The 56,573-nt window shown below is 60.3% G+C and carries 52 protein-coding genes (2 of these 52 cut by a window edge); 28 read left to right on the top strand and 24 right to left on the bottom strand.

Annotated elements, in window-relative coordinates:
* The 4 genes from I6L36_RS05215 to I6L36_RS05200 all read right to left on the bottom strand — a co-directional run.
* Positions 1–362, bottom strand: partial view of a TonB-dependent hemoglobin/transferrin/lactoferrin family receptor gene (locus I6L36_RS05215; RefSeq protein ID WP_109113016.1) — the 5' portion only. It extends 1,807 nt beyond the left edge of the window; the window shows 362 of its 2,169 coding nt (coding positions 1–362); the start codon lies at positions 360–362; its stop codon lies off the left edge, out of view.
* A gap of 14 nt (positions 363–376) precedes the next feature.
* Positions 377–1,327 (bottom strand): IS1595-like element ISKpn3 family transposase, encoded by a 951-nt coding sequence (locus tag I6L36_RS05210; protein WP_005342491.1) that lies wholly within the window; start codon positions 1,325–1,327, stop codon positions 377–379.
* Positions 1,328–1,651: 324 nt separating this feature from the next.
* Positions 1,652–3,499, bottom strand: a complete 1,848-nt coding sequence (locus tag I6L36_RS05205; RefSeq protein WP_010674246.1) for a DUF3413 domain-containing protein — start codon at positions 3,497–3,499, stop codon at positions 1,652–1,654.
* A gap of 43 nt (positions 3,500–3,542) precedes the next feature.
* Positions 3,543–3,770 carry a YejL family protein gene (locus I6L36_RS05200; protein WP_039038627.1) on the bottom strand — a complete coding sequence of 76 codons (228 nt, stop codon included), beginning with the start codon at positions 3,768–3,770 and terminating at the stop codon, positions 3,543–3,545.
* A 73-nt stretch (positions 3,771–3,843) separates the two neighbouring features.
* On the opposite strand from I6L36_RS05200, the gene yejK reads away from it, so the two are divergent.
* From yejK to I6L36_RS05175, 5 genes are all read left to right on the top strand, one after another.
* The gene (gene yejK, locus I6L36_RS05195; RefSeq protein WP_039038628.1) at positions 3,844–4,893 is read left to right on the top strand and encodes a nucleoid-associated protein YejK; all 1,050 of its coding nucleotides are present in this window, start codon (positions 3,844–3,846) and stop codon (positions 4,891–4,893) included.
* A gap of 395 nt (positions 4,894–5,288) precedes the next feature.
* Positions 5,289–6,470, top strand: a complete 1,182-nt coding sequence (gene malE, locus I6L36_RS05190; protein ID WP_041212786.1) for a maltose/maltodextrin ABC transporter substrate-binding protein MalE — start codon at positions 5,289–5,291, stop codon at positions 6,468–6,470.
* A gap of 73 nt (positions 6,471–6,543) precedes the next feature.
* Positions 6,544–8,199, top strand: a complete 1,656-nt coding sequence (malF, locus tag I6L36_RS05185; RefSeq protein ID WP_049637099.1) for a maltose ABC transporter permease MalF — start codon at positions 6,544–6,546, stop codon at positions 8,197–8,199.
* 12 nt (positions 8,200–8,211) lie between these two features.
* Positions 8,212–9,102, top strand: coding sequence for a maltose ABC transporter permease MalG (malG, locus tag I6L36_RS05180; protein WP_010674251.1), 891 nt, complete (start codon positions 8,212–8,214; stop codon positions 9,100–9,102).
* A gap of 70 nt (positions 9,103–9,172) precedes the next feature.
* A complete protein-coding gene (locus I6L36_RS05175) occupies positions 9,173–10,309 on the top strand; it encodes an ABC transporter ATP-binding protein (RefSeq protein WP_010674252.1) in 1,137 nt (378 codons plus the stop codon).
* A 127-nt stretch (positions 10,310–10,436) separates the two neighbouring features.
* Here the strand turns inward: I6L36_RS05175 and ppk2 are convergent, their stop codons facing one another.
* Positions 10,437–11,267 carry a polyphosphate kinase 2 gene (gene ppk2 / locus I6L36_RS05170; protein ID WP_010674253.1) on the bottom strand — a complete coding sequence of 277 codons (831 nt, stop codon included), beginning with the start codon at positions 11,265–11,267 and terminating at the stop codon, positions 10,437–10,439.
* A gap of 156 nt (positions 11,268–11,423) precedes the next feature.
* On the opposite strand from ppk2, the gene I6L36_RS05165 reads away from it, so the two are divergent.
* Positions 11,424–12,230 (top strand): alpha/beta fold hydrolase, encoded by an 807-nt coding sequence (locus tag I6L36_RS05165; RefSeq protein ID WP_109111788.1) that lies wholly within the window; start codon positions 11,424–11,426, stop codon positions 12,228–12,230.
* 66 nt (positions 12,231–12,296) lie between these two features.
* Here the strand turns inward: I6L36_RS05165 and I6L36_RS05160 are convergent, their stop codons facing one another.
* The 3 genes from I6L36_RS05160 to I6L36_RS05150 form a co-directional block, all read right to left on the bottom strand.
* Positions 12,297–13,106 (bottom strand): MipA/OmpV family protein, encoded by an 810-nt coding sequence (locus I6L36_RS05160; protein WP_043155304.1) that lies wholly within the window; start codon positions 13,104–13,106, stop codon positions 12,297–12,299.
* Between the two features lie 174 nt (positions 13,107–13,280).
* On the bottom strand, positions 13,281–14,351 hold the full coding sequence (locus tag I6L36_RS05155) for an AI-2E family transporter (protein ID WP_109111787.1): 1,071 nt from the start codon (positions 14,349–14,351) through the stop codon (positions 13,281–13,283).
* 22 nt (positions 14,352–14,373) lie between these two features.
* On the bottom strand, positions 14,374–14,643 hold the full coding sequence (locus I6L36_RS05150) for a sulfurtransferase TusA family protein (RefSeq protein WP_109111786.1): 270 nt from the start codon (positions 14,641–14,643) through the stop codon (positions 14,374–14,376).
* A gap of 127 nt (positions 14,644–14,770) precedes the next feature.
* Between I6L36_RS05150 and I6L36_RS05145 the strand changes: the two genes are divergently transcribed.
* Entirely contained in the window at positions 14,771–16,225 is a 1,455-nt protein-coding gene (locus tag I6L36_RS05145) for a M48 family metalloprotease (RefSeq protein ID WP_254052345.1), read from the top strand.
* Between the two features lie 133 nt (positions 16,226–16,358).
* Here the strand turns inward: I6L36_RS05145 and I6L36_RS05140 are convergent, their stop codons facing one another.
* A complete protein-coding gene (locus tag I6L36_RS05140; protein ID WP_109111785.1) occupies positions 16,359–16,838 on the bottom strand; it encodes a TlpA disulfide reductase family protein in 480 nt (159 codons plus the stop codon).
* Positions 16,839–16,898: 60 nt separating this feature from the next.
* Here I6L36_RS05140 and arsC point away from each other — a divergent pair, with 60 nt between their 5' ends.
* The 3 genes from arsC (at position 16,899) to I6L36_RS05125 (ending at position 18,939) form a co-directional block, all read left to right on the top strand.
* Positions 16,899–17,249 carry an arsenate reductase (glutaredoxin) gene (gene arsC, locus I6L36_RS05135; RefSeq protein WP_043155313.1) on the top strand — a complete coding sequence of 117 codons (351 nt, stop codon included), beginning with the start codon at positions 16,899–16,901 and terminating at the stop codon, positions 17,247–17,249.
* Complete coding sequence (locus I6L36_RS05130; protein ID WP_043155315.1) at positions 17,246–17,620, top strand: DUF2069 domain-containing protein; 375 nt, start codon at positions 17,246–17,248, stop codon at positions 17,618–17,620. Before arsC ends, I6L36_RS05130 begins: the two co-directional genes overlap by 4 nt.
* Before the next feature lie 248 nt (positions 17,621–17,868).
* A complete protein-coding gene (locus I6L36_RS05125) occupies positions 17,869–18,939 on the top strand; it encodes a linear amide C-N hydrolase (protein WP_109111784.1) in 1,071 nt (356 codons plus the stop codon).
* 39 nt (positions 18,940–18,978) lie between these two features.
* On the opposite strand, the gene I6L36_RS05120 is transcribed toward I6L36_RS05125, so the two are convergent.
* Both I6L36_RS05120 and I6L36_RS05115 read right to left on the bottom strand, forming a co-directional pair.
* A complete protein-coding gene (locus I6L36_RS05120; protein ID WP_109111783.1) occupies positions 18,979–19,590 on the bottom strand; it encodes an ACP phosphodiesterase in 612 nt (203 codons plus the stop codon).
* Positions 19,587–19,910 (bottom strand): hypothetical protein, encoded by a 324-nt coding sequence (locus tag I6L36_RS05115; protein WP_041215459.1) that lies wholly within the window; start codon positions 19,908–19,910, stop codon positions 19,587–19,589. The genes I6L36_RS05120 and I6L36_RS05115 overlap by 4 nt, the downstream gene beginning before the upstream one ends.
* A gap of 65 nt (positions 19,911–19,975) precedes the next feature.
* Between I6L36_RS05115 and I6L36_RS05110 the strand changes: the two genes are divergently transcribed.
* Complete coding sequence (locus I6L36_RS05110) at positions 19,976–20,755, top strand: ABC transporter substrate-binding protein (RefSeq protein ID WP_109111782.1); 780 nt, start codon at positions 19,976–19,978, stop codon at positions 20,753–20,755.
* Positions 20,756–20,813: 58 nt separating this feature from the next.
* Complete coding sequence (gene iadA / locus I6L36_RS05105; RefSeq protein ID WP_109111781.1) at positions 20,814–21,944, top strand: beta-aspartyl-peptidase; 1,131 nt, start codon at positions 20,814–20,816, stop codon at positions 21,942–21,944.
* Between the two features lie 82 nt (positions 21,945–22,026).
* Here the strand turns inward: iadA and I6L36_RS05100 are convergent, their stop codons facing one another.
* Positions 22,027–22,929: a lysine exporter LysO family protein gene (locus I6L36_RS05100; RefSeq protein ID WP_041215456.1), complete on the bottom strand. Its 903-nt coding sequence runs from the start codon at positions 22,927–22,929 to the stop codon at positions 22,027–22,029.
* 532 nt (positions 22,930–23,461) lie between these two features.
* Here I6L36_RS05100 and I6L36_RS05095 point away from each other — a divergent pair.
* The 4 genes from I6L36_RS05095 to I6L36_RS05080 all read left to right on the top strand — a co-directional run bounded on the left by I6L36_RS05095 (position 23,462) and on the right by I6L36_RS05080 (position 26,613).
* Positions 23,462–24,232 (top strand): ABC transporter ATP-binding protein, encoded by a 771-nt coding sequence (locus I6L36_RS05095; RefSeq protein WP_010674267.1) that lies wholly within the window; start codon positions 23,462–23,464, stop codon positions 24,230–24,232.
* Positions 24,233–24,297: 65 nt separating this feature from the next.
* Complete coding sequence (locus I6L36_RS05090; protein ID WP_041212797.1) at positions 24,298–25,071, top strand: ABC transporter substrate-binding protein; 774 nt, start codon at positions 24,298–24,300, stop codon at positions 25,069–25,071.
* Positions 25,072–25,176: 105 nt separating this feature from the next.
* Positions 25,177–25,917 (top strand): ABC transporter permease, encoded by a 741-nt coding sequence (locus I6L36_RS05085; RefSeq protein ID WP_010674269.1) that lies wholly within the window; start codon positions 25,177–25,179, stop codon positions 25,915–25,917.
* Between the two features lie 3 nt (positions 25,918–25,920).
* Entirely contained in the window at positions 25,921–26,613 is a 693-nt protein-coding gene (locus tag I6L36_RS05080; RefSeq protein WP_010674270.1) for an ABC transporter permease, read from the top strand.
* A gap of 274 nt (positions 26,614–26,887) precedes the next feature.
* Here the strand turns inward: I6L36_RS05080 and I6L36_RS05075 are convergent, their stop codons facing one another.
* The 3 genes from I6L36_RS05075 to I6L36_RS05065 form a co-directional block, all read right to left on the bottom strand.
* On the bottom strand, positions 26,888–27,529 hold the full coding sequence (locus I6L36_RS05075; RefSeq protein WP_041215455.1) for an energy-coupling factor ABC transporter permease: 642 nt from the start codon (positions 27,527–27,529) through the stop codon (positions 26,888–26,890).
* A gap of 97 nt (positions 27,530–27,626) precedes the next feature.
* Positions 27,627–28,469: a pyruvate formate lyase 1-activating protein gene (gene pflA, locus I6L36_RS05070; protein ID WP_010674272.1), complete on the bottom strand. Its 843-nt coding sequence runs from the start codon at positions 28,467–28,469 to the stop codon at positions 27,627–27,629.
* A 75-nt stretch (positions 28,470–28,544) separates the two neighbouring features.
* Positions 28,545–31,484, bottom strand: a complete 2,940-nt coding sequence (locus tag I6L36_RS05065) for a GGDEF and EAL domain-containing protein (RefSeq protein ID WP_102948259.1) — start codon at positions 31,482–31,484, stop codon at positions 28,545–28,547.
* A gap of 134 nt (positions 31,485–31,618) precedes the next feature.
* Here I6L36_RS05065 and I6L36_RS05060 point away from each other — a divergent pair, with 134 nt between their 5' ends.
* The gene (locus I6L36_RS05060; protein WP_102948260.1) at positions 31,619–33,307 is read left to right on the top strand and encodes an FAD-dependent oxidoreductase; all 1,689 of its coding nucleotides are present in this window, start codon (positions 31,619–31,621) and stop codon (positions 33,305–33,307) included.
* Between the two features lie 167 nt (positions 33,308–33,474).
* Here I6L36_RS05060 and I6L36_RS05055 read toward each other — a convergent pair whose 3' ends face one another.
* Entirely contained in the window at positions 33,475–34,512 is a 1,038-nt protein-coding gene (locus I6L36_RS05055; RefSeq protein WP_223937790.1) for an AI-2E family transporter, read from the bottom strand.
* Positions 34,513–34,599: 87 nt separating this feature from the next.
* On the opposite strand from I6L36_RS05055, the gene I6L36_RS22145 reads away from it, so the two are divergent.
* From I6L36_RS22145 to pbpC, 3 genes are all read left to right on the top strand, one after another.
* Positions 34,600–34,734 carry a hypothetical protein gene (locus I6L36_RS22145; RefSeq protein WP_010674281.1) on the top strand — a complete coding sequence of 45 codons (135 nt, stop codon included), beginning with the start codon at positions 34,600–34,602 and terminating at the stop codon, positions 34,732–34,734.
* Between the two features lie 329 nt (positions 34,735–35,063).
* Complete coding sequence (locus I6L36_RS05050) at positions 35,064–39,908, top strand: alpha-2-macroglobulin (protein WP_109111780.1); 4,845 nt, start codon at positions 35,064–35,066, stop codon at positions 39,906–39,908.
* A complete protein-coding gene (gene pbpC, locus I6L36_RS05045; protein WP_053288553.1) occupies positions 39,874–42,282 on the top strand; it encodes a penicillin-binding protein 1C in 2,409 nt (802 codons plus the stop codon). Before I6L36_RS05050 ends, pbpC begins: the two co-directional genes overlap by 35 nt.
* Before the next feature lie 88 nt (positions 42,283–42,370).
* Here the strand turns inward: pbpC and I6L36_RS05040 are convergent, their stop codons facing one another.
* Complete coding sequence (locus I6L36_RS05040; protein ID WP_010674284.1) at positions 42,371–43,330, bottom strand: hypothetical protein; 960 nt, start codon at positions 43,328–43,330, stop codon at positions 42,371–42,373.
* Between the two features lie 164 nt (positions 43,331–43,494).
* Here I6L36_RS05040 and thiI point away from each other — a divergent pair, with 164 nt between their 5' ends.
* Positions 43,495–44,943, top strand: coding sequence for a tRNA uracil 4-sulfurtransferase ThiI (gene thiI, locus I6L36_RS05035; RefSeq protein WP_039038656.1), 1,449 nt, complete (start codon positions 43,495–43,497; stop codon positions 44,941–44,943).
* 75 nt (positions 44,944–45,018) lie between these two features.
* On the opposite strand, the gene I6L36_RS05030 is transcribed toward thiI, so the two are convergent.
* Positions 45,019–45,411, bottom strand: a complete 393-nt coding sequence (locus tag I6L36_RS05030) for a hypothetical protein (protein ID WP_039038657.1) — start codon at positions 45,409–45,411, stop codon at positions 45,019–45,021.
* 101 nt (positions 45,412–45,512) lie between these two features.
* A complete protein-coding gene (locus tag I6L36_RS05025; RefSeq protein ID WP_039038658.1) occupies positions 45,513–46,145 on the bottom strand; it encodes a trimeric intracellular cation channel family protein in 633 nt (210 codons plus the stop codon).
* A 381-nt stretch (positions 46,146–46,526) separates the two neighbouring features.
* On the opposite strand from I6L36_RS05025, the gene flaA reads away from it, so the two are divergent.
* Positions 46,527–47,438, top strand: coding sequence for a flagellin A (gene flaA, locus I6L36_RS05020; protein ID WP_053288551.1), 912 nt, complete (start codon positions 46,527–46,529; stop codon positions 47,436–47,438).
* A gap of 231 nt (positions 47,439–47,669) precedes the next feature.
* On the opposite strand, the gene I6L36_RS05015 is transcribed toward flaA, so the two are convergent.
* Positions 47,670–47,876 (bottom strand): hypothetical protein, encoded by a 207-nt coding sequence (locus I6L36_RS05015; protein WP_162540493.1) that lies wholly within the window; start codon positions 47,874–47,876, stop codon positions 47,670–47,672.
* Positions 47,877–48,022: 146 nt separating this feature from the next.
* Here I6L36_RS05015 and flaB point away from each other — a divergent pair, with 146 nt between their 5' ends.
* The 6 genes from flaB to I6L36_RS04985 are packed head-to-tail and all read left to right on the top strand — an operon-like array spanning position 48,023 to position 53,658.
* Positions 48,023–48,928 (top strand): flagellin B, encoded by a 906-nt coding sequence (flaB, locus tag I6L36_RS05010; RefSeq protein ID WP_053288550.1) that lies wholly within the window; start codon positions 48,023–48,025, stop codon positions 48,926–48,928.
* A gap of 41 nt (positions 48,929–48,969) precedes the next feature.
* Complete coding sequence (locus I6L36_RS05005) at positions 48,970–49,395, top strand: flagellar protein FlaG (RefSeq protein WP_042863621.1); 426 nt, start codon at positions 48,970–48,972, stop codon at positions 49,393–49,395.
* A gap of 30 nt (positions 49,396–49,425) precedes the next feature.
* A complete protein-coding gene (gene fliD / locus I6L36_RS05000) occupies positions 49,426–50,817 on the top strand; it encodes a flagellar filament capping protein FliD (RefSeq protein WP_216987045.1) in 1,392 nt (463 codons plus the stop codon).
* Between the two features lie 37 nt (positions 50,818–50,854).
* Entirely contained in the window at positions 50,855–51,277 is a 423-nt protein-coding gene (fliS, locus tag I6L36_RS04995) for a flagellar export chaperone FliS (protein ID WP_042075800.1), read from the top strand.
* Positions 51,277–51,570, top strand: a complete 294-nt coding sequence (locus tag I6L36_RS04990) for a hypothetical protein (RefSeq protein WP_042075798.1) — start codon at positions 51,277–51,279, stop codon at positions 51,568–51,570. The genes fliS and I6L36_RS04990 overlap by 1 nt, the downstream gene beginning before the upstream one ends.
* A gap of 6 nt (positions 51,571–51,576) precedes the next feature.
* Positions 51,577–53,658 (top strand): 6-hydroxymethylpterin diphosphokinase MptE-like protein, encoded by a 2,082-nt coding sequence (locus I6L36_RS04985; RefSeq protein ID WP_053288549.1) that lies wholly within the window; start codon positions 51,577–51,579, stop codon positions 53,656–53,658.
* A gap of 47 nt (positions 53,659–53,705) precedes the next feature.
* Here I6L36_RS04985 and I6L36_RS04980 read toward each other — a convergent pair whose 3' ends face one another.
* The 4 genes in view from I6L36_RS04980 to pseG are tightly spaced (at most 6 nt apart) and all read right to left on the bottom strand, a layout consistent with a single transcriptional unit that may run on beyond the window.
* A complete protein-coding gene (locus tag I6L36_RS04980) occupies positions 53,706–53,948 on the bottom strand; it encodes a hypothetical protein (RefSeq protein ID WP_042075795.1) in 243 nt (80 codons plus the stop codon).
* Entirely contained in the window at positions 53,945–55,234 is a 1,290-nt protein-coding gene (locus I6L36_RS04975; protein WP_053288548.1) for a motility associated factor glycosyltransferase family protein, read from the bottom strand. Before I6L36_RS04975 ends, I6L36_RS04980 begins: the two co-directional genes overlap by 4 nt.
* On the bottom strand, positions 55,227–56,273 hold the full coding sequence (gene pseI / locus I6L36_RS04970; RefSeq protein WP_042075791.1) for a pseudaminic acid synthase: 1,047 nt from the start codon (positions 56,271–56,273) through the stop codon (positions 55,227–55,229). The genes I6L36_RS04975 and pseI overlap by 8 nt, the downstream gene beginning before the upstream one ends.
* Positions 56,274–56,279: 6 nt before the next feature.
* Positions 56,280–56,573 carry the end of a UDP-2,4-diacetamido-2,4,6-trideoxy-beta-L-altropyranose hydrolase gene (gene pseG, locus I6L36_RS04965; RefSeq protein ID WP_109111779.1) on the bottom strand. It continues 978 nt past the right edge of the window, so 294 of the gene's 1,272 nt are visible here — the last part of the coding sequence; its start codon lies off the right edge, out of view; its stop codon occupies positions 56,280–56,282.

Genomic DNA, 56,573 nt, shown 5'->3' with positions numbered 1-56,573 from the left:
CCAAAACCGTCGCTGACCCGCACCCCGTCCTTGATGATGAGCACCCGGTTGCCGCCCATGCCGCGGATGATGATGTTCTGGGGGCGGCCGGCGGAGCCGGTCACCGAGACGCCGGGTTCGTTCTTGAACACATCGGTGAGCTCGGTGGCAACCTGGCGATCCAGATCCTCCTCCGTGATGACGGTGATGGAACCCGACACGTCGGAGAGCTTCTGCTCGATGCGCTGTCCCTTGACCACGATGGTTTCCCGCCCCTTGAGTTCGGGGGGCATGTCCGTTGTGTCGATCCCGGCGGGATCGCTGGCAGCCAGCGCCGTACCGGACAGCAGCATGGGCCAGTAGTGAAGAAGTCGAATTTTCATATTTGAGAACCTGATTACCCATGACCCTCAGCCAGCTTCAAGAGCCGATATGGCATCGGAGGGCTTGCCACGACTGCATGCCCCAATTCAACCAACATGCTCTTGAGGTCAAAACGATGATTAAACCGGAAGCAGTATTCCGCAAGATGCCTTGGTAAATGCTTCGCTCCGAGCGTATGGCAACTGCCCCGCAGCGAGTTTTTCACATTTCCTATCATCGTGTTTACCCAGTTGAATGCCGGATGATCCAGCCAGTCCAGGTTGCCCCCGGTGACAACACCCAGGTGCTCACAATTGGCCTCCTTGACCGCTTTGAAACAGGCCAATCCATCGGATATCACCGCGCTGCCACTGGCAATATGCCGTTTTGCCCAATCAGCAACGGACTTGGTTTTGAAACCATCGACCACCGTCATCCGCATCTTGATTGGATGTCCTTCCTTGTTCAGGGCCACTGCTGCCACAAACGGCGTCTTGCCTGCCGCGCCCCGACCCCGTTTGCCGCCACGGCGCTCGCCACCCCAGTAGACATCATCGAGCTGAATGATGCCGCTGATGGGCTGCTTGTCATCGGACTCTTTCATGGCTTGCAGCAGCTTGTGCTTGAGCATCCAGGCGGTGTCATATTTGACGCCCAACTGGCGCTTTAGCTCCATCGCTGACAAGCCTGTTTTGGTTTGTGACAACAGGTGCATTGCCAGAAACCACTTGGTCAGTGGGAGCTTGGTGTTTGCGAAAATAGTGTTTCCAGTCAATGACATCTGGTGACGGCAGTGATTGCATTGCCACACACGTGGCCGCCTTCTCAGGCGACAACAGGTCTTGTTGGCACATTCAGGGCAGACAAAGCCGTTAGGAAAACGCCAAGTGAACAGCGCGTTTTCGCACTGAGCCTCAGTGCCATAGTCCTTGAGAAACTCAAACAGGCTGTAGCCTTTCTGGAATTGGATTTTGCTTTTGGCCATGATCTCGCACCTCGATAACTGTACGTAAGATCAGTATAGTTCGTGGTAACTGACTGCTAATCATGGGTAATCAGGTTTGAGAATAATTATTATTTAAGACTGAAGGGCGCGGATTATTGCAGAGGGAGTCAAGTAGATCAATAAATGACAATCATTATCATTTTGTTTTTATGATATTGATCGAATTGAATTTTTTGAGAGTTAAATCAGTAAGGTTGTGGCATACGTTTGCGAATGACGCCATGAGAAACAGGAGGACGGGGGTGGTGCGGGCAAGAAAAAGCCCGCCATAGGGGCGGGCTCAAGGAGGTGGGCTGACGCAGATCAGGGGGCGCGATAGAAGCGATTGAGCTCGTTCATCACCTGGATCAGGGTGCCCATGTCCGGGGTGCCGTGCTTGATGGGGCGATAGGTGTCACGGTCCAGCAGCTCGAAGTCCCCCTGCTTGTTGAACTGGGTGATGGTGTTGCCCTGATAGATGGCGAAGTCATTCTGATCCCCCGCCAGCAGCCAGGTGCGTGTACTGGCTTCGAACAGGTTGCGCCCCGTGCTGTAGTCACGATAGGGGTTGCGTACACCCAGCATGTTCTTCATCAGGGTCGGTACCAGATCCAGGTGGCTGCTCGCCTGCGCCTGAGGCGCAGGTTCGGCACCAGGCCAGGCCAGCACCAGGGGGACCTGCACCTGATAGGTCGAGTAATTGCTGCCATAGCCCCAGCTGTTGCTCTGGGTCTCGTTGAACTCCTGACCGTGGTTGGAGGTGACCACGACGATGGTCTGATCATCAAGCCCCTGCAATTGCAGTTGGGTCAGCATCTGCTCCAGCAGTTGATCCGTATAGAAGACCGCGTTCTTGTAGCGGTTCTCCAGCTTCTGCAGGTTCTCGGGCCGATAGGCAGTGGCCGGGTTGAAGCGGGTCAACTCGGGCTGGAAGGGGCCCTTGATGCTGGCTGGCACCTGATAATCCCCCGGGCTAGAGAGATAGACCAGAGAGAACCAGGGTCTGTCCGCGGTGCGCGTGCCAAGCCACTGCTGCCAGTCATCGATGAGCCTGCGGTCATCGGTCTGGCGGGAGACGAAGACCTGCTTGCGCAGACCCGCAAGCAGACTTTGGCGATACTGCTTGGCATCTTCCAGTGCACCGAACAGGCCGAACTGGTAGTCCTGACGCAGCATCTCGTCGAACAGCACAGGGGGGCGCTTGTCGGCCCGGATGTCCCCGTAATAGTGGCCGGGCAGCCCGTAGAAGAGGCTGAACATCCCCATGGCTTCATCATTGCCACCACTCATGTGCTGGCGGAAATTGAAGTGGTTGTCCGCGTAGCGTTGCAGATTGGGCATGTTGATGTTGTTGAGCATGTCGGCTCGCAGGGAGTCGACCACCACCACCAGCAGGTTCTTGTGATCGCTGGGTGCGCTCACGCTGAGGGGGCGCAAGGGATAGAGCAGACGGTGCTCAGCGCTTCCCTGATCTTCGGCCTTCTTCTCATACTGCTCGAGGTCGAGCCAGCCATGCTTGGCCAGGAAGCTCCTGGCGGTCATGGGGTAGGAGAGGGGGAAGTTGGCGCGCTGCATGGTGATGGGTTGATACAGGGTCGCATCCGCCCAGCTGTTGACCAGATGGGTCAGGATGAAGCAGACCAGCAGGGCCAGTCCCACCTGATTGCCGTACTGGCGGCGTTTGCGCTTGTTGATCTTGCGCCACACATAGGCCGACAGCAGCAGTTGCAGCAGGAAGATGGCGGGCACCGCCACGAAGATGATGCTCCAGATAGAGCCCTCTTCGGTCTGCGCCTGATCCAGCAGCAGTTGCCACACCTGGCCATTCAAGTGGAACTTGAACAGCTGGAACACCTGGGTGTCGATAAGCAGCAGCACCAGAGCCAGGGTGGCGATGATGGATGAAATGAAGCGCAGCGGCTTCTCCCTGGGCAGGATGAAGCTCAAGGGGAAGATGGTCAGCAGATAGGTGACGAAGCTCAGGAACGAGAAATGACCTATCCAGCTGATGACGAGATAGGTCACGCCGAGCGTGGTCGACGGCCAGCTGATGGCGCCCAGGTAACGGGTCGAGATCAGCATGGCCAGGATGATGTTGAAGAAGGAGAACCAATGCCCCCAGGTGATCAGGCGAGAGACATTATCGCGATAGGGGTTGCCGGTTTCGACCATAATGATCCATCTGCTTGAAAAACATCAAAGAATGCGAAGAAACTCAGTGCGCATCGTGGCGATGGCCCACCGAGGCGGTGAGTGCCTGGATGAACTTCTCGGTGATCGCCTGGCGCTGGGCCGGGGCCATGCCGTTGATGATGTTGGTGGTCAGGTTGCCAAGGACCATCAGACTGAGATCCACCGGTGCCTTGTGTTTCTCCAGGGCGGTGATCAGGTCGTTCATCAGGGCGTCAAACTGCTCGTTATTGTACTTTGATACGATGGGCATAATCTTGGGTTCACCTCGGTTCAAAGCGCCTTATAATACTTCACCCTTTCGGCTAACACTATGGCTTTGTGACATGAGTCTCGATATCGACAAGATCATTCTTCACTCCCTGCGGGCGGGCAACGATGGCCAGCCCCACGCCGATACCCGCAGCCAGACCCTGCCTGCCGACGAGGCGGTACAAGGGCTGATGGCGGAGCTGCATCGCATCTACAACGGCAAGGGGGGAAAGGGCTTTGGCTTCTTCGCCGATCCCGAGGCCGCCGTCGCCGAGCTGGCGGAGGGGGAAGACGCCCCCAAGCAGCCTTCCCCCGCCTTTCGCATCGCCCTGGAGCAGCTGCTGGCGGAGCAGACCGAGTTCGTCCCCTTTTCCGTCAACCTGACCCAGATGCTGGTCAAGCAGCTGGTGGAGCATGCCCTGGACGAGCAGGGGGTGTTGCTGATTGCCAAGTACAACTATGTGGGGGTGGATTACCTGATGATCGCCCTGCTGGAAGGCAAGGAGAGCGTCACCGTGAGCGAGGCGCTGGAGCTGCGCCACATCCAGTACCTGGATATCGGCAAACTCAATCTGGTGGCCCGCATCGATCTCACCGAGTGGAAAACCCAGGGGGATTCGCGTCGTTATATCACCTTCAGCAAGGGCCGGGTCGGTCGCAAGCTGGGGGATTTCTTCATGGATCTGCTGGGGGCCCGGGAGGGCATGGATGCCAAGATCCAGAACAAGGGGTTGCTGCAGGCGGTGGACGATTACTGCGACAGCCGCCAGCTCGAACCGGCCGAGCGCAATGACTACAAGAAGCAGGTCTTCAAATATTGCACCGAGCAGGCCAGCGCCGGCGAGGAGATCGAGATCAAGGAGCTGTCGGCGGAATTGCCCGGTGATGGGGACCTCGATTTTTACAGCTTCATCGGTCAGGAGTACGAGCTGGAGGAGCGCTTCCCGGCGGACCGTTCCACCCTGCGGGGCTTGACCAAGTTTGTGGGCTCCGGTGGCGGCCTGACTCTGAGCTTCGAGCAGAAGTTGCTCAACAGCCGGGTCTTTTACGATCCCCAGACCGACACCCTGACCATCAGGGGAGTCCCGCCCAATCTCAAGGATCAATTGCTGCGCCAGTCGTAATGTGATCCAGCCGTCATTTCTTGCAAAAAGGCACCGGAGTCCGCTCCGGTGCCTTTTTATTTAAGGGGGTGATGTAGATGGAAACCACCTCAGTACTTTTGTTAACACATTGAACAAAATATCGGGAATGAAAGGGTTTTCAGTGGGGTGAAATCCCTTTCAATGACGTAAATTGATTTCCTTTCTGTAATTTAATTTCCATATCTTGGCAAAAATATGGGGATATCCCTTCCTAAGTCGCTGAAATAAGAAAATGTTTTCATAACTTTCTGGAAGAAAATACGTAATTGCATTTCAAAAATGCGAGGCGTGTCATGTGAGGCATTGACTGCTTGGGATAATATGCATCTGCACACAATGCTCTTACAGCGCGGAACTAATACAAGGAAAGGCTCATGAAAAAGAAATTGCTGTCATCCCTGATCGGTCTGGCTACCCTGGGCGTGGCCTGCTCTGCCACTGCTGCCATTGATGAAGGTCAGCTGACCATCTGGATCAACGGTGACAAGGGCTACAACGGCCTGGCCGAAGTCGGCAAGAAGTTTGAAGCCGAAACCGGCATCAAGGTCACCGTCGCCCACCCGGATCAGGTTGAAGTCAAATTCCAGCAAGCCGCCGCCACCGGCAACGGCCCGGACATCTTCTTCTGGGCTCACGACCGTTACGGTGAGTGGGTCAAGTCCGGTCTGCTGGTTCCCGTGACCCCGAATACCGCCACCAAGGCCAAGTTCGAGCAATTCGCCTGGGATGCCATGACCGTCGATGGCAAGACCTATGGCTACCCGGTCGCGGTAGAAGCCGTCAGCCTGATTTACAACAAGGATCTGTTGCCCAACCCGCCGAAGACCTTCGAAGAGATCGCCAAGATCGACGAAGACCTGAAGAAAAATGGCAAGCGCGCCATCATGTGGGCCTATGACACCCCCTACTTCAGCTACCCCCTGGTGGCTGCCAACGGTGGTTACGCCTTCAAGAAGACCGCCACCGGCTATGACGTCAAAGACACCGGCGTGAACAACGCAGGTGCCAAGGCCGGCGTCGGCTACATCTCCGAGATGATCAAATCCGGTCACCTGGAGAAGGGCATTGACTACGGTGTGATGGACGCCAAGTTCAACAAGGGCGAAGTGGCCATGATGATCAACGGTCCCTGGGCTTGGAGCAACCTGGACAAGAGCGGCATCAAGTATGGCGTAGCCCAGCTGCCGACCCTGAAAGGCAAGCCCGCTAAGGCCTTCGTTGGCGTACTGGGTGCCACCATCAACGCCGCCAGCCCGAACAAGGATCTGGCCATCGAGTTCCTCGAGAACTACCTGCTGACCGATGCCGGTCTGGCGCCGATGAACGCCGACAAGCCGCTGGGTGCCGTGGCCCTGAAGTCCTTCCAGAAGACCCTGGAAGCCGACCCCAACATCAAGGCCACCATGCTGAACGCCCAGAACGGCGAACCGATGCCGTCCGTGCCCGAGATGAGCCGTTTCTGGTCCTCCTTCGAAACCGCCCTCAAGAACATCACCTCTGGCCGTCAGGGTGTTGACGAAGCCCTGGATACCGCTGCCAAGCGTATCGTCCAGTAAGCATGCACTACCCGGGAGGCCTTCGGGCCTCCCACTCTCTCAATCTCTCTTGGCGCAATAAAGGTTAATTGGCATGGAAGTAGTACCTTCTATCGAATCCTATGCCGGTCCGAAGAAAGACAAGTACGTCTGGCTGAAATGGACCATGGCGGCACTGATCGCAGTGCTTAATGGTTATGCGGCCGTGATGATGTATGCCAGCGGCGAGTGGGTATTTGCCCTGCTCGATCTGGTGGTCGTCTCCGTCGGTCTCTATGTCTTCATGAACAAGAAGACCTATGCCCACCGTTATATTTTCCCCGGTGTGGCAGGCATGGTTGTTTTTATCATCTTCCCTCTTGCCTACACGATCGGCATCGCCTTCACCAACTATTCGGGATCCAACTTGCTCTCCCTTGAGCAGGCACGGGATTACCATCTGAAAAAAACCTACAAGGTGACCGGCGGTGAATTCGATTTCACCCTCCTGGGTGGTGAGAACAATCAGTTTCAGCTGCTGCTGAAACAGGACGACCAATCCTTTATCAGTCAACCCCTTACCTTGCTGAACAACAAGGCGCGTACCCTGGCCGTCCGTGAAGGACGGGTCCGTGACGAGCCCCAGGTTGTTCAGTTGCAACCCCTGGCCGGGGAGGCGACCGACAAGGCGGCACCCATTCGTGCCATCGTCGATCACCGCACCCACCTGAGTGCCCTGGATGTGGTACTGCCCGAAGGCAATATCCATCTGACCCTGAGCAGCCTGCGCAAGTTCGCCGCCCAGAAACAGCTCTATACCCAGCTGGTCGACGGCGCCGTGCTCAAGTCCGGCGTCATGATCAAGGACAGCAACCTGCTGCGTGACAACCAGAGCGGCGAGCTGATGCAGCCCAACGGTGACACCGGCTTCTACCAGTACATCGATGCGGAAGGTCACTTCGTCGGCAAGGGCATTGCCCCCGGTTTCGTGGTGAGCGTGGGTTGGAAAAACTTCATGCGCATCATGACGGACCCGGGTATCCAGAGTCCCTTCATGCAGATCTTCGTCTGGACCGTGATCTTCTCCGCCTGTTCGGTGGCGTTCACCCTGGCGATTGGCATGGTGTTGGCGTGTCTGGTGCAGTGGGAGCAGCTCAGGGGGCGTGGTTTCTACCGGGTCATGCTGATCCTGCCCTATGCGATACCGGCGTTCATCTCCATCCTGGTGTTCAAGGGCTTGTTCAACCAGAACTTCGGTGAAATCAACCTGTTCCTGGAAGCGGCCTTCGGCATCAAGCCGGACTGGTACACCAATCCCTTCCTGGCCAAGGTGATGATCCTCATCGTCAACACCTGGCTCGGTTACCCCTACATGATGATCCTCTGCATGGGCCTGCTCAAGGCGATTCCGGAAGATCTCTACGAGGCGTCTGCCATGGACGGGGCGGGGCCGGTACAGAACTTCTTCAAGATCACCGTACCGCTCTTGATGAAGCCGCTGACACCGCTGTTGATTGCATCCTTTGCCTTCAACTTCAACAACTTCGTACTTATCCAGTTGTTGACGAACGGGGCGCCGGACATCATCGGGGCCACCACGCCGGCCGGGACCACCGACTTGCTGGTGAGCTACACCTACCGGATCGCGTTCCAGGGCTCGGGTGGTCAGGACTACGGTCTGGCCAGTGCCATCGCCACCGCCATCTTCCTCATCGTGGGTGCGCTGGCCTTGCTCAACCTGAAATTGTCCAAAGCCGACAAGCAACTGTAAGGAGGCTTCAACATGGCAATCGTACAACCCAAATCAGTCAAATACCGGGTGTGGGCAACCCACCTGGTGATGTGGGGCTTCCTGGCACTGATCATCTTCCCGCTGATCATGGTCATCGCCATCTCGTTCCGTAACGGCAACTTCTCGGTGGGGGAGATCATCCCCACCAATCCGACCCTGGATCACTGGAAGCTGGCGCTCGGAATGTCCATCACCAACGCCGATGGCAGCATCACGCCGCCGCCGTTCCCGGTGCTGACCTGGCTGTGGAACTCCATCAAGGTGGCGGGCATCACCGCCCTGATGATAGTGGTGCTCTCCACCACCTGTGCCTACGCCTTCGCCCGTCTGCGGTTCCGTGGCAAGTCCACCATCCTGCAGGGCATGCTGATCTTCCAGATGTTCCCGGCGGTGCTGGCACTGGTGGCCATCTACGCGCTCTTCAACAAGATCGGTGACTACATCCCCTGGCTGGGTCTCAACACCCACGGCGGCCTGATCCTGGCCTACATGGGGGGCATTGCCCTGCACGTCTGGACCATCAAGGGCTACTTCGAGACCATCGACTCTTCCCTGGAGGAGGCGGCGGCCATCGATGGCGCTACTCCGTGGCAGGCGTTCCGCCTGATCCTGCTGCCCCTGTCGGTGCCCATTCTGGCGGTGGTGTTCATCCTGGCCTTCATCGGCTCCATCACCGAGGTGCCCATGGCCTCCATCCTGTTGCAGGATGTGAACAATCTGACCCTGGCGGTCGGGGCTCAGCAGTACCTCTATCCGCAGAACTACCTGTGGGGTGACTTCGCCGCAGCCGCCGTGCTGTCAGGCTTCCCCATCACGGTCGTCTTCCTGCTCGCCCAGCGCTGGCTGGTGGGTGGTCTGACCGCAGGCGGCGTGAAAGGTTAACGGTTCATGGCCGGGGGAGCTGGCTCCCCCCGTCATCACGATTTGCAAAGATTCAAGAGCGGAGCTCGACATGGCTGAAGTAGTACTCAACAACGTTCGCAAAAATTACGACCCGGCTGTCCACAAGGACACCCTGCGCAGCATCAACCTGGACATCAAGGAAGGGGAGTTCATCGTCTTCGTCGGCCCGTCCGGCTGCGGCAAGTCCACCCTGCTTCGGATGATCGCGGGTCTGGAAGACATCACCAGCGGCGAGCTGACCATCGGCGGGCGCTACATGAACGACGTGCCGCCGGTGGAGCGCAACGTCGGCATGGTGTTCCAGTCCTACGCCCTCTACCCGCACATGAATATCTACGAGAACATGGCTTTTGGCCTCAAGCTCAAGAAGATGGACAAGGAGAACATCCACAAGCGGGTGATGCGCGCCGCCGAGATCCTGGGTCTCGAGCCGCTGCTGGACCGCAAGCCCAAGGCCCTTTCTGGCGGTCAGCGTCAGCGGGTGGCCATCGGCCGCTCCATCGTGCAGCAGCCGCAGGTGTTCCTGTTTGACGAACCGCTGTCGAACCTCGACGCCGCCCTGCGGGTCAAGATGCGCATCGAGATCGCCAAGCTGCACAAGGAGCTCAACTCCACCATCATCTACGTGACCCACGACCAGGTGGAGGCCATGACGCTGGCCAACCGCATCGTGGTGCTGAGCCCGCTCAAGGGCGAGGCGGCCACCAACCTGGAGCAGTTCGGCACCCCCCTCGAGCTCTACCACAACCCGGACAACAAGTTCGTGGCGGGCTTCATCGGCTCCCCCAAGATGAACTTCCTGGCGGGCGAGCTGGTGGAGATCGGCGAGCAGGAGTGCGTGGTCAAGCTCACCTCCGGCGATACCGTGCGTGCCCGGGTGGATGCCCGTCGCGGCGCGGTGGGTGACAAGGTGGAGCTGGGCATTCGCCCCGAGCACCTGGTGCCGCTGGGTCATGCCCATGCCGACAGCCGCGTGAGCGGCGTGGTGCAGGTAGCCGAACACCTGGGGGCAGAATCCTTCGTCTACATGGACGTGGATGGTCACGACTTCACCGTCAAGGCGAGCTCCGACATCGACGTGGCCACCGGCCAGGAGTACAGCGTCGGCATCCCGGCCGAAGCCTGCTACCTGTTCGATGCCAAAGAACAGGCGTTCCCGCGCACGGCCAAATATATCCGCGCCTGAGAGGGCGAGAGTGCCAGGTTTTCCTTTCTATACGTTCAATGCCTTTTGCCGGTCGCAAGACCGGCTTTTTATTGCCCGTCATCCGAGGCCCGGGTTCCGGCCAGCGGGTGCGGCTGGCCGGGGCCCGTCACTGCCCGTGCTTGTCTGACTCGAGGGCGGCGGTGACGTCCGGCACGAAGTGCTGGCTGGTGAGCGGCGGGCGCTCATAGCCTTCGGTCTTGATGGGGGGCAGGGTGATGGGCTCGTAGTGGATCGCCTCGTAGGGCACCTTGCCAAGGAGGTGAGAGATGCAGTTGAGGCGGGCGCGGCGCTTGTCGTCGGCGTCCACCACGAACCAGGGGCAATCCTCGGTATCCGTGTAGGTGAACATGTCATCCTTGGCGCGGGAATACTCCACCCAGCGGGAGCGGGACTGCAGATCCATGGGGCTGAACTTCCAGCGTTTGATGGGGGTGTTGATGCGCTCCTTGAAGCGTTTCTCCTGCTCTTCGTCGCTGACCGAGAACCAGTATTTGATGAGGGTGATGCCGGAGCGGATCAACATCCGCTCGAATTCGGGGCAGGCACGCAGGAATTCGCGATACTCGTCGTCGCTGCAAAAGCCCATCACCCGTTCGACCCCGGCCCGGTTGTACCAGGAGCGATCAAACAGCACCATCTCGCCCGCCGAGGGCAGGTGCGCCACGTAGCGCTGGAAGTACCACTGGGTACGCTCCCGATCCGAGGGGGCGGGCAGGGCGGTGACCCGGCAGACCCGGGGGTTGAGGGGTTCGGTGATCGCCTTGATGACGCCCCCCTTGCCCGCGGCGTCGCGCCCCTCGAACAGCACCACCACTTTGAGCCCCTCCTGCTTGACCCACTCCTGCAACTTGACCAGCTCCTCCTGCAGGTGGGCGAGGTGATGTTCGTAGGTCTTCTTGTCCAGACGGGGGCGTTTCTTGCTCTTTTCCTTGGCCATCATCCTCTCCTTGGTGACTCCTCGTTGTGAGTCTCTCCAGCTTGCACCAGGCGGACACCCCTGCCAAGGGTGGCGTGTTACACTGCCGCCTCATCAGCCGCTGGCAACAGAAAAACAGGAAAGCCAGTTTCATCGCCGCTGGCAACAGGAGAAAACATGAAGCAGTTTATGGAGATAGCGGGCCGCCGCATGGCCTATCTGGACGAGGGGCAGGGTCCGGCACTGCTCTTTGGCCACAGCTACCTGTGGGACAGTGCCATGTGGGCACCGCAAATCGAGGCCCTTAAGGAGCATTATCGCTGCATCGTGCCCGAGCTTTGGGGTCACGGGGATTCCGATGTGCTGCCCGAGGGGCCCTGCACCCTGGCGACCCTGGCCCGGGATCACCTGGCGCTGCTCGATGCCCTCGGCATCGACGAGTGCGTGCTGGTGGGGCTCTCCATCGGTGGCATGTGGGGCGTGGAGCTGGCGCGCATGGCGCCTGCTCGCCTCAAGGGCCTGGTGCTGATGGACAGCTTCGTCGGCCTTGAACCCCAGATCACCTGCGAGCGCTATCTCGGCATGCTGGCGATGATCGAGCAGGTCGGCGCCGTGCCTGCGCCCATCGCCGATCAGGTGGCGCCGCTCTTCTTCGCCCATCAACCGGACGCGGCCCTGATGGCCGGTTTCAAGGCCCGGCTGGCCCAATGGCCCGCCGACAAGGTGGCGAGCCTGGTGGCGGTGGGGCGCAGCTTCGTGACCCGGGAGGATCGCATCGACTGGCTCGAAGAGATGAGGCTGCCCGCACTGGTGATGACGGGGTGCGAGGACAAGGCTCGCCCTGTGCTGGAGGGGTATCTGATGGCCGAGGTGCTGGGGTGCCCGTTCAGGGAGATCCCGGGGGCCGGTCACATCTCGACCTTGGAGAACCCCGCGTTCATCAACCAGGCGCTGGCGGCATTTCTCGCCGAAGTGGCAGAGTGACGCTGCGCCGGATAGCCGTAAAAAAGGAGCCATGGGCTCCTTTTTTGTTGCCCAGTCCGGATGGGGCTACCAGATGTAGCCCACCCCGAAGCCTGCATAGAGTTCTCCCTGATGCTGGACGATGGGGCTGTCCGCGATGTCGTCGTCGTAGCGTTCGTAGTTGATGCCAAAGCCGCCAATCCAGTTGGCGCTGAAGCGATAGCTGCCGATGAGGGAGACCATGGGGGAGAGGGTGGTGCCCGTGTTCCATGCCGGCCTGTCCGCCCTCGCTTCGTCTTGTGAGACACCGCCGAAGTAGTAGTTGGCGAGGTTGTGGCTGCGCAGCATGACGCCGGCTCCCGGCATCAGCAGCAGGGGGCCGCGGATGATGGGGAAGTTGGCCCACAGCATCAGCTCCTGGCCGTTGCTGGTGCCGGTCACATCCGTGGTGGCCCGCACGCTCCAGAGGGCATAGGGAGTGATGAGATCGGCCCCAACGCCGGCCTCGAACTGCCCCTTGCGCTTCTCCATGCCATGGAGGAAGGGATCGTCGTCCGGGTCCAGGTTGCCAAAGCGCATCCGGCCGAAGGCATAGGTCGAGAGGTTGCCATCCCGGCTGAGGTAGTAGCGGGCCCGATCCCCCAGATACATCAGGTTGTCACCAAAATAGAGGGCCCCCGGGATGGGCATCAGGGTGTCGTCCTGGTGCTGGTAACGGGCCTGACCGCCGATGACGGCCCCGCCCAGCACCAGCCCCTTGGGAATGGGGCTGTCAGGGCTGTCGCTGGAGAAGGCGCTGAGGGCCCCGATATCGAGGTCTGCCCGGACGGGAGAACAGAACAGCAGTGCCAGAAAGGCACCCAGAGAGGCATGGCGCAGGGCTGGGACTGGGGACATGACAGATCCTTGTCGGTGGGTGGGCAGTGGGAACGAATCAGACCTGCGTAGCAAGTCAAACGGATGTCGGTTTTCAATTAAACCCGACAAGGCAAGCATGAGCCAGCGTCACGGAGGTGCTGCTGGTGGCCGGTATCTGGAAGGGGCGAGACCCGGCCTCGCCCCTTGCCAGGGTCAGGGGGCGGGGCGGGGGAGATCTTCCCGCTTGGGCCAGGCGTTGAGCACCGCTTTGACCAGGGTGGCGAGGGGAATGGCGAAGAAGACGCCCCAAAAGCCCCACAGACCACCAAACACCAGCACGGCGATGATGATGGCCACCGGGTGCAGGTTGACCGCCTCGGAGAAGAGCAGGGGGACCAGCAGGTTGCCGTCGAGGGCCTGGATCACGAAATAGGCCACCATCAGCCAGGCGAAGTCGGGGGTCAGCCCCCACTGGAACAGGGCCACCATGGCCACCGGCACGGTCACCGCGGCGGCACCGATATAGGGGATGAGCACGGAGAAGCCCACCGCGACCGCCAGCAGGGCGGAGTAGCGCAATCCCATCAGGGCGAAGGGCACATAGGTGGCGATGCCGACGATGACGATCTCGATCACTTTGCCGCGGATGTAGTTGATGATCTGGTCGTTCATCTCCACCCAGACCCGGTTCACCAGGGTGCGGTTGCGGGGCAGGAAGCGGCGCAGGCCGCCCATCAGCACCTGTTTGTCCTTGAGCATGAAGAAGACCATCAGGGGCACCAGGATGGCGTAGATGAGGATGGCCACCACGTTGATGAGGGAGCTCAAAGAGGCGCTCACCAGTTGTTCGCCGCCGATCAGGATGCGCTGGCGAATGTTGTCGATGATGGTCTCCACCAGGCTGACGTCGATGATCTCGGGGTATTTTTCCGGCAGGGTGCGCACATAGTCCTGGGCATGGGCCAGCATGGCGGGGGCCTCCTTGGCCAGGTTGACCCCCTGGCTCACCAGCGTCGGGATGAGGCCCAGCAGCATCAGGGTCGTCACCGTGATGAACAACAGCAGGACCAGGCTGGTAGCGACGGTGCGAGAAAGGCCGCCTCGTTGCAGGCGACTCACCGGCCACTCCAGCAGATAGGCCATCACCAGGGCCACCAGCAGCGGTGCCAGCAGATCCCCAAACAGCCAGAGCACGGCAAAGCAGAAGACCAGCAGCAGGAAGAGGGTGACGGCATCGGGGTCGGAAAAACGGGTCTGATACCAGCGCTTCAATACATCTAACATCGAGGCTTCCTTGAATGGCGGCTCACGGGGTGGGTGGCATGGGCTCGGGGGCGAGCAGGGCGTCCCGAGGGAGACGGGCAACGACGAGCAGCAGGGAGAGGCGGGCAGCTGACTCTTCCCGGGTCTGGACATGGTGACCCTGACGGCGCAGATAGGCGGGAATATCCTGCCGGGAGCCTGCATCCCCGAGCTGGATGCACACGGATTGACCGGGCCGGGCCTGGCGCAACCAGAGCTTGAGCCGGATGAGGGGCTCGGGACAACGCCAGGGGGTCAGGTCGAGCTGTTCCATGAGAACTCCATCGCGTGCGTGGCGGTCATTATGGCCGTGATGAGAGGATGAAACAACGCTTGTGGGCCTTGAATGGCAAGGGTATTCTGCCGATGCCCGCTGGGGTCTGATTGGAGATAGAGATAACGTGGCACGTTTTTCCCCCCTGATAGCATCGCTTCCCCTGTTGGTCACCCTGATGGGGGCGACCTTCCACGCCCAGGGGAGCAACCAGTTGCCCGACATCGGTACCGCCGGGGTCGCCGCACTGCCCATCGAGCAGGAGGTGCGCTACGGCAACGCCTTCATGCGTTTTGCACGGGCGGGCCTGCCCATCATCGATGACCCCGTGCTCAACGAATACATCGACGATCTGGGCCAGCGGCTGCTGACCAATGCCGACGGGGTGCGCTTCCCGTTCACCTTCTTCCTCATCAACGATCCCAGCATCAACGCGGCGGCCTTCCTCGGTGGCCGGGTCAAGGTGCACACCGGCCTCTTCCTTTACGCCGAGAGCGAGAGCGAGCTGGCCTCGGTACTGGCCCACGAAATCACCCACGTGACCCAGCGTCACATCGCTCGTTACATGGAGGCACAGGCGAGCAGCTCCGCCATGACCCTGGCCGGCCTGGTGGGCTCCATTGCACTCGCGGTGATCAACCCCACCGCCGGCATCGCGGCCTTGCAGACCACGCTTGGCTTGTCGATGCAGTCGGCCATCAACTACACCCGGGACAACGAATACGAGGCGGATCGCATCGGCATGAAGACGCTGTATGACGCCGGATTCGATCCCATGGGCATGGCCAACTTCTTCCAGAAGCTGGCGGCGGAGTACCGCTATGCCAGCAAGCCGCCGGAGATGTTGCTGACTCACCCCCTGCCGGAGACCCGGATCAGCGAAGCCCGTGCCCGGGCCGGGAGCTATGGCGCGCGCGCCCTGCCGCCGAGCCTGGACTTCTGGCTGGCCAAGGTGCGCATCCAGGTGCGCTATGGCACCGAGACGCCCCAGGCGCTGCTCACCTACTTCGACAGCCGCCTGCAGAAGGGGGATTACCCCCTCAAGGATGCCGCCATCTATGGCAAGGCGCTGGCCCTGTTGCAGCTCAAGCGCACCGACGAGGCCGACACCCTGATGCAGGAGCTGGTGACCCGTCACCCGGAGGATCTCTTCGTGGTGGATGCCCTGACCGACATCGATCTCGCCAAGGGGCGCAGCGCCCAGGCCATCGCCAGACTGGAGCGCTTCCGCACCCGGATGCCGGACAACGAGGTGGTGGTGGTGAACCTCGGCAACGCCTATCTGGAGGGGGGCAACTACAAGAAGTCCATCGCCATCCTGGACCCTTATGCCCGGGAGCACGACGAGAACAGCCTGGCCTGGAGCCTGCTGTCGGACGCCTACCGCAAGGCGGGCAGAATGACGGACCTGCACATGGCACGGGCGGAGACCCTTTCCCTGCGCGGGGACTATCAGGCGGCCATCGACGAACTGATCGTGGCGCGGGGCACCACCAGCGACAAGCTGACCCTGGCCCGCATCGAGGCGCGTATCACCCAGCTGGAGCGGGCCAAGAAGGATCTGGACAGCCTCAAGGGCTGAGTCCGGAGCGGGTTGATGGCAGGCGGGGTGCTCCTTTGGGGGCACCCCGCCTTGTTTTGCAGGCTAAAATAGGGCCTTTCATCGGTTTCAACGCATCTTGATGATGAAGAAATGAATGTATTGGATGGCTCTGCTATGGGGCGCTCGCCAGGCGGCGTTTTATCTCGGCGAGCTTCTGCTCGTCCAGCTCCCCCACCAGGGTCTCCAGCAGCGTGCCCCTGGCATCGAGCAGATAGCTGGTGGGCAGCGCCCCGGGCCTTGGGAACGGGAGGCGGGCGTCGTCATCCGGGATCATCAGGGGAACCCTGATGGCGTGGCGCCGTGCCAGCTCGGTCAGTTCGGCGGGAGAGGCGGGGTCATAGTGGATGGCGATCACCCGGATCTGACCTTCCTGGTGCAATGTTGCCAGCAGGGGCATCTTCCGCAGGCAGGGGGCGCACCAGGGAGCGAAGTAGTTGACCAGCAGTGGTTTGCCACCGAGATCCGCGAGGCTGACCTTCTTTCCCGCGCCGTCGGTAAAGTCGGGTGCCGGGCTGCAGGCCCCCAGCAGGGTTGCCACAATCAGCCAACAGATCCGTTTCATTTCCATAGCCTTCCCGCTTACCCTGACCATCCGTTTCCCCTACAATAGCGCCATTTCTTGTCCCATCTTGCGATTAATCAGGGAGTTATCATGAGCGAGACCCAAATCTACCACAATCCGCGCTGCTCCAAGAGCCGTGAAACCCTGGCCTTGCTGGAACAGCACGGGGTCGCCCCCGAGGTGGTGCTCTATCTGGAGCAGGCCCCGAGTGAGGCACAGATCCGCACCCTCCTGAGTCAGCTTGGCTTCACGGATCCCCGACAGCTGATGCGCACCAAGGAAGAGCTCTACAAGGAGCTGGGGCTCGGCGAGGTGAGCGGCGATGATCTCATTCGTGCCATGCACCAGCACCCCAAGCTCATCGAGCGCCCCATTGTCATCAAGAACGGGCAGGCCCGCATAGGTCGTCCGCCCGAGCAGGTGCTGGAGATCCTCAAGTGAGCACCCGCTTCGCTCGCCTGCTGACCCTGGCCGGTTTTTTCGGCCTGCTGGCCTGGGTGCTGCTCTGGCACCTCTGGCTCTCGCCCCACCCGGATCTCGCCCCCTGGCTGTTGCCGGTGATCTGGACGGTGCCGCTGCTCTTCCCCCTCAAGGGCATAGTGCAGGGCAATCCCTACACCCACGCCTGGGGCAATTTCGTGCTGATGCCCTACTTCCTGCACGCCCTGACCCTGATCACCACGGATGAGGGGGAGCGGTGGCTGGCGGTGGTGGAGCTGGTGCTCACCACCCTGGCGTTTGTGGGCACCATCTATTATGCCCGCCTGCGTGGCCGCGAGCTGGGGCTGAGTATCCGCAAGAAGGAAGGCTGAGCCCCTCCCTGTCCGCCTGCTGGCGGGCAGGGTATGTGTCTGAAACCGACGCAAGCCAGCGAATGGCATCTGGCGGTATCGCCCCGAAGTGGCTTGCTTATCTCTTTGATTAATTTATGGATATTGATCGCTGATTGGCAGGGCAGCACCTCTGTTGACAGATCTGTCACCTGGTTTGCCAGCCTCAGTCAGCCCCTGTTATGCAAAAAGGGGTATGCTTGTGTTTTCAACAGACTCGAGTGATCCATATGACAATCCTGCGTTCCCCCCTGTTGCACAAGACCCTGCTGGCCCTGACCGTCTCCCTCTCCGTCAGCTCCCTCGCCGATGCCTGTACCCGCGCCGTCTATCAGGGGGAGGGAGCGCTGGTGGTGACCGGTCGTACCATGGACTGGCGCAGCGCCATGCCGACCAATCTCTGGGCGCTGCCCCGTGGCATCGCGCGGGAAGGGGAGGCTGGCGCGCACTCCATGACGTGGACGTCGCGCTACGGCTCCGTGGTGGCGGCAGGCTTCGATGCAGGCACCGCCGACGGCATGAACGAGAAGGGGCTGGTGGCCAACCTCCTCTATCTGACCGAGTCCGAGTATGTGACCCCGAGCGACAAGGATCCGCGCAAGACTCTCTCCATCTCGCTCTGGGCCCAGTACGCGCTGGACAACTTCGCCACCGTGGCCGAGGCGGTCGAGGCCCTCTCCAGAGATGAGTTCTATGTGGTGACCACCCTGACCCCGGATGGCAAGCCGGGCCAGCTGCACCTCTCCCTCTCGGATGCGAGCGGCGATTCCGCCATCTTCCAGTACGTGGGGGGCAAGCTGCAGATCTACCACGACCGCAGCTATCAGGTGATGACCAACTCGCCGACCTTTGACAAGCAACTGGCCCTCAACGACTACTGGGAGGAGATTGGCGGTCTCACCATGCTGCCCGGCACCAACCGCTCGGCGGATCGATTTGCCCGCGCCTCCTTCTACATCAAGACCCTGCCAAAGACCGACCAGGCCAACGAGGCGGTGGCCGGGGTGATGAGCGTGATGCGCAACGTCTCGGTACCCATGGGGATCAGCACCCCGGATCAGCCCAACATCTCCACCACCCTGTGGCGCAGCGTGGCGGATCAGCAGCATCGCCGCTATTTCTTCGAGCTGACTCATCTGCCCAACACCTTCTGGGTGAGCATGGACAAGCTGGATCTCACCGCGGGGGCCCCGGTGCGCAAGTTGCCCCTGACCGAGCAGCAGCTCTATGCGGGGGAGACGGCGGAGAAATTCGTCCCGGCCAAGGCGTTTCGCTTCCTGCCGGCCAGCCCCAAGGCCTGAGCATTCCCCCGATGACAACGCCCCGCTCGGGGCGTTTTTTTATGGTGGGGATGAGGTGGCCGTGCGGTGGGTGGCGATCTGCGCCTCGCAAAAGCGCATCAGCTCCGGGTAGAAGTGCAGGAAGGCGTGCTCGGCCTCGGTCCAGCGAGCCTGATCCAGGGCGTGGAGCGCCTCCCCGAGCGGCACGGGGCGGCGCAGCCGACGACCGATGCCGTTGAGGGCCGCCCCCACCCCTTCCCGGTACTGGTAGGAGGCCAGCCAGTCCTGCTCGGCCATGCGCCGCAGGGCCATCGGCAGGCCCTGTGGCAGGCTGTGATGATCCAGGAGAAGTTGACCATAGCTCTGCGCCAGAAAGTGGGGCAGGGGGGCTGCGCTGAACCTCTGCCAGTGCTGGCTGAGCCAGTGATCGTAGAGCATGTCCACCACAATGCCGCCGAAGCGGCGCCAGGGGGCCTCGAAGCTCGCCACGGCGGCCCGATGGGCCGGGTGGGCATCGGTGAAGGCGTCTATCTTGCGGTGCAGCCAGATCCCCTCGTCGAAGTGGTCAGCCAGACCCGTCGGTAGCGGACCCTTGATGAAGTCCCCCAGCAGGTTGCCGGTGAGGGAGCTGCCGGTATGGGCCGCCAGATGGAGGTGGGCGAGAAAATTCATGGGATGGGGCTCGCGTGCCTGGGCGTGAACGGGTGATCCGAGCCTAACGAATCGTGGCCGGATTGACCATGGGCAGGATGTTTCATCCCCAAGTCCCCTTGCCGGGCAAATTTGAGGCGTGGTAAGGTGCTTGCCATCTTTGTCACAGGGCGCGACAAATCACCATGATGCGCAAAGCCAGAGGCTTCTTTCTGGCCTTCTATTTCAAGCCTTTCTATCTCTCCGAGTGGTTCGACGAATAGGTCGAGGCCCCGGAGCAGTTCATTGACGCCCATGGCGGCGTAATCCCGCTCATCTGCAATTTGCCGTTTGTTGGCCATCGCTTGCCTCTGCCTGCGATGCCTTGACCGCGCCTGTGCGCTTTTTATGTAATGGAGTACTCACAATGAAGACCACACTGACCCTGTCAGCCCTTGTTGCTGCCTGTCTGCTCGCCGCCCCCGTCACCGCCAAGGAGTGGAAGACGGTGCGCTTTGGCGTGGAGGGGACCTATCCCCCCTTCTCATGGACCGATGCGTCCGGAGAGATCAAGGGATTTGACATCGATCTTGCCAACGCCCTGTGCCAGCAGATGGCTGTCAGGTGCGAGCTGGTGGCCCAGGATTGGGACGGCATGATCCCGGCCCTGCTGTCGCGCAAGTACGACGCCATCATCGCTGCCATGTCGATCACCGACGAGCGGCGCAAGAAGGTCGACTTCACCGAGAAATATGCCCACATTCCCAACCGCTTCGTGGCGGCCAGGGGCACCGAACTGACGCTGACGCCGGAAGGGATGGCGGGCAAGCGCATCGGCGTGCAGCGGGCCACCACCCACGACAAGTACCTGACCGACAACTTCGGCTCCAGCGTCACCATAGTGCGTTACGGCAGTGCCGATGAAGCCTACCTCGATCTGAAGGCGGGACGGGTGCTGGCCCTGCTGGCCGACGCCTCGGCCATCGAACAGGGGTTGCTTGGCAAGGAAGGGGGCGACAAGTTCGACTATGTGGGGCCGGCCCTGACCGACCGTCAATGGTTTGGCGATGGCATGGGGATCGCGGTGCGCAAGGGGGATCAGGATCTCAGGGCCAGGCTGAACGACGCCATCAAGGCCCTGCGCGCCAACGGCAAGTATCAGGAGATCAACCGGAAGTACTTCAAGTACGATATCTATGGCGGTTGATGGGTAACAGTCGGAGGGAGCCTGCTCCCTCCTTTTTCATGCAGCAAGGAGAGACCCCATGTTGACCCTGATCGAGGGTGCGCAGATCCATAGTCCGGCCCCGCTCGGCCAGCAGGATCTGCTGGTGGCGGATGGTCGCATCGCCTGGATGGGCAAGGGACTGACGGTTCCGGTCGACTGGCCACTGACGCGGGTGGACGCTGGCGGCCGCTATCTGGTGCCCGGACTGGTTGACCCGCTCGCCCATATCACGGGAGGGGGCGGCGAGGGAGGCTTCGGCTTTCGCACGCCGGAGCTCTCGGCAAGGGAAGCTCTGGCGGCGGGGGTCACCACGCTCGTGGCGGCGCTCGGCACCGACAGCCTGACCCGCAGCCCGGCCCAGGTGCTGGGGAAGGTGCGCGAGTTTCGCGCCGCCGGGGTGAGCGCCTTCATGTACACCGGCTCCTACCACCTGCCGGTCAAGACCCTCACCGGCACGGTGGAGTCGGACATCATGCTGATCCCCGAGGTGCTGGGGGTGGGGGAGGTGGCCATCAGCGATCACAGGTCCAGCGCCCCCACCCACGACGAGCTGGCGCGGCTGGCGAGCGAGGCGCGGGTGGCCGGGCTGTTGTCCGGCAAAAGTGGCGTCAGCTTCTTTCACCTGGGGGATGGCCGCGGGGCGCTGGCGCCCCTGCGGGCCCTGCGCGATGACACCGACATCCCGCTTCGCCAGCTCTACCCCACCCACTGCAACCGCAATCCCTGGCTCTTTGCCGAGGCCATCGAGTGGGGTCGGGCAGGTGGCTGGGTCGACCTCACCACGTCGAGCTTCCCAGATCTGCTGGATGACGGGGAGCGGCTCGCGGCCGACGCCCTGGTGGCGTTGCTGGCGGCGGGCGTGCCCGTGGATCGCATCAGCTTCAGCTCGGATGCCAACGCCAGTCTGCCGCGCTTTGACGGCGAGGGGCGGCTCATCGAGCTGCGCTGCGGCCAGATAGGGAGCCTGTGGCAGGAGGTGGTGGCGGCCTGCGGCAAGGGGGTGGCGCTGGAGACGGCACTGGCGGTAGTGACGGCCAATCCGGCCAGGGCGCTGGGGCTTGCGAGCAAGGGTACCCTGGGGGTGGGGCAGGATGCGGATCTGCTGCTGATCGATCCTGATACGTTCGCCATCGAGCGGGTGATGAGTGGGGGGCGGTGGCGCACCTGAATACCGGCGCCTGTCATCCAGCCCGCTCAGTTCATCAACAAAAAGCCCGGCAGCAGTGCCGGGCTTTGTCGTGCCATGGGGTTCAGATGGCGAGAAACCCCAGGATCAGAATGGGGCCGAGCAGGCTCAGGATAAAGCCGGAGACGATGGCCACCGGCACCACCTGGATGCCGCCGGATTTCTGGATGACAGGCAGGGTGAAGTCTAGCGCCGTGGCACCGCCGTAGCCGATGGCGGCGCTGGGGTGGCGGCGCATCAGCACCGGGATGATGAGGATGGCGATAAGCTCGCGCCCCAGATCGTTGATGAAGGCGGCGGACCCCAGCACCGGGCCCAGCTTGTCCGCTACCAGAATGCCGGAGAGCGAATACCAGCCAAAACTGGAGCTCATCGCGAGGCCATGGGCAAAGGGCATGCCGAGCAGCTGGGCGGCCAGCAGGCTGCCGAGCCAGCTGCTGAGGATGACGGTGAGCGCGATCTTCATGCCCCAGGGGTTGAGCAGGATCTGGCGCAGGCGCATGCCGGAGTTGCGCATCTGGATGCCGATGAGCAAGAGCAGCAGCATCAGGGCCCACTCGCTCAACTTGTCGATGGGCAGGGCGCGCAGGTCCACCACCAGCCCCAGCAAGACGCCCCCCAGCACCACGAAACAGAGCTGGAGGGATTCCCACAACAGGTGCAGCTTGCTCGGCATCTTGCCGTCGCTGGCCTCGTGGGTGGGGGGGCTGCGCTTGTCCAGCCACCACAGGGCCAGCAGGTTGCAGAGGGTAATGGCGGCGAGCATCACCCCTGCCACCTTGAAGATCACTGCCAGGTTGCTGCCCAGGTTCTCCACATAGGCCAGTCCCAGCCCCATCAGGAACAGGATGAGGTAGACCATCTTGCCCAGGGACTGGTTGACCAGCTTGATCAGACGGGCGGAAGAGAGGGGAACCAGATAGCCGATCACGAGCGGCAGCAGGATCAGCAACACATTGAGCAACATCGGGGCCTCGATCACAAAACGTGGAAAAACGGCACCTTATCACGACTTGTTGCACCTGTGTCACGGATCTGTGCATCAGCATGGCCCATACGGGGCTTTTTTATCATATTGTTGTGTTTTTTGATGACAGCCAGCTGTGCACGCAAACAGAGAAAGAGGGGCACATCACCTGAAAAATCAATTTCATCCCCATGAAATGACGAGAGAAGGGGAATCTGCCTGGGTGAATAAAGTCCTTTTGGGTGACATCTGGCGGATATGGTGAAATATGCTTGCTACCAGTGCGCTGCGGGTATAAAAGAGCGGTAGGGAAGGTGCGACAAAAAATGGATTTTATGCAGACAAAGTGCTGAAAAATACTCAATAGGCCAATAAAAATACAGATAAAACACCAAATACCTCGGTTCTGTATTGTTTTTTCACTACCTCAATGATATTTTCGCTGAAGGTTGCCATCGGTTAACGTTTTGTTAAATGGACGATGGTGGAGTCACGCCGAAGCGGCGTCTAGGGACAGACAAGGTTGTAATGGATGAGCGACGTTGCCGCACTGGAAGTTCGTGATCTGCACAAGTATTTTGGCACCCACGAAGTGCTCAAGGGCATCGATATGACGGCCCACAAGGGGGATGTGATCTCCCTCATCGGCTCCTCGGGTTCGGGGAAGTCGACCTTTCTACGCTGTATCAATCTGCTTGAAACCCCCTCATCGGGCAGCGTCTCCCTCCATGGGGAGCTGATCCGGATGAAAACCAGCCGTTCCGGCGAACGCCTGCCGGAAGACATGCGCCAGGTGGAGCGTATCCGCAGCCGACTGGCCATGGTGTTTCAAAGCTTCAATCTCTGGTCCCACATGACCATCATGCAGAACATCATCGAAGTGCCCATCCAGGTGCTCAAGGTGCCCCGTGCCGAGGCCATCGCCAAGGCGGAGCATCTGCTCAACCGGGTGGGGCTGTGGGAGCGTCGCGACTATTATCCCGGTCACCTCTCCGGCGGTCAGCAGCAGCGGGCCGCCATCGCCCGGGCGCTGGCGGTGGAGCCCGAGGTGATGCTGTTTGACGAGCCTACCTCGGCCCTCGACCCTGAACTGGTGGGGGAGGTCCTTGGCCTGATGCGCGAGCTGGCGGAAGAGGGGCGTACCATGATGGTGGTGACCCACGAGATGTCCTTCGCCCGCGACGTGTCGAACAAGGTGATGTTCCTGCACCAGGGGCGCGTGGAGGAGGAGGGCAATCCCAAGGAGATCTTCGCCCATCCCAAGTCGGAGCGATTCAAGCAATTCATCTCGTCCATCTATTGATGGAAGGGATTCAATTTAAACCATCCGTACTTTCAACGATCGACGTGTTTATCAAGGAGAGATACATGAACAAGCTGATGCTGGCGACTGCCGTGATGACGGCCCTGTGTTCCGGTAGCCTGATGGCCAAGGAGTGGAAAGAGGTCCGGATCGGGGTGGAAGGGGCCTATCCCCCCTTCTCCTGGACCGAGCCGAGCGGCGAGGTGAAAGGCTTCGACATCGACATCGCCAACGCCCTGTGCGACGAGATGAAAGTGAAGTGCACCCTGATCAAGCAGGACTGGGACGGCATCATTCCGGCGCTGCTGTCGCGCAAGTATGACGCCATCATCGCCACCATGGACATCACCGAAGAGCGCAAGAAGAAGGTGGACTTCACCCAGAAGTACCAGCACATCCCGGCGCGCTTCGCCGCCAAGAAAGGGACCGAGATCCAGCTCGACAAGGCCTTCATGGACGGCAAGACCATCGCCGTGCAGCGTGCCACCTCCATGGATACCTACATCACCGACAACTTCCCCAACGCCACCATCAAGCGCTACGGCACTGCGGATGAAGCCTACCTCGATCTGAAATCCGGCCGTGTCGACTACGTGATGGCCGACTCCGCCGCCATCAGCGACGGCCTGCTGAAGAAGGAAGGGGGCGATGCCTTCGAGTTCATCGGCCCGAAACTGACCGATCCCAAGTGGTTTGGCGAGGGTGCCGGCATCGCGGTGCGCAAGGCTGACAAGGATCTGAAAGAGAAATTCAATGCCGCCATCCTGGCCCTGCGTGCCAATGGCAAGTACAAGGAAATCAACGACAAGTACTTCGACTTCGACGTGTACGGCGAGTAAGCCGACGTCAGGCGAACAACGACAGGTTGATCCCGTCAGTAGTCATCGGGCCCGTTGCCTTCCGCTGGGAGTGACGGGCCCGATTGCGATGGAGCTGCATTGCATATGTTTGATTTGAAAGGATACGAAACCTCTCTGCTGGAGGGGGCCTGGATCACCCTGGAGGTGGCGCTCGCCTCCCTGCTGCTGGCCCTGGTGCTCGGCATGCTGGGGGCCCTTGCCAAGCTCTCTCCCTACAAGTGGGCACGCGGCATCGCGGCGGCCTACACCACCGTCATTCGCGGCATCCCGGATCTGGTGCTGATGATGCTGCTCTTCTTCGGCGGCCAGGTGCTCATCAACGGGATCTGCACCTGGGTCAACGAGGCCTACAACAACCACCTGCTGGCGAGCAACCCGAATCAGGAGTGGGTCTCCCTGCTGCCCGATTACATCGACATCAGCCCGTTTGCGGCCGGGGTCGCCACCATCGGCTTCATCTTCGGTGCCTACATGACCGAGACCTTCCGCGGCGCCATCCTGGCGGTGGACAAGGGGGAGCTCGAGGCGGCCCGTGCCTTCGGTATGCGGGCAAGCCAGGTCTTTGTGCGGATCCTCTTTCCCCAGATGATGCGCCACGCCCTGCCCGGGTTTGGCAACAACTGGCTGGTGCTGCTGAAAACCACTGCCCTGGTCTCCATCATCGGGCTCGATGACATGGTGCGAAAGGCGTCGCTCGCGGCGGGCTCGACCCAGCAGCCTTTCACCTTCTACATGGCGGTGGCGCTGATCTTCCTGGTCTTCACCGCAGTCTCTACCTCGGCGCTCAAGTGGGCCGAGCGTCACTACGCCATCAAGACGAGGTAAGCCATGGATTTCTCGATCATTCTCAAGGAGTGGCCCACCTACTGGGAGGGTCTCTATACCACCATCTGGCTGGTGGCCGCCTCGCTCATGCTGGGGCTCATGCTGGCGGTGCCCATGGGCATACTGCGCAACAGCCGCAACTGGTTGATAAAGGGGCCAATCTGGGCCTATATCTACTTCTTCCGTGGCACCCCGCTTCTGGTGCAGCTTTTCATCATCTACTACGGTGCCGCCCAGTGGGAGTGGCTCAAGAACAGTGCGGCCTGGTCCCTCTTCTCGGAAGCCTGGTTCTGTGCCCTGCTGGCGTTCACTCTCAACACCGGTGCCTACACCGCCGAGATAGTGCGTGGCGCCGTGATGAACATGCCCAAGGGGCAGATAGAAGCGGCAAGCGCCTTCGGCATGACCCGCTGGCAGACCCTGACCCGCATCATCCTGCCCAACTCGTTTCGCCGTGCGCTGCCGGCCTACAGCAACGAGGTGATCTTCATGCTGCAGGGGTCGGCGGTGGCGGGCATCATCACCATCGTCGATCTGACGGGGGCGGCGCGGATCATCAACTCCCGCTACTACAGCCCGTTCGAGGCGTTCCTGACCGCAGGTCTGCTCTACATGCTGCTCACTTTCGTCATCGTCTGGTTGTTCAAGAAGTGGGAAGCCCGCTGGCATGCCCACCTGCGCCCGCGCAGCGTCTGACTGCCCGCAGAGAAAAAGCCCGCAACTGCGCAATGCTGTTCACTTAAGAGAATTTGAGTTCCAGTCCACGTAGTATCAGGGCTAAAAAATGAGGGAGGCATGATGCCTCCCTCTTTCTATTGCAAGCCACGCTGGATAAAGGCTGAAGGAACATCGACTGGAAACAGCCTTGCTCCCCCAACTCAAGTCGCATTTATGAATAATTAGTCAAAAATGTGCTTATCTGAACAGCATTGCCGCAACTGCGGGCTTTTTTTATGGACCACGGGCAGGCTCAGCGCCCCAGGTACTCCCTGTCGAAGAAGGTGTTGACCCAGTGGGGGCGATAGACGGCGAGCAGGGTCATGGTCATGCCGTTGAGGAGCGCCTCGGGGAAGAGCAGCAGCGGCCAGATGGAGAGGTAGTCGGCGCTGATGGTGTGCCAGGAATAGGTGCCGCTCACCCCCATCAGCAAGGCGCTGGCGATCACCTTGGCCGAGATGCTCAGCGCCCCCCCGAGAAATGCTGCCACGAACAGATAGACGAAGAGGTGGCGAGGCAGCCAGGCCCAGCTCCCCAGAAACAGCAGCCAGCTGGTGGCCACCGGCAGGGCGACGCCGATGAGGGCCTGCCAGCCGATGTCGGCCAGGGGGATGACCCCGAAGTAAGCGAGGAGCAGCAGGGTGAGGCAGGGGGCGAGCAGGGCGAGGCGCCAGCCCAGCAGCAGGGTCAGGCTGGTGAGGCCGAGAAAGTGGATCTCGAGCCCCTCGTGCAACCCGGCCCGCAAGGTCCACAGCGGTACCAGCACGATGGCGCCGCCGAGGCAAAGATGCTGATAGAGCGGGTGGGCGCCAAGAGTGCGCAGCAGGGAGGCGTTCAGACTGAAGGCGAGCAGCACCAGCCAGAGCAGGAGGGCGGCGACTTGTCCTTCACTCATGAGCGGTTCCCCCGGATGCGGCTGTCGGTGATGGCGCCGTGGCGAAGAACGCCGGCGCAATGAAAAGAGGCCGCCCTCTGCCGGGCGGCCTCCTGTCTCAATACTTCACGTTGGGGTGATACTTGCCAAGGATGCCCTGGACCCTGTCCATGGTCTCCTTGCTGGGGGGCTTGATGCCGACCAGATCGTAGGTATCTCCCAGCACGTCCCACTTGTGCTTGCCAAGCTCGTGGTAGGGCAGCAGCTCCACCTTCTCGACGCACTCCCCCAGCTCGGCGATGAACTGGCCGAGTCCTTCTGCGCTCTCGTCATCGTCGGACCAAGTGGGCACCACCACGTAGCGGATCCACATGGTCTGACCGCGGGAGGCCAGGTAGCGGGCGAACTCCAGGGTGTATTTGTTGCTGACGTGGGTGAGGGGGATGTGCTTCTCGTCGTTGATCTGCTTGATGTCGAGCAGCACCAGATCGGTGTTGTCCAGCACCCGGTCGAGCAACTCGTCGTAGTGACGCACGAAACCGTTGGTGTCGAGGCAGGTGTGGATCCCCTGGGCCTTGCAGGCGGTGAACAGTTCGGCGATGAACTCCTGCTGCAGCATGGCCTCGCCGCCGGAGGCGGTCACGCCACCGCCGGAGGCATTCATGAAGTGGCGATAGCTGGTGAGATCCTTCATCAGCTCGGGCACGGTGACCTCGCGGCCGCCCTGGGTGTCCCAGGTGTCCCGGTTGTGACAATACTTGCAGCGCATCAGGCAGCCCTGCATGAACACGATGAAGCGGATGCCGGGGCCGTCGACGGTCCCGCAGGTCTCGACGGAATGGATCCGGCCAATGATGTCGGTAGTGCCGGTGTCGCTGGCTTCAACGGTCGGGATCCGCTGCGTGCCGGGGGTGGCAGGTCCCTTGGATTCAACGGCGGGGATCCGGTTAATGACTGACATAGACGACTCCAATGGTGCGGACAAGGTTCGAGCGGTCGTTATTTTATGACAGAAAGCCCTATAAATCCTACCAGTTTAGCCCGCAGGGGTGGCACCCAGCAGGCTCTCCAGTGCCTTGACGGGGAGCGGCCGGCTGGTGAGGAAGCCTTGATAATGCTGGCATCCCAGGGCCTTGAGCACGGCGAGCTGCTCCTCTTCCTCCACCCCTTCGGCGGTGACGGTGAAACGAAACACCCGGGCGAGATCCAGGATGGCCTTGACGATGGCCTTGTCCTGTTCGCTGTGGACCAGGGTCTGGATGAAGCTTCTGTCGAGCTTCACCTCGTCGGCGGGCAGATCCCGCAGATAGGCCAGGGAGGAGTAGCCCGTGCCGAAGTCGTCGATGGAGATGAGCAGGCCGAGGGCCTTGAGCTGGCGGATCCTGGCGATACTCTCCAGCCGGTTTTCCAGCACCACGGACTCGGTGATCTCCAGCAGCAGGCGCGATGGGGGCACCCCGGTGTCCCGCAGAATGTACTCCACCTGCTGCACGAAACCGGCGGTGTGGAACTGGCGGGCGCTGACGTTGACCGACAGATGGGGGATGGCGAGGCCGTTGTTGAGCCAGAAGCTGTACTGGGTGCAGGCGGTCTTCATCACCCAGTAGCCTATCTCCTGGATCAGGGTGGTCTCCTCGGCGATGGGGATGAACTCCCCGGGGGGCACCATGGTGCCGTCGGCCTTCTGCCAGCGCAGCAGCGCCTCTATGCCCGAGAGCGTGCCGTTGTCGACCCGGTATTGGGGCTGGTAGTGCAGCACCAGCTCGTTGTTGCGCAGGGCATCGCGCAGCTGGTTGTTGAGAGAAAGCTTGCTCTTCTCTTTTTCCGCCATGGCTTCACTGAAGAAGATATGGTTGCCCTGACCCGCGCGCTTGGCCATGTGGACGGCGGTATCGGCCTGCTGCATCAGGACAAGGTGATCCTTGTCGTCATCGCTGAACAGGCTGATCCCCACGGAGGCGCTGCAGTGCAGCTTGTGATCGCCGATGTCGAAGGGGGCACGGAAGATCCCCATCAGCTCCCGGGCAAAGTGCTCCGCCAGGATCTTGGCGGTGATATAGCCCTGGCCCAGCGCCGTGAAGAGCAGGGCAAATTCGTCACCCGAGGTGCGGGCGAGCACCAGGTTCTCCTGGGGCAGGGACTTGAGTCGCACCACCACGGCCTGGAGCAGCAGATCGCCGCAGGCGTGACCGAGGGAGTCGTTGATGGATTTGAAGTTGTCCAGATCCAGCAGCAGCAGGGCCCCCCACTGGCCACTCGAGGCCTGCAGGGTGCGCTGCATGATGTCGGTCAGGCTGCGCCTGTTGTAGAGATCGCACAGGTCGTCGTAGTAGGCGAGGCGCTCGATGTGGCGGGCGGTCTCTTTCTCCTGGGTGATGTCGTGGAAGCTGCAGACGAAGTGGCTGATCTCCTCCTCCTCGTCCTTGACCCCGCTCACCATGAGCCGCACCGGGAAGAGGTGTCCTTCCCTGTGCAGGCATTGTTCCTCCCCGAGCCAGTATCCCTGCCGGTTGACCGCCGCGATCACCTCCTCCTTGAGGGTGTCGCCATAGTAGGTGGGCCTCAGGGCGTCGATGTGCAGGCCCAGCATCTCCTCGCTGGCAAAGCCGGTGATGCGGCTGAAGGAGGCATTGACCTTGAGGATGATGCCCCCGTGATCCATCACCAGCAGGCCGTCGTGGGTGTTGAAGGCCACTTCGGCCAGGCGCAGGGCATCGTCATTGGCCAGGCGCTGCAACTCGCTGGCGGCCCGCTCGCGCTGTTCGTAGAGGACGTCCAGCAGGGGCGCGGGATCGGCCAGAGGGGTGGCGAGCAGCAGGGTGAGCTGCCCCAGGGGGAGACCGTTTGGCCCCGGGAAGGGGATACCGACATAGGCCTTGGCGTCGAGGGCCAGCAGCTGGCTGGACTGGGGATAGCGCAGGGCCAGATCTTCCACGTAGAGGCTCTGCCCGTGCTGGAAGATCTCCCGGCCCGGGCCGATGTCCATGGGCATGGGTTTGACGACGGCAAAGGCATCCCCCTCCACCACGCAGCGGGGAATGAGCCAGAGATCCTGACCGCGAGGCTGAAACTCGCCGATCCAGCCCCTGTGGGCACCGCTCAGGCCCATGGCCCAGCGCAGCAGGGCGCGGCAGTAATCGTTGCCGGTCAGGTTGGCAAGCCCGGGTGGGGGCGCGAGGTCCGGGGCGTCGGTCGCCACGGGGTCCGGCTGCCAGTGGCCGAGCAAGCGGGCGCAATGACGTACCAGTTGCAGGGTGTCATCGCTGATGAGGGTGCTCTCGGCATACTCCAGGCTGAGCACGCCGATGAGCTTCTCCTGCTCCAGCAAGGCGCCGTCCAGGCGGGAGCAGACATTGGCATCGGCCAGATAGTAGTGCTGGCTCAACATGGGCTGGTGGGCCGCCTCCGAGAAGCTCAGGGCGCCCCGGGCGCGCAGGGCCCGGATGTAGCGGCTGTCTCCGCGAATGGCACCGAGCGCGTCCACCCCCAGGGTGAACACCGGGGTCAGCTGCTCGCCGCCAAGGGCGCCATGGGCCTGGTAGTGCCAGAGGATCAGGCGATCGGCCCCCAGGCACTCCTTGAGGCTCTCCAGCATGGCGTCATACTGCTGTTGGCTGGCCATCTGGCTCAGGCGCGGCAGTTGCAGGGACAGGCTGGCGGCGCTCTCCTGGGACTGGGTCTGCAGGCAGATGAGCCAGAAGGCGTCCTGCTCGTGGGAGAGGGAAATGTGCCAGAGGAGGGCGTCAAAGCGCAGCACCAGCTTGCCCCCCTTGCCGCTGGCCAGCCGCTGCTCGATAGGCTGGCGCAGGGCGTCCGGCAATTGGGCCGGCCAGGCACTGCGGGGCTCGTCGAGCCAGTGGAGCGGCGTCTGCATCACATCGGTCAGGGCGACCAGCCGTTGACTACGGGTATCCAGGCGGAAAAACAGGGGCGCCTGGCTGGCGGTCGGAAGATGGCTGAGCGCGGTAGACGACATGAACTGACACTATCCTGTTGAGCAATTGTCGGAGGGCAAGAATACTGCAAATCCGTGGCAAACAAAATTTCATTGAATTCTAAATTAGATAAGTCTAATTTATTGGTCATTTCCTGTTGAGTGGAGTCTTGCAGATGAAACGGATCTTGATTGTGGGTGGTGTGGCCGGGGGGGCGTCCGCCGCCGCCCGTGCCCGCCGTTTGAGCGAAGAGGCGGAGATCGTGATGTTCGAGCGGGGCGAGTTCGTGAGCTTCGCCAACTGCGGTCTGCCTTATCACATCGGGGGGGATATCCCGGATCGGGATGCCCTGCTGCTGCAGACACCGCAAAGCTTCAAGCGCCGGTTCAACGTGGATGTGCGGGTGTTTCACGACGTCATCGAGATAGACAGGGCCGGCAAGAGCCTGCTGGTGCGCAACCTGCTCACCGGCGAAGAGCGGCGCGAAGCCTACGACGTGCTGCTGCTGAGCCCGGGCGCAGCCCCCATCCGGCCTCCCTTCCCCGGCATCGAGAGCCCGGGGGTACACACCCTGCGGAGCATTCCCGACATGGATCGCATCCTGGCGGCGCTGGCGCACGACAAGCCCCGCCACGTCACCGTGGTGGGGGGCGGTTTCATCGGGCTGGAGATGATGGAGGCGCTGCACCAGCGCAAGCTGGATGTCACCCTGCTTGAGCTCTCCGATCAGGTGATGGCGCCGGTGGACAAGGAGATGGCCAACCTGCTCCACGCCCGCATCCGCGAAGAGGGGGTCGATCTTCGCCTGCGCACCGGCCTTGCTGCCATCGAAAGCCTGGAGGTGCCTGCCGAGAAGACCGCCGCCGTGGCGACCGCCCAGCGGGGTGGACTGCGCCTGACCCTGAGCGACGGCTCTCATCTCGACACCGGCCTGCTGATCCTCGCCATCGGCGTCAAGCCCGAGACCCTGCTCGCCGCCAAGGCGGGGCTGGTGCTGGGACCGCGGGGCGGCATCAAGGTGGATGCGGGCATGCGCACCTCGGATCCCTGCATCTTCGCGGTGGGGGACGCGGTGGAGGAGACCGACTTCGTCACCGGCGAGTCCGTGCTGATCCCGCTGGCGGGCCCCGCCAACCGCCAGGGGCGCATCGCTGCCGACAACATGCTGGGGCGAAGCGAAACCTACAAGAAGACGCAAGGGACCGCCATCTGCAAGCTGTTCGATCTGGCGGTGGCGAGCACGGGGCTGAACGAGAAGCGGCTGGTGCAGCTGGGGCTGCCGTTCGAGAAGGTCTATGTCCACCCGGGCAGCCACGCCGGCTATTATCCCGGCGCCCACCCGGTCAGCCTCAAGCTGCTGTTTGCCCCCGATGGCAAGATTTACGGCGCCCAGGCCATCGGCAAGGATGGCATCGACAAGCGCATCGACGTGCTGGCGGTGGCCCAGCGCGCCGGCCTCACCGTGTTTGATCTGCAGGATCTGGAGCTCACCTATGCGCCGCCCTTTGGCTCGGCCAAGGATGTGCTCAACATGGCCGGGTTCGTGGCGAGCAACCATCTGAAGGGGGACACCCTGCTCTGCCACGCAGCCGAGGTGCAGGCTCGCCACCCCCATCAGCAGGTGGTGGATGTGCGAAACGGCCCCGAACTCGACAAGCTGGGACGCATTCCGGGGGCGATGCACATTCCTCTGGACGAGCTGCGTGGCCGCCTTGATGAGTTGCCCAAGGATAAAGAGCTGCTCATCAGCTGCCAGGTGGGACTGCGGGGTCACGTGGCCTGCCGCCTGCTGAGCCAGCACGGCTTCAAGGTGAAGAACCTCTCCGGCGGCTTCAAGACCTGGCAGACGGTGATCGCCGAGTAGATCCTCCATGCTGAAATGGCCCGATTGATCACTCTGTATGCAAACGGGCCACACCAGTGAGTGGCCCGTTTCTTCATCAGGGGCCGATGCCGATCAGGCTGCCGCGTCGCCGAGGGGCGTGCGGACAGGGTGTTGCCGCATCGCCACAGGGGGTGAAGGAGGGGAGGCTACTGCGCCGCGTTGGCCGGTGCATCGTCGACCCATGCCATGAAGATGCGATAGCCGATGGAGAGCAGGGTGGCACCGATGAACATGCCGAGGATGCCATTGGTGGCCATGCCGCCCAGGGCCCCCAGCAGCACTACCGGCATGGGTGCATCGACACCACGTCCCAGCAGCAGCGGCTTGAGCACGTTGTCGGCCATGCCGGCCACGACCAGCAGCACTGAGTAGATGACGTTGAGCAGGGTGCCGTGATCCCCCGCCATCCACATGAAGGCGATGGCCGGTCCCGTGACCAGGATGACGGGGATCTGGGCGATGCCCAGGATCAGCGCCAGGACGAAGAAGATGCCGACCGCCGGGATCCCGGCGAGGGACATGATGACGCCGGCCAGCAGGGCCTGGATGAAGGCGACCCCGATAACCCCCATGGCCACGGCCCGGATGGTGCTGGTGCACAGCTTGGTCAGGGCGAGGCCCTTGCGCTCATCGGTGATGCGTATGGCGATGCGATCGGCGCTGATGGCGCCCGGCTCCCCCCAGGCCATGATGATGCCGGCCACGATGAAGGAGGCGACGAAGCCCAGCAGGCCTCCCCCCATGCTGGCGAGCATGGCGACAGTCTGCTTGGCCATGTCGCCGAGCTGCGGCTTGTAGCTGATGAGGAGGCCGGGCAAGTCCACCGATGCCTTCATCCAGAGGCCATGGATCTTGGCACCAACGAGGGGGATGTCGGCAATCCCGGCGGAGGGGGGCGGGATCACCAGGGTGTGGTTCTCCACCTTGTCGACCAAGGCGCTGACGCTGTCGCCCAGGGAGCCCAGCATGGCGGCGGTGGGGGCCACGATGAGCAGGATGCCCAGCAGGATCAGCAGGGTGGACGACTGACCCTGTTTTCCCCCGAGTCTGGCGGCAAAGCGCTGATGGAGGGGGTAAAGGGTGACCGCCAGGATCAGGGCCCACAGCATCATGTTCATGAAAGGGGAGAACACGGTGAAGCAGAACGAGCCTAGCGCCAGAATAAGGCCAAATTTGATGAACATGTCCAGGAATCTGGCAACCAATCTTTTTTCGACGAGGGACAGATCGTTATTTTCCATGCTGATATGACTCCAGAGAGGGATGGATGCATGACCCCGCTGACCCTGTGTGAACTCAAGGTCGGCATTCTGGTCGATGGACAATTAATAAGTTTGTTTTCAATGGTTGAAGCATACATCGAGCGCACCTGCACGTTATGTATGGCACAGGTGTTCAAGGCTTAAGAAATATTTATCTGCTTGATATGTCGTTGATTGGAAGGCCTGCGTTGAGCGGGCCGAGCATAATGAATGGCCCGATCGCGCACAAGTGAACAGTGGTGCCCGGTTTAGCCCGGGTTCAGAAAAGCACGACAATCCCCTTTCCTGGAACAGGAGATCGCATACGGGGCCTCGAATAAACCTCGCGCTTCACGGGGCGTCGTGCTCCCGTCCGAGGCGATGTAGGCATCTCTGTTGGCCGATGCCGCCCGATATGGCAGTTGGTGTTCCCGGGAGTGACGCTTTATTCTATTGGCTCCTGCGCTGCGGCGATCCAACCCTGGATGAACACCATGCACCTCTCTCTCTCCAGCCCCGTGACTCGTCTTCCCCGTGTGGCCTGGCTGGCGGCGCTGCTGCTGGCTGGTTGCGGCCCCGACAAGCCTGTCAGCCAGGTTCCGACCACCGGCTCCACTGCCCGGCAGGAGGCAGGGGAGCCGAGTTCAGTCGTGCAAGCCAATGCTCGCCAATATCGCGATGCCCCGGCGCTGGCGCTGGTCTTCTCCGGCCCATTGGCGCCCAAGGCAAACTGGCAGAGCTGGCTTTCTGTGAGTGAAGGGGGCAAGCAGGTGCAGGGGGAGTGGATCCTCGCCGACGATGGTCGCACCCTCTATTTCCCGAACGTTCAGCCCGACAAAAGCTACGAGGTGAGCCTCAAGGCGGGGCTGGGCCCATCCCCCCAGAGCTGGACTCTCAAGACCCGGCCGCTGGAGGCGGGGGCCTCCTTTACCGCGAGCGGCATGGTATTGCCGCTGCGCGACGAGCTGCGCCTGCCCATCAGCGCGGTCAATGTGGACGAGGTCAATATCGACTTCTTTCGGGTCGATGCCGAATACCTGCCCCGTTTCCTGGCCGAGTATCGCCCCGGTGCCGGCATGGGCAACTGGGAGCTTGAGCAGATCACCAAGCGGGCGAAGCGGGTATTCAGCGGCCGCTATGCGTTGGAGCTCGATGCCAACCGGCGCGAGACCCGCCTTATCAATGTGAAGGAGCCGCAGCTGGCGGAGGCTGGCGTCTACTTTGCGGTAATGTCCCCCCTTGGCAACTACGACTGGCGCAAGGAGACCACCTACTTTGCGGTGAGCGACATGGGGCTCAGTGCCCGCCGTTACCGCGATGAGCTGGAGGTGTTCGTCAGCTCCCTGGCCAGCGCCGACCCCCTCAAGGATGTGCAGCTCTCCCTGCTCGACCAGAAGGGCAACCGGCTGCAGGTGCAAACCACCGACCCCCAAGGTCATCGCCGCTTCGATCAGGTGCAGGGGGCTCGCCTGCTGCTGGCCGAGCAGGGCAAGCATCTGGCGGTGCTGCGCCTCGATGGCGCGGCCCTCGATCTCTCCACCTTCGAGCTCGGCACCCAGCCCTGGCAGGCCCAGCAGCTCTATCTGTTCAGCGGACGCGATCTCTATCGCCCCGGCGAGCGGCTCGACAGCGAGATCCTGCTAAAAGGGCAGGATGGCCAGCTGCTTCCTGGCATGGCGGTGGAGCTGGAGGTGAAACAGCCGGACGGCCAGCTGCTCGAACAAAAGCGCCTGCTACCGGACAATCTTGGCGCGGCCCACTACGGCCTGCGTCTGCCGGATGATGCGCCGCTGGGGCGCTGGACCATCAACCTCAAGACTGCCGCCGGCAGCCGTTTCGAGTGGCCTTTCCTGGTGGAGGAGTTTCTGCCGGAGCGGCTGAAACTGCAGCTTGGCAAGGGGCCGGATGGGGAAGTGACGAGTCTGGACGCCGCCCTCACCCTGCCGCTGCAAGGGGACTATCTCTACGGCGCACCAGCCAGTGCCACCAAGGCGAAGGCGGAGGTGAAGTTAAGCCGCGCCACCATGCCCTTTACCCAGTGGCAGGAGTTCACTCTGGGTGACGTGCTGCTCGCCGAGCAGACCAGGGATCTCGAGCCGCTGAATCTCACCCTGGATGTGCAGGGGCAGGGGACTTTTTCGTTAGCTGATGAGCTCGATAATGTGCGCGCGCTCGGGCCGCTGGAGGTGGCTTATCGGGTGTCGCTCTCCGAGCCCGGTGGCCGCGCCGTCAATCGCAGCCGCATCCAGTATGGCTGGCCCGCGGGCAGCCAGTGGCCGGCGCTCAAGGCCGACTTCGTGGCGGATCGGGTGGAAGGGGGCAAGCCGCTCCCCTTCCAGATCCTCAACCTCGATGACAAGGGCCAGCCGGTGGCGGGGGTGGTGAAAGTGCGCCTTATCAACGAGTACCGCGACTACTACTGGCACTACGCCGATGGGGAGGGGTGGAAGTATGAGTTCAACAGCCAGCCCTATCTGGAGCAGGAGCAGACCCTGCAGCTGGATGGCAAGGGGCCGACCCCGCTCACGCTGCCACTGGCGGCGGGCTGGTATCGATTGGAGGTGGAGAACAGTCAGGGCCATCAATCGAGCCTGCGGGTGGAAATAGGCAGTTACGCCTGGGGCGGCGGTGGCGAGCAGGCACGGCCTGACAAGATCGCCATCACCCTCGACAAGCGCGCCTATCAGGCGGGTGACAAGGCCAAAGTGACCCTGGTGGCCCCGCGCCCCGGCAAGGGGTTGCTGCTGGTGGAAGATGGCGACGGCCTGCGCTGGTGGCAGCGCATCGAGCTCAAGGGGGCCGGCAACGATGCCAAGGATGCCCGCGGCGAGTTCGAGATCCCGGTCAGCCCCGAGTGGCAGCGCCATGATCTGCATATCTCGGCCCAGATCGCCGCGCCAGACAGTGCCTCCAAACCGGTCGGCAAGCAGCAGGGGCAGAGCCTGCGTTCGGTCGGTCTGGTGCCGCTCACCCTGGATCGGGAAGCGCGTCGTCTGCCGCTTACCCTGAGCGCGCCGGATAAAGCGGTGCCGCTCACCCGACTGGCAGTGACCGCCACCTCCACCCCCAACAGTCAGGGGCGGGTGGTGCTGGCGGCGGTGGATCGGGGCGTGCTCAACATCAGCGACTACCAGCCCCTCGACCCGTTCGAGATCTTCTTTGGCCGCAAGCGCTTCGCCCAAGATTTGTTCGACAACTACGGGCAAGTGATCCCGCCGCAAGATGGCAAGCTGGCCCGCCTCAACTATGGGGGCGACCGTGCGCCGCTGAAAAAGGGCGGCGCGCTGGAGAGCCGGGTCGAGATCGCTGCGCTCTGGAGTGGCGAGGTGAGTTTTGACCAGCAGGGCAAGGCGGTGATCCCGCTCGAACTGCCCAACTTCAATGGCGAGCTGGCGCTGATGGCGCTGGCCTGGAACGAACAGCAAGTCGGTGAGGCCGAGCGTGCCGTCAAGGTGGTGGCGCCCTTGGTGGCCGAGATTGGCTGGCCGCGCTTTGGCGCCAGAGGGGATGAGACCCGGGCGCTGGTGCAGCTGCGCAACATGAGTGGCGAGGATCAGATCCTCTCCCTTGCCTGGACCCTCAACGGCGGGCTGAAAGCAAACGGCGAGCTGCCCCCCACCCTTGCCCTGAAAAACGGCGAGGAGCAGTGGCTGACCCTGCCGCTCACCGTGACTGGGGCAAGCGGTGTGGCAAGCCTACAGTTGGCGGCCAGCGGCAAGGATTTTGTCATCAGCCGCGACTGGACTCTGCCGCTACGCTCTCCCTGGCCGGCCGAGACTCGCCAGCGCTACCAGATGCTGGCTCCCAGCCAGCAGATGAGCTTTGCGCCAGCTGAGCTGGCCGGGCTGGATCGCGCCAACCTGCAGGGGCTGCTCAGTCTCTCCGGCACCCCGCCCTGGGATCCGGCAGCCCAGTGGCAGGCGCTGGCCGACTACCCCTACGCCTGTCTGGAGCAGACCTTGTCCCGTGCCTGGCCTTACTTGTTGACCACGGCGGATGAGCGCATCGCCTGGAGCAAACCCATCGAGGGCAAGAAAGCGGCGAGCGAGGCGGACGTGCAGCGCACCCTGCTGCAGCGGCTGCAGCGGTTGCAACTGCCAAGCGGCGGTTTTGGCCTGTGGGATGGCCGCTCCGACGAGGAGCAGTGGCTCACCGCCTATGCCGCCGACTACCTGCTGGCGCGCAAGGAGGCCGGCGACGCCGTGCCGGAGGCCATGCTCAATCAGGCGCTGAATCGGCTGCAAAGCTATCTTACCGACAGCCAGTATGGCGAGCGCTGGAGCAGTGCCCCCGAGCACAGCCGTCTTGCCTATCAGGCTTACAGTGCCTATGTGCTGGCCCGGGTGGGCAAGGCGCCGCTCGCTACCCTGCGCCTTGTCTGGGAGCAGCAGGCCGATCACGCCCGCTCGGGTTTGCCGCTCTTGCACCTCTCCCTGGCCCTCTCGGCCATGGGGGATGAGCAGAACGCCGCCAAGGCCCTCAGCCGGGCACTGGCGACCGAGCGCGGGGACGATTATCTCGGGGATTACGGCTCGCCGCTGCGCGATGAAGCCCTTGAGCTTTCGTTGTTGCGCCAGCACAAGCTGGCTGCGGAGCGCTGGCCGGCCCTCAGTGCCAAGGTGGCCGATACCCTGGCCCATCGTCAGTGGCTCAGCACTCAGGAGCGGCTCGCTCTGCTGCGACTCGCCCGCGTCGATCCGGCCGTCGACTGGCAGGCCAGGGTGACCTCCTCTCTTGGCAGTGGATCCCTGAGCGGTTCGGCTCCGCTGCAGCAGGGCACCCCCGAGGCACTGGCGGCCAGTGTGGTTACCAATGAGGGCAAGGGATCCCTCTATGTGCAGCGCACCCTGGTCGGTTACCCCGAGCAGGCGCCGGCACGGATCAGCAAGGGAATGAGCGTGACCCGCAGCTGGTTCAACAGCGACGGTCAGCGTTTTGACCCGACCAAGGTGAAGGTGGGCGATCTGGTGGTGGTGCGACTCAACGTCAGCAGTGAATCGGCGGTGCCCGATGCCCTGCTGGTGGAGATGGTGCCCGCCGGCTTCGAGCTGGAGAATCCGGCCCTTGGCAACAGCATCAAGCTGGAAGAGCTCTCCATCGAGGGGAAACCTGCGTGGCAGAGCGAGTGGAATGACTACCTCAAGCATCAGGAGTTTCGCGATGACCGCTACACGGCGGCGCTGGATCTGAGTGCCGGGAGCAACCAGCAACTGGTCTACCTGATGCGGGCGGTGACGCCGGGTCGCTATCTGGTGCCGCCGACCCAGGTGGAGGATATGTACCGACCCGAGATCCGGGCTGTGGGTGAGGATATCCACGAGGTGCGTATCTCTGAGTAACAAACCCTCCCTTGAGCGGGTTCGCCCGCTCACTTTCTGGCGGCGCGGCTGGCTGCGACTGTGTCACGGTGGCCGCATTTGCCGCCACCGGATTGGCCGTCTGCCACGCTGGCTGCGCTACTCGGTGCTGGGCGTTGTAGCACTGCTCCTGTCATTGCTGGCGCTGGATCGACTATTTCCGCCGCCGCCACTCGATCCAGCCTACGCGCGGGTGGTGCTCGACATGAAGGGGCGACCGCTGCGCGCCTTTGCCGATACCAGCGGCGTGTGGCGTTACCCCGTGACCCTGGAGCAGGTCTCCCCCCGCTATATCGAGGCATTGCTCGGCTACGAGGATCGCTACTTCTGGCGTCATCCCGGGGTCAATCCGGTGGCCATGGTGCGCGGCATCGGTCAGTGGCTGCGCTATGGGCGGGCCGTGTCGGGCGGCTCGACCCTCACCATGCAGGTGGCGCGTCTTATCGAGCCCTACCACAGGAGCGTGCCCGGCAAGCTGCGCCAGATGGCGCGTGCGCTGCAGCTGGAGTGGCACTATGACAAGCGCACCTTGCTTACCGTCTACCTCAACCGGGCACCGTTTGGCGGCAATCTGGAGGGGGTGCAGGCCGCAAGTTTTGCCTATCTCGGCAAGAGTGCAGCCAAGCTGACCTATGCCGAGGCTGCGCTCTTGGCGGTGCTGCCGCAGGCTCCCAGCCGGAACCGGCCGGACCGGCATCCCGAGCGGGCCCGCACCGCCCGTGACAAGGTGATGCAGCGGCTGGTGGCACAGGGCGTTTGGCCCGAACAGGTGTGGCTGGAGGGGCGTATCGAGCCTGTGCTGGCCCGCGGTCACTTCACGCCGATGGAGGCGCCGCTGTTTGCCCGCCTCGCCGCCGACCATCAGGCCGGGGCCTTGGTGCATACCACCATCGACGGCGATCTGCAGCGTTGGTTGGAAGGGCGGGTGGCGAGCTATATCCGTCGCTTCCCCGAGCAGACCTCAGCGGCGTTGCTCCTGGTAGACAACAGAACCATGGCGGTGCGCGCCTATGTGGGCAGCGCCGAGTATGGCAATCTGCGTCGCCACGGTTACCTCGACATGGTGCAGGCGATCCGCTCTCCCGGCTCCACCCTCAAGCCCTTCATCTACGGTCTGGCCATGGACGAGGGGTTGGTGCACTCGGCCTCCCTGCTCTCCGATGCGCCGAGGCTGGGCTCGGACTATAGACCCGCCAACTTCTCCGGTGCCTTTCAGGGACCGGTGACGCTGGCCCAGGCGCTGCAGCAATCCCTCAACGTGCCGGCGGTGCAGGTGCTGGAGGCGCTTGGGGCAGACAAGCTGGTCAGCCGTCTCGACAACGCCGGGGTGAGACTGGCGCTCGTAGACAAACCCAACCCGGCCATTGCGCTCGGGGCGGCGGGCATTCGGCTTGAGCAGCTGGTGGCGCTCTACAGCGCACTGACCCGGCAGGGGCAGGTGGCGATGCCGGTCTGGCTGGCGGGGCAGCAGGCGGTGTCGCGCCCTTTGCTGAGCCCGGGGGCCGCCTGGATCATCTGGCAGATATTGAGCGCCCAGGGACGTGCGGACCAACCCTTTGCCAGCGAGGCGACCGGCCGGGCCAACCGACTGGCCTGGAAGACCGGCACCAGCTATGGCTATCGCGACAGCTGGGCCATGGGGGTCTCCGGTCGCTGGACCATCGGCGTCTGGCTGGGGCGCCCCGATGGCACCCCCATGCCCGGCTTTTATGGACAGAGCGCGGCAGTGCCGCTGCTGCTCTCTGTCTATTCGCGGCTCTCGGACAACAGCCCCCTGCCGGCACAACCCAACACGGTGAGCGAGGCCGAAGTTTGCTGGCCGCTGGGGCGCAAGACGAGCGCGACCCTGCCAGAGGCCTGTTTGCAGCATCAGAGCGCCTGGCTGCTGGAAGGGCGCGACCCTCCCACCTTGCCGGATCCCATGGATTGGCCCTCGCCGCTGCGCCAGGTTGCACTGACCGCCGCGGGCAAGCCGACGCTGACCCGCTGCCACGATGCGGCACAATCCGCTTTTAGAGCGCTCTGGCCGCTGTCGCTGGAGCCATGGCGCTCACCGGGCGAGCGGCGTCAGGCGCTGCTTGCCAGGGGCTGCGCGGGGGAGGGACAGAGCGCCGAGCAGCAGGCCCCCATCCGCATCCTGGCGCTGGGGGAGGGCAACCTTATCCGCAGCCAGCGCTATCGGCTGCAGCCCAAGGTGCTCGGCGGTGTCGGCAAGCCGGCCTGGTTTCTCAACGGGCAGCGGCTGCGCTGGGACGGGGATCAAGTAGTGAGCAAGGCGGGCCGCTATCAGCTGGTGGTGGTGGATGAGGCGGGAAACAGCGATCGCATCGAGTTTCGGCTGGAAAACCCCTCCTGAGGGCGTGGTGAGCGCCAGAATATTGACGGCATCGGGGATGGTCCCGATGCCGTCAGTTGATTGTCGATTCCCCGGCAGAGGCGGGGAGTCAGGGCTTGACCTGCCCCAGCCGGGTGAAGAAATGCCGGCTCTTGCGCTGGTGGAAGTGGCTCTTCTTGATGGGATGAAATACCAGGTCGCTCTGTGGGTGACTCTCCTTGAGGTGGTGGATCATCGCCATGGCCGGTAAGCCAGTACTGACGAGCGTGGTGAGCGGCAGGGTGACGGTCTCGGGTCCCAGCAAGGGTGTGAACCCCTGCTGGGCCTGCTCGAAGCGGGTCAACACGGCGGGTTCGGCGTAGCCGCTGCCCAGCATGGCGAGCAGGGCATCGAGGGCCTGATGGAACTCGGCGAGCTGCTGACGAAAGCCGCTTCGCCCCCGCAGGGCAATGAGCTCTGCAAACGGGATGTCGGCCAGGTGAGTGGGCACTTGCAGCGGGATCTCGAGGTGGAAGCAATCCTGACCGCCCCGGTTGTGGTAGCGGGATTCGAGCAGGTGGAGCAGCCGATCCAGATAGTCGTGATCCGTGATGAGGGCGCCGTCATTGGCGAGTGCCCACTCACGGGCGAGGCGCATGGAGAGCAGGTTGGCAAAGCGGCGCGCCATTCTGATCCCCCCTTCATCCTGCGTCGCAAAGCCGTGGGTCAGACAAAACCCGTGCAGTCGCTCCAGTCCCGCCTGAGCCGGGCAGAAGCAGTCGTGGTTGGGGGCTGAACGCCAGCGGGCGATGAGCTCCCTGTTGCCAAACACCTTGTGACGCACGAAGTCGGGGGCGACCAGGCCGGCAATCTGGCTCTCGACCTGGGGCGTGATATGGGCGAAGAAGGCGGGTTGTGGCGGCTCGGCCAGCAGGTCGGTTTGCTGGCGCAGGGTCTCCAGCAGGGCGGTGAGACCGCTCTTCTCACTGACGGTGAAGACGAAGGCGAGCCGCTCCAGATAGAGCAGGGCAAACTTGAGCCAGAGCTCGTCGCGTACCTCCATGCCGGGGTAGTAGATATGGGTTTTCATGAATGCTGTGTTGCCAGGATGCAGGGGTGGGAATATACGCATGATTGCCCGGATGCGGCAAACTTTGCGTAGGGGAATGTGAGCGGCCGCTCATGCAGTAGGCGCTGGTCACAAAGTTCTGATATAATTCGCGCCCTTAAATCAAGGCCACCCGAGTCATTACCATGAAGTTCATTATCAAGCTGTTCCCTGAAATCACCATCAAGAGCAAGTCGGTTCGCCAGCGCTTTATCAAGATCCTGCAGGGCAATATCCGCAATGTCCTGCGCCGCTTTGACGACGATGCCCGGGTGCGGATGGATTGGGACAAGCTGATCGTGAGCTCCCGCAATGACCAGTTCCGCGAGCAGGCCATCGAAGCCCTGGCCTGCATCCCCGGCATTCAGGCCTTCCTCGAGGTGCAGGCCAGCAAGTTTACCGATCTCCACGACATCTTCGAGCAGGTGAAAGCTGTCTGGGGTGATCAGCTCGAGGGCAAGACCTTCTGCGTGCGTGCCAAGCGCCACGGCAAGCACGAATTCTCCTCTCTGGAGATTGAACGCTACGTGGGCGGCGGTCTGAACCAGCACTGCGTGAGCAACGGTGTGCGCCTCAAGAACCCGGATGTGAAGATCAACCTCGAGATCGATGGCGAGGAGCTTTTCATCGTCAGCGCCATCCACCAGGGGCTGAGCGGCATGCCCATCGCCACCCAGGAAGATGTGCTGAGCTTGCTCTCCGGCGGGTTTGACTCGGGTGTCGCCTCCTTCCAGTTCATCAAGCGCGGCTGCCGGGTGCACTACTGCTTCTTCAATCTGGGTGGGGCGGCTCACGAGATTGGCGTCAAGCAGGTGGCCTATCACCTGTGGAACCGTTTCGGCTCCTCCCACCGGGTGCGCTTCACCGCGGTGGACTTCGAGCCGGTGGTGGCCGAGATCCTCGAGAAGATCGACAACGGCCAGATGGGGGTGGTGCTCAAGCGGATGATGATGCGTGCCGCTGCCAAGGTGGCCGACGAGTTCCAGATCCCGGCCCTGGTGACCGGCGAGTGCGTTGGCCAGGTTTCCAGCCAGACCCTCACCAATCTGAACGTCATCGACCGGGTGACCGACAAGGTGATCCTGCGCCCGCTCATCACCTGGGACAAGCCGGACATCATCAGCGAAGCCCGCCGCATCGGCACCCTGGAGTTCGCGGAGACCATGCCGGAGTATTGCGGCGTGATTTCCAAGAAGCCGACCGTGAAGGCCGAGCTCTCCCGCATCGAGGCGGAAGAGGAGAACTTCGACTTTGCCATTCTGGACAAGGTGGTGGCCGAGGCCCGTTACCTCGACATTCGTCGCATCGGTGAAGAGACCGCCGCCGAGGTGCAGGAGGTGGAGACCACCGCCGAGAGCGGTGACGACGAGGTGATCCTGGACATTCGCTCCATGGAGGAGCATGACGACAAGCCGCTGGTGGTGGAAGGGCGCGAGATCATGCATATCCCCTTCTTCAAGCTGGCCACCGCCTTTGGTGATCTGCCGAAAGAGAAGACCTACCTGCTCTATTGCGATCGCGGCGTGATGAGCAAGCTGCAGGCGCTTTACCTGAAAGAGAAGGGCTTTGCCAACGTCAAGGTCTACCGTCCGTGATGTGACGGCAAGACGCGTATAAAAAATCCGGCCAAGGCGCCGGATTTTTTATTTCACTCGGATGAAGGTAGATGCTCAGGGGCAGGGGACCGGGGTGAAGGTTTCCTGACCCTGACAGCGCCAGCCCATCTCGGCCTGACGCATCTGCCACAGGTTGTTGCTGCGAAACAGGGTCAGGATGTAGAGCATGTCGCTACGCTGGCCATCAAGGGCCACCGAGAGCACCAGATCGTTGTCCAGCTGTTGAGCATGGATACGGGTGGGTACATCTTTATGGCCGACGAAGCGGCGAGCCACTTCGCGATAGTCGTTGACCCAGCCTTGCTGACTGCTGCTCGCCTGACGGATCTGCTGGTTGAACTGCTGCACCGGGGTGGATGCCAGACGCCCGAACAGGGCCTGTGCCCCCGCATGAGCCGCTGCCACCATCATCAGAACAAGCGTGGTAATGAGCCCAAGTTTTTGCATGAGGTTTTCCGGCTTGAAACGACCCCTGTATGACAACAGAAAAGCCGGCTTGGTTCAATCTTGTCCCTGCCGGGATGGGATCTCGCCCACTCTGAGGCTTCTCAGTTGCGCTGCAGCGAGAAGGTGGGCAGGGAGAGGTGCCAGTAGATGGCCGCCACCCGCAGACCAAACACCCCGAGCATGCTGATGAGCATGGCGCTGACCCTGTCTACCCCGACCTCCAGCGACAGGGTATAGAGGATGCCGCCCAGAATGCAGGCGGTGGCGTAGATCTCCTTTTGCAGCACCATGGGCACCTCCCGGGCCAGCACGTCACGGATCATGCCGCCCGCAACCCCCGTCATGGTGCCCATGATCACCGCAATGAGCCCGGGTGTACCGAAATTGAGGGCCTTCTGGGCACCGATCACGGTAAAGAGCGCCAACCCGAAGGCGTCTGCCACCGGCAGCACATACCAGGGCATGCGACGGGGCAGTTTGACCATCCACATGCCGATGAGCGCCGTGGCAATGACCACCCAGATATAGAGGGGGTCGCGCACCCAGAAGACGGGGGTTGCCCCCAGGATCATGTCGCGGATGGTGCCACCCCCGATGGCGGTGACCGCCGCCAGCACCATGACACCGAAACCATCCATCCTGAGACGGCCGGCCACCAGTACGCCCGAAAACGCGAATACCGCAGTACCAAACATGTCGCTGATGTAAACAATCTGCTCAACCAGTGTCTGCATGGAGAACAACTCACGTCCAATAGATGATGGGGCGGCGATTTTAGGGGCAAGGTGTGGGGATGAGCAATGCTGGCGTGCAAAAGTGGGAGCCAGCGCCGGTTTCTGAAGGCTGGGTGAAGATCACGCTCCCGCCTTGTCTGATGCGGGCTGTGGCCACAATGGCCGGGGGGTGGGCTGTCAGGTGACAAAAAATCCCGATTTTTTTCTCAAGGGTGAGGAATAGAGGCCGATATATAGGTTAGGCGGCGATTACTGCCAGAAAGGCAGAAAAAAGAAATTAAAGTCTTGTGAAAAGGCGCCGTTAACTAAACATATCAGGCACAAAACACAATAAAGCCTGAGTGAATTAAAGTTAAATTTTAATAGCTTAGGAGAAAAATCATGAGTCTGTATATCAATACCAACGTTTCATCGCTCAACGCTCAGCGTAACATGATGAACAGCACCAAATCCCTGGATACCTCCTACACCCGTCTGGCCTCTGGCCTGCGCATCAACAGCGCCAAAGATGATGCCGCGGGTCTGCAAATCTCCAACCGTTTGACTTCTCAAATCAACGGGTTGGATCAGGGTAACCGTAACGCCAACGATGGTATCTCTGTAGCTCAGACTGCTGAAGGTGCGATGGATGAAGTCACCTCCATGCTGCAGCGTATGCGTACTCTGGCTCAGCAATCAGCCAACGGCTCCAACAACTCAGATGACCGTACCGCGTTGCAGCAAGAGTACACTCAACTGATGACTGAAATTGACCGTGTTGCTAAAAATACAACGTTTGGTGGGCAAACCTTGCTCAATGGTGGTTACGTAGGTTCTTTCCAGGTGGGGGCAGATGCAGGACAAACAATTACGTTTAAAATGACATCGGCTTTTACTATCAAAGGGATGGCTTCGGCTACGAAGGGGAATGCTACAGTCGCGACAACTACAACAGGTGAGCCTTACACTGTGACTAAAAGCAACACAGGTAATGTCACCACTACAAGCATCAGCACTATTACTACAGCCAAAGATGCTCAAACAGCTATGGCAAACTTGGATTACATGATTAAAGTTGTTGATAGTAAACGTGCTGAGCTAGGTGCTGTTCAGAACCGTTTTGATTCTACCATTCGTAACCAAGCTAACGTATCTGAAAATGTCAGTGCTGCCCGCTCACGTATCCGTGATGCTGACTTTGCAACTGAAACAGCCAACCTGACCAAGCAGAACATTCTGCAGCAAGCAGCCTCGACCATTCTGTCTCAGGCAAATCAGCGTCCGCAGTCTGCACTGTCGCTGCTGCAAGGCTAACAAAAGAAAACAGGGCGGTTGTTCAGGCCGCCCTGATCAAGAGATGGAACAAAGGGGTGTTCGGGTCGCACTCTGTTCTATCGGCAGAGATATAAATCTCTACTAGTAGTGCCAAGTGTTGTCCAGTTGTTCAGTTCTGTCACGCTTGGTCATATTCTCCTGAGCATATGCTCATCTTTAGGCCGGTTTACCGGCCTCTTTTTATTGTGCCGCCAAATTGACGTCACTCTATCAGCAATAAGCATGAACCGTGCCAACACCCTTCTTCCTGTAAACTGGGTCATCATCAGCGGTGATTTGCATGGTGATGCTGCTTAATTCATATCCTGTTGCCGCTTCCCGGAGAAAACTTGCCGCTTTAGGCAACAATTTTCCTAAAGCTTGCCTCTGTGCTGCCGTTAAATAAAGTGAAGCAATCGAGGGGTGTTCGGAATCCAACGTTTGCACTATTGCGGGTGACCTGTTCGTTCAAACAGACACCCGCCTGAAGAGACGGGCATGTTCAACCTGCTCTTCAAACGGTGGGCCGTCGTTTTGTTTGGACGACGCAACCTGCAGTTGCATGTTCTTCGGGAGAATTTTTTATGGCTATGTACATTAACACCAACGTTTCATCACTGAACGCCCAGCGTAACTTGATGAATACCAACAAGTCGCTGGATACCTCCTATACCAGGTTGGCATCCGGCCTTCGTATCAACACTGCCAAAGACGATGCTGCCGGCTTGCAGATCTCCAACCGTTTGACTTCACAGGTTAACGGTTTAGATCAAGGCAACCGTAACGCTAACGATGGTATTTCTGTGGCACAAACTGCAGAAGGTGCGATGGATGAAGTGACCTCCATGTTGCAACGGATGCGCACTTTGGCTCAGCAATCAGCGAACGGTTCCAACAACTCGGATGATCGTGTTGCTTTGCAGCAGGAATATGACCAACTGACGACAGAGATAAATCGTATCTCTGGCGATACCACTTTTGGTGGTCAAAAGCTGCTTGATGGTACTTATAAGGGCTCCTTCCAAGTCGGTGCAGATGCAGGGCAAACAATTACCTTCAAGATGACATCTGCTTTCACGATCAAGGGTATTGCATCTGCGACAAAAGGAAGTGCAACAGTAACTACCACCACCACAGGTGAACCTTATACGATTGACAAAATAACTTCAGCGGTTACTACAACTAGTGTCAGCAGTATCAAAACCGCTAAAGATGCCCAGACAGCCATGGCCAACCTTGATTTCATGATAAAGGCCGTGGATAGCAAACGGGCAGAGCTGGGTGCAGTGCAGAACCGGTTTGACTCGACCATTCGCAACCAGTCCAACGTGTCCGAGAACCTGAGTGCAGCACGTTCGCGTATCCGTGATGCGGACTTCGCGACAGAAACCGCCAACCTGACCAAGCAGAACATCCTGCAACAGGCTGCCTCCAGCATCCTGGCCCAGGCCAACCAGCGTCCACAATCAGCCCTGTCTCTGCTCGGCTAAGGTCGTCAGCCTGACAGGCTAATTGAAATGGGAGAGAGAAGATGACAACAGAACTGGGCAACTTGTCATCTGCCAGTGGCTCTTCCGTACAGCTAAGTGACAAGAGCGGCCAAGTGGCCGCTCAATTGCTTTCTGGCGGGGTGGAAGATGCCGGCGCTGCACATCAGCAAGGCAAACAAGGGGCAAAGCAGTTGACGCCTTCGATGCAACAGAGCCAAGCAGATATTGAGAAACAGGTACAGAACTTGCAAGAGTTCGGTCAATTACAGGGATGGACGGTCAATTTCAGCGTGGAGAAAGAGCTTGAGCAGGTAGTGATCAAAGTCATGGATGCTGAGACGAAATCAATGATCCGTCAGATCCCTAGTGAAGAATTGATTGCTATCAACAAGCGGATCCAGGCTTTACGCCAAGGAGAGGCCGGAGCCAATCCCAGGATAGGTTTGTTGTTCGACAGCGAGATATGAACCGGTCATCGTGAATGAGGAGGCAAGACAATGGCAACGATAACGTCGGCAGGTGCCGGGTCTGGTATCAATCTGGAGAGTGTAATTTCCGCCAGTCTGGACGCCAGAAAGGCACAGATCCAGCAACCGATCATTACCAAGAAGACAAACGCCCAGATCACTCTGTCTGGAGTGGGTCAGCTAAAATCAGCCATTGCTTCTTATGTCACTTCCCTCAAAGAGATGGCTAAGACGGATGCGTTCAACAAGCGTGCCGTCAACATCACTCAGGACAAGGACAACCCTGTCCTCAAGGTGGAGAGCAAGGCTGGCTCCTCCAATGGTCAGTACAATATCACCGTCAATAAACTGGCAACGACCAGCAAGTTTGAAGGGACCTTTGACAGCTCCACCGATCCCCTGATCACCGAAGATGGCACCCTGACCTTCAAAGCCGGGGACAAGACGTTCTCCGTGGATGTCAAAGCCGGTGATTCGCTGCAGAGCGTACGCAAGAAGATCAATAACCATGGTGATAACTTCGGTCTGACAGCCAACATCATCAACACCTCGGATGGCAAGGCCAAGCTGGTGATGGATTCTGGTGTGAGCGGCACTGGCAAGGATCTGCAGATCAGTGGCAACACGACCGGCCTGAGCAACTTTGCCTCCTCCTTGACTCAAACCCAGCCCGCAAGCAGTGCCGAGATCAGTGTCGATGGCAGCACGTTGACCAGTGATACCAATACCTTCGATGGCACCATCATGGGCTTGAAAGTCACAGTGCTGTGTGAGTCAGATAAAGAGACTGATGGCACCAAGAAATCCAACAAGGTAGATATATCGACCGATAAAGATGGCATCAAGGCCATGGTCAAGAGCTTTATCGATGGCTATAACAGCCTGGTGAGCAAGACAGAAGCCTTGGGCAAGCGCAATACCATGGTGGCTGGTCAGAGCAAGGATGATGGAGGGGCTCTCGCTGGTGACTCGGTTACTCGCAGTGTGACCAACCTGATGAGTAATACCATCATCTCTCCTTCTGATAATTCGAGTACCTTCTCCACTATTTTCCAGCTGGGTGTGAAGATGGACAACAAGGGAGTTCTCTCCCTTGATAGTGAGAAGTTTGATGAGGCGCTGGACAAAAACTTTGAGCAGGTTGTCGCCATCTTTGGTGGTGAGAATGGGGTTGCGGGTAAAATGGCCACAGCACTGGAAGATTACTCCAAAACTGGCGGTTTACTGGCTCAGCGAGAAGACTCGCTTAATGCAGATCTACGTACCCTGGCCCAAAAAGAAGCGGATGCTTCTGCTCAACTGGTGAAATATGAAGCCAGTTTACGTGCGCGCTATGGTGGCCTGGACACCCTGCTGGCCAAGATGAATCAATCAGCGTCTTACTTGAGTCTTATTAATACCTCTGGCTCTTCATCTTCCTGATTAATCTCCATCACAATCCCGCATGAGGGGAGTTGTCATGTATCGCAAAAATATAAAAGCCTATACCACTCAAAATTTGCAGGCCGAGATGGCGGTAGCGGATCCTTACCGTGTTATCCAATTGATGATGCAAGGTTGTGTCGAACGTCTTGCCCAGTCAAAAGGGGCGATCGAACGCAAAGATTTCGAAGGCAAGTCCGTCGCTATTTCAAAGTGCATGGCGCTCATCAATGGCTTGCAGGATGCGTTGGATCTCTCATATGGCAAGGTGCCGGAAGATCTGTTTGCCCTCTATGACTACATGAAGCAGCGTTTGCTGGATGCCAGCCGTAATATGGATCCTGCTCCTTTGGATGAAGTCGGTCAGCTGATGTTGACCATCAAGAGCGGCTGGGATGCCATTCCGGTAGAAGAGCGAGCGCAAGCACTTGCCCGCCAGCAATCGGAGAAGGTCGAGTGATGTCTATTGACCTAGCGGAGCTCCATGCCCTGGGTGAAAGGATCCGCAGCATTCTGACGATGAGTCCTCTCAGCGAGATTGAAGCTTTGATGGATACATATTTGGCTGGATTGGATGAGCATATTGGCGGGGTGGGAGCACGGGATCTTAAAAGTGAGCAGCGGCAAGTGTTGTTGCAGTTCAAAGAGTTGTTGGCCTTGGTGGAAAGAGAGAGAAGCCAAACAGAAACCGAGCTGTTGAGTCTGTCGAAGGCTGGGCGAGCTACCGAGTTGTATAAGAAACACGCAGGATAACGATTGATGGATATCGCACAGAAGATTGGCGAAGTAGAGGCAGAGCTTTCTCGGCTGGGTCAGCAACATGAACAAGAAGCGGCGATGGCCCAGATGTTGCCAGTACGCTTTCAAGAGAACATGGATGCTTTCAAGAAGTACATGCCAGATATTCATGACTTTTTCGTGGATTATCAATCGGCGCGTCCATTTCGCTTCTTCTGCAATGAAAATGGCATTCCCAATATTCTGTGGCTGGATACGGAAATGGCTCTCTATGGTGAAGATCCCTTCGCCGATGCACTGGCCCAAATTACTGAAGTGCTCGACCAGAGTACCTTGCAATGTATCGACTTCGCCTCACAGTGGTATTTTGACGATCAAATCCATATCAAGTACAACAATGAAATTTCAAAGCTGAAGCAGAGAGCTAACCAGGGCAGCCCACTGCTCAAAGATGCACTGCATACGGATATCCCCTTATCATTGATGTATGGCATAGGACTGGGTTATCAACTGGGCTATCTTTACGAGCGATGCAAGGTAAGGAATTTATTTGCTTTTGAACCAGACCTTGATCTGTTCTATGCATCCTTATTCTGTTTTGATTGGCATGCCTTGCTGACATATATGGAGCAAGAGTTCCTGACCTTGCATTTATTCATCGGTGTTGATGAGAAATTGCTGGCTGCGGACATGATGGAGGCCTTGCATCGCAAAGGAGCTTTTTGGTCTGCTGCATATTTTTCCTTCCGTCACTACCACTCCCCCAAGTTGGATACACTTATCCAGCAGGTCGAAAATGAATTTTACCTGCTCAGAACCGGTTGGGGGTTTTTCGACGACAACGTGTATGCATTGGCCCACAGTCATACACACCTTCAAGACGGTACCCCGTTCTTGAAACGAGAGCGAGATACCGGGTTGGCTGCGACCTTGCCTGTTTTTGTGGTAGGCAATGGCCCTTCACTGGATCAAAGTATCGATTTCATCCGGCAACATCAGCATCAGGCCATCATTATTGCCTGTGGCACGGCGGTGAGTGCGCTCCACAAGGCCGACATTAAGCCAGATATTTATGTTGCCGTAGAACGAACCAAGAGTTCGGCAGATTTCCTGCGTATTCTGAATGCAGACGACTTCATCAAAGACTGCGTCTTTCTGAGTGTGGATGTCATCCATCCGGAGTGCAAAGGCTTCTTCCGCAAAACGGGGATCGCGTTCAAACCCAATGAACCCATGTACAAAATATTGTCCACCCGTTTTGGATCTGAATTTGAGTTCGAGGCTATTCAATACTCCAACCCCTTTGTGGGAAATACAGGGCTAAATTATGCAGCGCTGTTGGGGTTCAAAGAAATATATCTGTTTGGTATTGACAATGGCTATAAGTCGGCGGATAAACATCATTCCAAATTGAGCCTTTATTACAATGATAAACAAGAGGCAAAATACCAACAAAACCTGAAGGATACCTTTCCTGCTCCGGCCAATTTTGGCGGAGAAGTTCGGATAAACCATCTGTTTGGGCTGGCGATCCATAATATGGAACAGGTGTTAGCCACTTCTCCTGAGGTGCATTGCATCAACAGTAGTGATGGTGCTTATATCGAAGGGGCTTGTCCTCTGCGTGTAGAAACATTGACGCCGAGATGGTCTGCTATTGACAAGCGCGCTGTAGTTGATGAGCTCATGACTAATTGCTTCCAACCATTTGATGTGACCAGCATTGATTTCCAGGCTGCCATCAACGTGCCGTTGTTCCATGAAATAATCGAGAAGTTGCGCTATGACTGGCAGAGTGTGGATCGTGAACATAATGCCATCCAACTGATGATGCAACGACATCACGATTACTTGCTCTATCTTTTGATGAGCAAAGAGGGGCATTTGTATCGGGTCTTAATTGGCTCGCTTAACTATTTCTACGCCAACATCATCAGCCTGATGCTTGCAGAGATGAATAGTGATGGGGCTGGGCTTGCCGAAAAACTGGGCGTTGCCATCGGCATTCTGGAGCAGTTCTTTGATGATGCGAAGAGCATCTATGCTGATGCCCTAGAGCGGCATGATACTGCCTATTTTGTGGGATTGAGCGTATTCAAATAGGCATGCAGGAGAGGGCCTGAACATTGATCACAGGCCCTCTTGTCCTCTTATTTTATCGAGTCCAACAGCATCACGAGTTCACCTTCCAACCAGTCGGCCAATCCCAGCCAGTCACCATGTTCCTGACAAGCCAGCATGGCTGCGACAATGGTGGCGATATTCGCATGTTGCGACACAGGAACTGTGGTAAGTACTTTCTCAATCAAAACAGGCAAATGCTGTGCACTTTCCAGATGATGACCCAGTCGGAAGCGCTGGGCCAGGTTGATGCATTCTTGTCGTCGATTCATGACACAAACTCCGGATGGTAACGACTCCCCAGGATCGCGGCTCCATCACGGCTGGTATTCCAGAAACGAATCTGCGGATGCTTGGCTATGTAACGTTCCAGCTCAATCTGATAGGTGGTGAAATTGGGGTTTGTGACCACTCGATGACCGTGGCCATCCAGCGTCCAGCCGAACGTCTGGTGAGCGGTTGGCCCGAGTGCGCCATCCTGCCAGCCTGTGTGGGTCTGCCCACCCGGAAAAGCGAAGTCGCAACCCAGCAGGATGATATCGCTGCAACCCATCTTGACGGCGAGATCGACAGCAGGATGAAGGACACTACCGCCTTGATGCAGTACCCCTTTAGGCTGTGTCTCGCGCAGATCCTGATACATGGGACTGATGGAGTATGCGGTGAGTCTTGGCCCGGGCCAGCTGTTCAATGTGGCGTTAGGTACCATGGGGGTATAAACCAGCGGCACTGTGATGAGGCCGTCGCTGGCCAGATGATCCTGGGCCAAGCGATCGTCGATGCAGACGACCAGATGAGGGGTGATGTGATGCTGCCTTAACGGCGCCACTGCGGTATCAACACAGATCAGTTGCCATTTTGGATGGCAGTGAAGCAATGCTGCCAGTCTGGGAAGATGGTGCTGCAGTGTCGGGCCACTGGCGATGATCACTGCCGTCCCGTGAGGGGCCGAATCAAACAGGCTGGCGACGTCACCGTCCGCACGGATCAGTGGCAGGTTTTCAGCGAGCCGGGTCTGAACACGTGCTGAGTCCGGTGCGAACCTCAACTTGGTATACTCGGCAGATATTTCACTGATCAATCTGCCACGGATGCGGCTGGCTGCTGTCTCAGCCAGCTCAAGTTCACTCGGTATGGCGAAGAAGGGCAGTGTGACTTCAGTTTCATCACTGGCCAGACTGAGTTGGAGCCTGGGATCCTGTAGCCACTTCCATTCCAGCAATGCTAGGAGCAGTGTAAACAAGGTGTGGTTCAGAATGTGAATATGTAGTCGTTTCAGATCAGGGCGGGCCAGTAAAAGGGGAGGCAGATCCCCAAGGCCAGTCCCATAGAGATGCAGTTCGCGAGCATTCGGCAGACTGTTGGCCTGCAGTTGTGCCTCTGCCTCCCGGTCGTGGCGGCTGGTGAGTTGGATGCCATTGACCAGCAGGGTGCTGCCGCTTCCCTCGCAAAGCTCCACTTGAAAGTCGCCCAGCTGGGCCGTCGCCAAGGCACCTGCCAGCGTCGGCCAGCGTGCTTCGATGATCGCAAGCTGATGGAGGAGGAGTTCTTCATTCATCGCATGCAACCCATACCCAGCTCAGTGGTTGATTGGCGCTCATATCGCGGGTGACCCGCTTGCCGAGCAGTCGATCGTAATCGGCAGGAGGGAGGCCGAGGGCGGGACGCACCGATTTGATATGCTCGGTGGTGAGACGCTCCCCTGCTGCAATATCCTTGATCAGGTAGAGGGAGCGGCGAAATTCGCGATTGGTCTGCTCGCTCTGGGTGAGTTTATAGTCAGCTACCCCCAGGGCGGCGTGGGCCGTGTTGACCGAACGTATCAACTCGGCCAATTCGTCGGGCTCCATGGAGAAAGCACAATCCGGTCCGCCGTCGGCGCGGGCCAGGGTGAAGTGCTTCTCGATGAGGGTCGCCCCGAGGGCGGTGGCAGCAATGGCGGTTGCGGAGCCTAAGGTGTGGTCCGAGAGCCCGACTTCAACGCCAAAACGTTGGCGCAACAGGGGGATGGTGCGCAGGTTGTACTCGGCTGCAGGTGCCGGATAGCCGCTGACGCAGTGCAGCAGGGCCAGCTGGCCGTTGCCGTGCTTGAGTGCCATCTCGACCGCGGCGGCGATCTCGGCCTCGTTCGCCATGCCGGTGGACATGATGAGTGGCTTGCCGGTCTGGGCGGCGTAGCGGATGAGGGGCAAGTCCACCAGCTCGAAGGAGGCGATCTTGTAGGCCGGGCAGTCGAGGGATTCCAGCAGATCCACCGCGCTGAAGTCGAACGGACTGCTGAAGACCGTCAGCCCCAGCTCGCGCCCCTTGGCAAACAGGGCCTGATGCCACTCCCAGGGGGTGTGTGCCCACTGGTAGAGATCGTACAGGCTGTGACCATCCCAGAGACCGCCGTGGATCTGGAATTCGGGCCGATCGCTTCTGAGGGTGATGGTGTCGGGCCGATAGGTCTGCAGCTTGACCGCACTGGCCCCGGCCTCCTTGGCGGCGGTCATGATGGCCAGTGCACGCTCCAGGTTGCCGTTGTGGTTGGCCGACAGCTCGGCGATCACAAAGGGAGCCTGTGCCGGGCCGATGGATTGATGGGCGATCTGCATCTGTGTTCAGACTCCTGTGCCAAGTTGCCAGCCTTGCGGCGCCGGTTGCCAGGGGGCAGGGGGCGCTATCTGCGGTGGCTCGGCAAGATAGAGGGGAAACTGGGAGAAAATTGTCTGCAAGCGATGTGCCAGCTCTTGCCAGTCTTGTGGTTTGAGTGGCTGGTGTGCCTGCCAGGCCAACTGCTGGCCGCTTAGGTCAAGGGTGAGCAGGCATGTCTCTTCCTGCCCGCCATCTTGTTGTAAAAATTGCCAGCGTTGGCCATCGGGCCGCAGCTGATAACCGGTTTGCGGCAGCAGCCA

This window comes from Aeromonas sp. FDAARGOS 1406 (assembly GCF_019048565.1).
GTDB classification, from domain to species: Bacteria; Pseudomonadota; Gammaproteobacteria; order Enterobacterales; family Aeromonadaceae; genus Aeromonas; species Aeromonas caviae.
This window is presented reverse-complemented; position numbering and strand designations above follow the sequence as displayed.

What these genes read in the sequence shown, in the direction of transcription:
- I6L36_RS05210 (WP_005342491.1), bottom strand. Translation starts at nt 1,327, where the DNA reads ATGGCCAAAAGCAAAATCCAATTCCAGAAAGGCTACAGCCTGTTTGAG.
- I6L36_RS05205 (WP_010674246.1), bottom strand. Translation starts at nt 3,499, where the DNA reads ATGGTCGAAACCGGCAACCCCTATCGCGATAATGTCTCTCGCCTGATC.
- I6L36_RS05200 (WP_039038627.1), bottom strand. Translation starts at nt 3,770, where the DNA reads ATGCCCATCGTATCAAAGTACAATAACGAGCAGTTTGACGCCCTGATG.
- yejK (WP_039038628.1), top strand. Translation starts at nt 3,844, where the DNA reads ATGAGTCTCGATATCGACAAGATCATTCTTCACTCCCTGCGGGCGGGC.
- malE (WP_041212786.1), top strand. Translation starts at nt 5,289, where the DNA reads ATGAAAAAGAAATTGCTGTCATCCCTGATCGGTCTGGCTACCCTGGGC.
- malF (WP_049637099.1), top strand. Translation starts at nt 6,544, where the DNA reads ATGGAAGTAGTACCTTCTATCGAATCCTATGCCGGTCCGAAGAAAGAC.
- malG (WP_010674251.1), top strand. Translation starts at nt 8,212, where the DNA reads ATGGCAATCGTACAACCCAAATCAGTCAAATACCGGGTGTGGGCAACC.
- I6L36_RS05175 (WP_010674252.1), top strand. Translation starts at nt 9,173, where the DNA reads ATGGCTGAAGTAGTACTCAACAACGTTCGCAAAAATTACGACCCGGCT.
- ppk2 (WP_010674253.1), bottom strand. Translation starts at nt 11,267, where the DNA reads ATGGCCAAGGAAAAGAGCAAGAAACGCCCCCGTCTGGACAAGAAGACC.
- I6L36_RS05165 (WP_109111788.1), top strand. Translation starts at nt 11,424, where the DNA reads ATGAAGCAGTTTATGGAGATAGCGGGCCGCCGCATGGCCTATCTGGAC.
- I6L36_RS05160 (WP_043155304.1), bottom strand. Translation starts at nt 13,106, where the DNA reads ATGTCCCCAGTCCCAGCCCTGCGCCATGCCTCTCTGGGTGCCTTTCTG.
- I6L36_RS05155 (WP_109111787.1), bottom strand. Translation starts at nt 14,351, where the DNA reads ATGTTAGATGTATTGAAGCGCTGGTATCAGACCCGTTTTTCCGACCCC.
- I6L36_RS05150 (WP_109111786.1), bottom strand. Translation starts at nt 14,643, where the DNA reads ATGGAACAGCTCGACCTGACCCCCTGGCGTTGTCCCGAGCCCCTCATC.
- I6L36_RS05140 (WP_109111785.1), bottom strand. Translation starts at nt 16,838, where the DNA reads ATGGTCAGGGTAAGCGGGAAGGCTATGGAAATGAAACGGATCTGTTGG.
- arsC (WP_043155313.1), top strand. Translation starts at nt 16,899, where the DNA reads ATGAGCGAGACCCAAATCTACCACAATCCGCGCTGCTCCAAGAGCCGT.
- I6L36_RS05125 (WP_109111784.1), top strand. Translation starts at nt 17,869, where the DNA reads ATGACAATCCTGCGTTCCCCCCTGTTGCACAAGACCCTGCTGGCCCTG.
- I6L36_RS05120 (WP_109111783.1), bottom strand. Translation starts at nt 19,590, where the DNA reads ATGAATTTTCTCGCCCACCTCCATCTGGCGGCCCATACCGGCAGCTCC.
- I6L36_RS05115 (WP_041215459.1), bottom strand. Translation starts at nt 19,910, where the DNA reads ATGGCCAACAAACGGCAAATTGCAGATGAGCGGGATTACGCCGCCATG.
- I6L36_RS05110 (WP_109111782.1), top strand. Translation starts at nt 19,976, where the DNA reads ATGAAGACCACACTGACCCTGTCAGCCCTTGTTGCTGCCTGTCTGCTC.
- iadA (WP_109111781.1), top strand. Translation starts at nt 20,814, where the DNA reads ATGTTGACCCTGATCGAGGGTGCGCAGATCCATAGTCCGGCCCCGCTC.
- I6L36_RS05100 (WP_041215456.1), bottom strand. Translation starts at nt 22,929, where the DNA reads ATGTTGCTCAATGTGTTGCTGATCCTGCTGCCGCTCGTGATCGGCTAT.
- I6L36_RS05095 (WP_010674267.1), top strand. Translation starts at nt 23,462, where the DNA reads ATGAGCGACGTTGCCGCACTGGAAGTTCGTGATCTGCACAAGTATTTT.
- I6L36_RS05090 (WP_041212797.1), top strand. Translation starts at nt 24,298, where the DNA reads ATGAACAAGCTGATGCTGGCGACTGCCGTGATGACGGCCCTGTGTTCC.
- I6L36_RS05085 (WP_010674269.1), top strand. Translation starts at nt 25,177, where the DNA reads ATGTTTGATTTGAAAGGATACGAAACCTCTCTGCTGGAGGGGGCCTGG.
- I6L36_RS05080 (WP_010674270.1), top strand. Translation starts at nt 25,921, where the DNA reads ATGGATTTCTCGATCATTCTCAAGGAGTGGCCCACCTACTGGGAGGGT.
- I6L36_RS05075 (WP_041215455.1), bottom strand. Translation starts at nt 27,529, where the DNA reads ATGAGTGAAGGACAAGTCGCCGCCCTCCTGCTCTGGCTGGTGCTGCTC.
- pflA (WP_010674272.1), bottom strand. Translation starts at nt 28,469, where the DNA reads ATGTCAGTCATTAACCGGATCCCCGCCGTTGAATCCAAGGGACCTGCC.
- I6L36_RS05065 (WP_102948259.1), bottom strand. Translation starts at nt 31,484, where the DNA reads ATGTCGTCTACCGCGCTCAGCCATCTTCCGACCGCCAGCCAGGCGCCC.
- I6L36_RS05060 (WP_102948260.1), top strand. Translation starts at nt 31,619, where the DNA reads ATGAAACGGATCTTGATTGTGGGTGGTGTGGCCGGGGGGGCGTCCGCC.
- I6L36_RS05055 (WP_223937790.1), bottom strand. Translation starts at nt 34,512, where the DNA reads ATGTTCATCAAATTTGGCCTTATTCTGGCGCTAGGCTCGTTCTGCTTC.
- I6L36_RS22145 (WP_010674281.1), top strand. Translation starts at nt 34,600, where the DNA reads ATGACCCCGCTGACCCTGTGTGAACTCAAGGTCGGCATTCTGGTCGAT.
- I6L36_RS05050 (WP_109111780.1), top strand. Translation starts at nt 35,064, where the DNA reads ATGCACCTCTCTCTCTCCAGCCCCGTGACTCGTCTTCCCCGTGTGGCC.
- I6L36_RS05040 (WP_010674284.1), bottom strand. Translation starts at nt 43,330, where the DNA reads ATGAAAACCCATATCTACTACCCCGGCATGGAGGTACGCGACGAGCTC.
- thiI (WP_039038656.1), top strand. Translation starts at nt 43,495, where the DNA reads ATGAAGTTCATTATCAAGCTGTTCCCTGAAATCACCATCAAGAGCAAG.
- I6L36_RS05030 (WP_039038657.1), bottom strand. Translation starts at nt 45,411, where the DNA reads ATGCAAAAACTTGGGCTCATTACCACGCTTGTTCTGATGATGGTGGCA.
- I6L36_RS05025 (WP_039038658.1), bottom strand. Translation starts at nt 46,145, where the DNA reads ATGCAGACACTGGTTGAGCAGATTGTTTACATCAGCGACATGTTTGGT.
- flaA (WP_053288551.1), top strand. Translation starts at nt 46,527, where the DNA reads ATGAGTCTGTATATCAATACCAACGTTTCATCGCTCAACGCTCAGCGT.
- flaB (WP_053288550.1), top strand. Translation starts at nt 48,023, where the DNA reads ATGGCTATGTACATTAACACCAACGTTTCATCACTGAACGCCCAGCGT.
- I6L36_RS05005 (WP_042863621.1), top strand. Translation starts at nt 48,970, where the DNA reads ATGACAACAGAACTGGGCAACTTGTCATCTGCCAGTGGCTCTTCCGTA.
- fliD (WP_216987045.1), top strand. Translation starts at nt 49,426, where the DNA reads ATGGCAACGATAACGTCGGCAGGTGCCGGGTCTGGTATCAATCTGGAG.
- fliS (WP_042075800.1), top strand. Translation starts at nt 50,855, where the DNA reads ATGTATCGCAAAAATATAAAAGCCTATACCACTCAAAATTTGCAGGCC.
- I6L36_RS04990 (WP_042075798.1), top strand. Translation starts at nt 51,277, where the DNA reads ATGTCTATTGACCTAGCGGAGCTCCATGCCCTGGGTGAAAGGATCCGC.
- I6L36_RS04985 (WP_053288549.1), top strand. Translation starts at nt 51,577, where the DNA reads ATGGATATCGCACAGAAGATTGGCGAAGTAGAGGCAGAGCTTTCTCGG.
- I6L36_RS04980 (WP_042075795.1), bottom strand. Translation starts at nt 53,948, where the DNA reads ATGAATCGACGACAAGAATGCATCAACCTGGCCCAGCGCTTCCGACTG.
- I6L36_RS04975 (WP_053288548.1), bottom strand. Translation starts at nt 55,234, where the DNA reads ATGAATGAAGAACTCCTCCTCCATCAGCTTGCGATCATCGAAGCACGC.
- pseI (WP_042075791.1), bottom strand. Translation starts at nt 56,273, where the DNA reads ATGCAGATCGCCCATCAATCCATCGGCCCGGCACAGGCTCCCTTTGTG.